This window comes from Pseudomonas sp. NY15463 (assembly GCF_048068415.1).
GTDB lineage: Bacteria > Pseudomonadota > Gammaproteobacteria > Pseudomonadales > Pseudomonadaceae > Aquipseudomonas > Aquipseudomonas mosselii_C.
The window spans coordinates 344,574-401,673 of sequence record NZ_JBLUQD010000004.1; the positions used below are offsets into that span (position 1 = coordinate 344,574).

The 57,100-nt window shown below is 62.7% G+C and carries 48 protein-coding genes and 2 tRNA genes (1 of these 50 running past the window's edge); 27 read left to right on the forward strand and 23 right to left on the reverse strand.

What is annotated here, in order from left to right; genetic code table 11:
* Positions 1-26 precede the first annotated feature (26 nt).
* A complete protein-coding gene (gene gbcB / locus ACNFIC_RS12320; RefSeq protein ID WP_138219309.1) occupies positions 27-1,127 on the reverse strand; it encodes a glycine-betaine demethylase subunit GbcB in 1,101 nt (366 codons plus the stop codon).
* Positions 1,128-1,423: 296 nt separating this feature from the next.
* Here gbcB and gbcA point away from each other — a divergent pair, with 296 nt between their 5' ends.
* Entirely contained in the window at positions 1,424-2,716 is a 1,293-nt protein-coding gene (gene gbcA / locus ACNFIC_RS12325; RefSeq protein ID WP_138219310.1) for a glycine-betaine demethylase subunit GbcA, read from the forward strand.
* A 50-nt stretch (positions 2,717-2,766) separates the two neighbouring features.
* Here the strand turns inward: gbcA and ACNFIC_RS12330 are convergent, their stop codons facing one another.
* The 7 genes from ACNFIC_RS12330 to ACNFIC_RS12360 form a co-directional block, all read right to left on the reverse strand.
* Complete coding sequence (locus ACNFIC_RS12330; protein ID WP_416781084.1) at positions 2,767-3,660, reverse strand: RHS repeat-associated core domain-containing protein; 894 nt, start codon at positions 3,658-3,660, stop codon at positions 2,767-2,769.
* A gap of 889 nt (positions 3,661-4,549) precedes the next feature.
* Complete coding sequence (locus ACNFIC_RS12335) at positions 4,550-5,320, reverse strand: electron transfer flavoprotein subunit beta (protein ID WP_138219313.1); 771 nt, start codon at positions 5,318-5,320, stop codon at positions 4,550-4,552.
* A gap of 10 nt (positions 5,321-5,330) precedes the next feature.
* Complete coding sequence (locus ACNFIC_RS12340; RefSeq protein WP_416781085.1) at positions 5,331-6,563, reverse strand: electron transfer flavoprotein subunit alpha/FixB family protein; 1,233 nt, start codon at positions 6,561-6,563, stop codon at positions 5,331-5,333.
* A complete protein-coding gene (gene dgcB / locus ACNFIC_RS12345) occupies positions 6,563-8,512 on the reverse strand; it encodes a dimethylglycine demethylation protein DgcB (protein ID WP_416781086.1) in 1,950 nt (649 codons plus the stop codon). Before dgcB ends, ACNFIC_RS12340 begins: the two co-directional genes overlap by 1 nt.
* A 173-nt stretch (positions 8,513-8,685) precedes the next feature.
* Positions 8,686-10,746 (reverse strand): dimethylglycine demethylation protein DgcA, encoded by a 2,061-nt coding sequence (gene dgcA, locus ACNFIC_RS12350; protein ID WP_138219317.1) that lies wholly within the window; start codon positions 10,744-10,746, stop codon positions 8,686-8,688.
* Positions 10,747-10,761: 15 nt separating this feature from the next.
* Positions 10,762-11,292 (reverse strand): DUF5943 domain-containing protein, encoded by a 531-nt coding sequence (locus tag ACNFIC_RS12355; RefSeq protein ID WP_138219318.1) that lies wholly within the window; start codon positions 11,290-11,292, stop codon positions 10,762-10,764.
* A 212-nt stretch (positions 11,293-11,504) separates the two neighbouring features.
* The gene (locus ACNFIC_RS12360; RefSeq protein WP_416781087.1) at positions 11,505-12,482 is read right to left on the reverse strand and encodes a dipeptidase; all 978 of its coding nucleotides are present in this window, start codon (positions 12,480-12,482) and stop codon (positions 11,505-11,507) included.
* A 252-nt stretch (positions 12,483-12,734) separates the two neighbouring features.
* Between ACNFIC_RS12360 and ACNFIC_RS12365 the strand changes: the two genes are divergently transcribed.
* The 3 genes from ACNFIC_RS12365 (at position 12,735) to ACNFIC_RS12375 (ending at position 14,834) form a co-directional block, all read left to right on the forward strand.
* Positions 12,735-13,511 carry a hypothetical protein gene (locus tag ACNFIC_RS12365; RefSeq protein WP_416781088.1) on the forward strand — a complete coding sequence of 259 codons (777 nt, stop codon included), beginning with the start codon at positions 12,735-12,737 and terminating at the stop codon, positions 13,509-13,511.
* Between the two features lie 51 nt (positions 13,512-13,562).
* Positions 13,563-14,312 (forward strand): hypothetical protein, encoded by a 750-nt coding sequence (locus tag ACNFIC_RS12370; protein WP_416781089.1) that lies wholly within the window; start codon positions 13,563-13,565, stop codon positions 14,310-14,312.
* 120 nt (positions 14,313-14,432) lie between these two features.
* Positions 14,433-14,834: a lysozyme inhibitor LprI family protein gene (locus ACNFIC_RS12375; protein WP_138219321.1), complete on the forward strand. Its 402-nt coding sequence runs from the start codon at positions 14,433-14,435 to the stop codon at positions 14,832-14,834.
* Positions 14,835-14,980: 146 nt separating this feature from the next.
* On the opposite strand, the gene ACNFIC_RS12380 is transcribed toward ACNFIC_RS12375, so the two are convergent.
* The gene (locus ACNFIC_RS12380; RefSeq protein ID WP_416781090.1) at positions 14,981-15,925 is read right to left on the reverse strand and encodes a GlxA family transcriptional regulator; all 945 of its coding nucleotides are present in this window, start codon (positions 15,923-15,925) and stop codon (positions 14,981-14,983) included.
* A 147-nt stretch (positions 15,926-16,072) separates the two neighbouring features.
* Between ACNFIC_RS12380 and choX the strand changes: the two genes are divergently transcribed.
* From choX to ACNFIC_RS12405, 5 genes are all read left to right on the forward strand, one after another.
* Complete coding sequence (gene choX, locus ACNFIC_RS12385) at positions 16,073-17,017, forward strand: choline ABC transporter substrate-binding protein (protein ID WP_138219323.1); 945 nt, start codon at positions 16,073-16,075, stop codon at positions 17,015-17,017.
* Positions 17,018-17,181: 164 nt separating this feature from the next.
* Positions 17,182-18,066: a 3-keto-5-aminohexanoate cleavage protein gene (locus ACNFIC_RS12390; protein WP_416781091.1), complete on the forward strand. Its 885-nt coding sequence runs from the start codon at positions 17,182-17,184 to the stop codon at positions 18,064-18,066.
* A gap of 42 nt (positions 18,067-18,108) precedes the next feature.
* Positions 18,109-19,074: an L-carnitine dehydrogenase gene (locus ACNFIC_RS12395; RefSeq protein WP_138219325.1), complete on the forward strand. Its 966-nt coding sequence runs from the start codon at positions 18,109-18,111 to the stop codon at positions 19,072-19,074.
* Between the two features lie 10 nt (positions 19,075-19,084).
* Positions 19,085-19,555 carry a thioesterase family protein gene (locus tag ACNFIC_RS12400; RefSeq protein WP_416781092.1) on the forward strand — a complete coding sequence of 157 codons (471 nt, stop codon included), beginning with the start codon at positions 19,085-19,087 and terminating at the stop codon, positions 19,553-19,555.
* A gap of 285 nt (positions 19,556-19,840) precedes the next feature.
* Positions 19,841-20,098: a hypothetical protein gene (locus ACNFIC_RS12405; RefSeq protein ID WP_138219327.1), complete on the forward strand. Its 258-nt coding sequence runs from the start codon at positions 19,841-19,843 to the stop codon at positions 20,096-20,098.
* On the opposite strand, the gene ACNFIC_RS12410 is transcribed toward ACNFIC_RS12405, so the two are convergent.
* From ACNFIC_RS12410 to ACNFIC_RS12440, 7 genes are all read right to left on the reverse strand, one after another.
* A complete protein-coding gene (locus tag ACNFIC_RS12410) occupies positions 20,082-21,788 on the reverse strand; it encodes an ABC transporter ATP-binding protein/permease (RefSeq protein WP_416781093.1) in 1,707 nt (568 codons plus the stop codon). The genes ACNFIC_RS12405 and ACNFIC_RS12410 overlap by 17 nt on opposite strands.
* Positions 21,785-24,571, reverse strand: a complete 2,787-nt coding sequence (locus ACNFIC_RS12415; protein WP_416781094.1) for an insulinase family protein — start codon at positions 24,569-24,571, stop codon at positions 21,785-21,787. The genes ACNFIC_RS12410 and ACNFIC_RS12415 overlap by 4 nt, the downstream gene beginning before the upstream one ends.
* A gap of 25 nt (positions 24,572-24,596) precedes the next feature.
* Positions 24,597-27,434: a TonB-dependent receptor plug domain-containing protein gene (locus ACNFIC_RS12420; RefSeq protein WP_416781095.1), complete on the reverse strand. Its 2,838-nt coding sequence runs from the start codon at positions 27,432-27,434 to the stop codon at positions 24,597-24,599.
* Between the two features lie 180 nt (positions 27,435-27,614).
* Positions 27,615-28,574, reverse strand: coding sequence for a FecR family protein (locus ACNFIC_RS12425; protein ID WP_416781096.1), 960 nt, complete (start codon positions 28,572-28,574; stop codon positions 27,615-27,617).
* A gap of 88 nt (positions 28,575-28,662) precedes the next feature.
* Positions 28,663-29,178, reverse strand: a complete 516-nt coding sequence (locus tag ACNFIC_RS12430; protein WP_416781097.1) for a sigma-70 family RNA polymerase sigma factor — start codon at positions 29,176-29,178, stop codon at positions 28,663-28,665.
* Between the two features lie 120 nt (positions 29,179-29,298).
* Positions 29,299-30,405 (reverse strand): GlxA family transcriptional regulator, encoded by a 1,107-nt coding sequence (locus ACNFIC_RS12435; protein WP_416781098.1) that lies wholly within the window; start codon positions 30,403-30,405, stop codon positions 29,299-29,301.
* Positions 30,406-30,798: 393 nt separating this feature from the next.
* On the reverse strand, positions 30,799-32,175 hold the full coding sequence (locus ACNFIC_RS12440; RefSeq protein WP_138219333.1) for an L-serine ammonia-lyase: 1,377 nt from the start codon (positions 32,173-32,175) through the stop codon (positions 30,799-30,801).
* 444 nt (positions 32,176-32,619) lie between these two features.
* Between ACNFIC_RS12440 and ACNFIC_RS12445 the strand changes: the two genes are divergently transcribed.
* The 3 genes from ACNFIC_RS12445 to choV all read left to right on the forward strand — a co-directional run bounded on the left by ACNFIC_RS12445 (position 32,620) and on the right by choV (position 35,671).
* Positions 32,620-33,567 carry a choline ABC transporter substrate-binding protein gene (locus ACNFIC_RS12445; protein ID WP_138219334.1) on the forward strand — a complete coding sequence of 316 codons (948 nt, stop codon included), beginning with the start codon at positions 32,620-32,622 and terminating at the stop codon, positions 33,565-33,567.
* 80 nt (positions 33,568-33,647) lie between these two features.
* Positions 33,648-34,496, forward strand: coding sequence for a choline ABC transporter permease subunit (gene choW / locus ACNFIC_RS12450; protein ID WP_171030933.1), 849 nt, complete (start codon positions 33,648-33,650; stop codon positions 34,494-34,496).
* On the forward strand, positions 34,493-35,671 hold the full coding sequence (gene choV / locus ACNFIC_RS12455) for a choline ABC transporter ATP-binding protein (protein WP_138219336.1): 1,179 nt from the start codon (positions 34,493-34,495) through the stop codon (positions 35,669-35,671). The genes choW and choV overlap by 4 nt, the downstream gene beginning before the upstream one ends.
* 130 nt (positions 35,672-35,801) lie before the next feature.
* On the opposite strand, the gene hisF is transcribed toward choV, so the two are convergent.
* From hisF to ACNFIC_RS12485, 6 genes are all read right to left on the reverse strand, one after another.
* Positions 35,802-36,572, reverse strand: coding sequence for an imidazole glycerol phosphate synthase subunit HisF (hisF, locus tag ACNFIC_RS12460; RefSeq protein ID WP_138219337.1), 771 nt, complete (start codon positions 36,570-36,572; stop codon positions 35,802-35,804).
* 100 nt (positions 36,573-36,672) lie between these two features.
* Positions 36,673-37,404, reverse strand: a complete 732-nt coding sequence (gene hisA, locus ACNFIC_RS12465; RefSeq protein WP_416781099.1) for a 1-(5-phosphoribosyl)-5-[(5-phosphoribosylamino)methylideneamino]imidazole-4-carboxamide isomerase — start codon at positions 37,402-37,404, stop codon at positions 36,673-36,675.
* A 114-nt stretch (positions 37,405-37,518) separates the two neighbouring features.
* A complete protein-coding gene (locus ACNFIC_RS12470) occupies positions 37,519-37,779 on the reverse strand; it encodes a DUF2164 domain-containing protein (RefSeq protein WP_138219339.1) in 261 nt (86 codons plus the stop codon).
* Positions 37,780-38,418, reverse strand: coding sequence for an imidazole glycerol phosphate synthase subunit HisH (hisH, locus tag ACNFIC_RS12475; RefSeq protein ID WP_416781100.1), 639 nt, complete (start codon positions 38,416-38,418; stop codon positions 37,780-37,782).
* The gene (gene hisB / locus ACNFIC_RS12480; protein ID WP_416781101.1) at positions 38,419-39,012 is read right to left on the reverse strand and encodes an imidazoleglycerol-phosphate dehydratase HisB; all 594 of its coding nucleotides are present in this window, start codon (positions 39,010-39,012) and stop codon (positions 38,419-38,421) included.
* A 461-nt stretch (positions 39,013-39,473) separates the two neighbouring features.
* Positions 39,474-41,126 carry an OFA family MFS transporter gene (locus ACNFIC_RS12485; RefSeq protein ID WP_138219341.1) on the reverse strand — a complete coding sequence of 551 codons (1,653 nt, stop codon included), beginning with the start codon at positions 41,124-41,126 and terminating at the stop codon, positions 39,474-39,476.
* Between the two features lie 429 nt (positions 41,127-41,555).
* On the opposite strand from ACNFIC_RS12485, the gene ACNFIC_RS12490 reads away from it, so the two are divergent.
* The 6 genes from ACNFIC_RS12490 (at position 41,556) to ACNFIC_RS12515 (ending at position 47,080) form a co-directional block, all read left to right on the forward strand.
* Positions 41,556-43,802, forward strand: coding sequence for an AsmA family protein (locus tag ACNFIC_RS12490; RefSeq protein WP_416781102.1), 2,247 nt, complete (start codon positions 41,556-41,558; stop codon positions 43,800-43,802).
* The gene (mutY, locus tag ACNFIC_RS12495) at positions 43,799-44,866 is read left to right on the forward strand and encodes an A/G-specific adenine glycosylase (RefSeq protein ID WP_416781103.1); all 1,068 of its coding nucleotides are present in this window, start codon (positions 43,799-43,801) and stop codon (positions 44,864-44,866) included. Before ACNFIC_RS12490 ends, mutY begins: the two co-directional genes overlap by 4 nt.
* Positions 44,863-45,135 carry an oxidative damage protection protein gene (locus tag ACNFIC_RS12500; protein WP_138219344.1) on the forward strand — a complete coding sequence of 91 codons (273 nt, stop codon included), beginning with the start codon at positions 44,863-44,865 and terminating at the stop codon, positions 45,133-45,135. Before mutY ends, ACNFIC_RS12500 begins: the two co-directional genes overlap by 4 nt.
* 89 nt (positions 45,136-45,224) lie before the next feature.
* Positions 45,225-45,300, forward strand: a tRNA-Phe gene (locus ACNFIC_RS12505).
* Between the two features lie 268 nt (positions 45,301-45,568).
* Complete coding sequence (ppk2, locus tag ACNFIC_RS12510) at positions 45,569-46,567, forward strand: polyphosphate kinase 2 (protein ID WP_138219345.1); 999 nt, start codon at positions 45,569-45,571, stop codon at positions 46,565-46,567.
* 69 nt (positions 46,568-46,636) lie between these two features.
* Positions 46,637-47,080 (forward strand): hypothetical protein, encoded by a 444-nt coding sequence (locus tag ACNFIC_RS12515; RefSeq protein ID WP_138219346.1) that lies wholly within the window; start codon positions 46,637-46,639, stop codon positions 47,078-47,080.
* Positions 47,081-47,243: 163 nt separating this feature from the next.
* Here the strand turns inward: ACNFIC_RS12515 and gabP are convergent, their stop codons facing one another.
* Positions 47,244-48,629, reverse strand: a complete 1,386-nt coding sequence (gabP, locus tag ACNFIC_RS12520) for a GABA permease (RefSeq protein ID WP_138219348.1) — start codon at positions 48,627-48,629, stop codon at positions 47,244-47,246.
* 635 nt (positions 48,630-49,264) lie between these two features.
* Between gabP and ACNFIC_RS12525 the strand changes: the two genes are divergently transcribed.
* The 9 genes from ACNFIC_RS12525 to ACNFIC_RS12565 all read left to right on the forward strand — a co-directional run.
* Positions 49,265-50,038, forward strand: a complete 774-nt coding sequence (locus ACNFIC_RS12525) for an ABC transporter ATP-binding protein (RefSeq protein ID WP_138219349.1) — start codon at positions 49,265-49,267, stop codon at positions 50,036-50,038.
* Between the two features lie 11 nt (positions 50,039-50,049).
* Positions 50,050-50,802, forward strand: coding sequence for an ABC transporter substrate-binding protein (locus ACNFIC_RS12530; RefSeq protein WP_138219350.1), 753 nt, complete (start codon positions 50,050-50,052; stop codon positions 50,800-50,802).
* Positions 50,803-50,857: 55 nt separating this feature from the next.
* A complete protein-coding gene (locus ACNFIC_RS12535) occupies positions 50,858-51,550 on the forward strand; it encodes an ABC transporter permease (RefSeq protein ID WP_416781104.1) in 693 nt (230 codons plus the stop codon).
* Positions 51,551-52,240, forward strand: coding sequence for an ABC transporter permease (locus tag ACNFIC_RS12540; RefSeq protein WP_138219352.1), 690 nt, complete (start codon positions 51,551-51,553; stop codon positions 52,238-52,240).
* Between the two features lie 100 nt (positions 52,241-52,340).
* On the forward strand, positions 52,341-53,567 hold the full coding sequence (locus ACNFIC_RS12545; protein WP_416781105.1) for a methyltransferase: 1,227 nt from the start codon (positions 52,341-52,343) through the stop codon (positions 53,565-53,567).
* A 699-nt stretch (positions 53,568-54,266) separates the two neighbouring features.
* A complete protein-coding gene (locus ACNFIC_RS12550) occupies positions 54,267-54,470 on the forward strand; it encodes a hypothetical protein (RefSeq protein WP_416781178.1) in 204 nt (67 codons plus the stop codon).
* Between the two features lie 98 nt (positions 54,471-54,568).
* Positions 54,569-54,644, forward strand: a tRNA-Thr gene (locus tag ACNFIC_RS12555).
* 164 nt (positions 54,645-54,808) lie between these two features.
* Positions 54,809-56,137, forward strand: coding sequence for a tyrosine-type recombinase/integrase (locus tag ACNFIC_RS12560; RefSeq protein ID WP_416781106.1), 1,329 nt, complete (start codon positions 54,809-54,811; stop codon positions 56,135-56,137).
* An 894-nt stretch (positions 56,138-57,031) separates the two neighbouring features.
* Positions 57,032-57,100, forward strand: partial view of an integrase domain-containing protein gene (locus ACNFIC_RS12565; protein WP_416781107.1) — the 5' portion only. Its footprint extends 912 nt past the window's final position; the window shows 69 of its 981 coding nt (coding positions 1-69); it begins with the start codon at positions 57,032-57,034; its stop codon lies beyond the right edge, outside the window.

Here is a 57,100-nt window from a genome sequence, read left to right on the forward strand (position 1 = left end):
CCGCGAAGTTTCGAATTCGAGGCGGATCAGTATTCGATCCGTACGTCCCCTTTTGGCACGCTACAGCACGACAGGATATAGCCCTCGGCTTCATCCTCCTCGGTAATCCCGCCGTTGTGCTCCATAGTCACCTCACCGCCCAGCTTGAGCACCTTGCAGGTGCCGCAGATGCCCATGCCGCAGGCCTTGGGAATCATCAACCCGACCTTGGCCGCAGCAGCATGCACGGTTTCGCCAGGGGCGATGCGGATGCTCTTGTCGCTGTCGACGAACTCCACCAGGTTCAGGTCGCTGGCGTCGAGCTGTGGCGCATCGGCGGCAGCTTCGGCATGCTCCACCGCGTCGGCCTTGGCCTCGGGCGGCGTCGCGCCGAACGACTCCTCGTGGTAGTTCTTCATGTCGAAGCCAACCGCTTCGAGCATGCGCTTGACCGCGTTCATGTACGGCGTCGGGCCACAGCAGAAGATCACCCGCTCCATGTAGTCCGGGGCGATCAGTTCCATCAACCGCTGGTTCAGGTAACCCCGGTAGCCTGCCCAAGGCTCACCCAGGCCATGCTTCTCGCAAATGATGTGCAGGCTGAAGTTGGGGATGCGCGAGGCCATCTGTTCCAACTCACGGTGGAAGATGATGTCTTTCGGCGACCGGGCACTGTGTACGAAGACCATATCGACATTGGCGTTGGTGTCGTAGAACCAACGCGCCATCGACATGACCGGGGTGATGCCGACACCACCGGACAGGTACAGCATTTTCTGCGCCGGGAAATCGATGGCGTTGAACAAGCCCACCGGCCCGTGCACCGGCAGCTCGGTGCCTTCGTGCATGGTGTCGTGGAGGAAGTTGGAGACCAGCCCGCCGGGCACGCGCTTGACCGTGATCGAGAAACTGTAGGGCACCGACGGCGAGCTTGAGATGGTATAGGAACGCATCACCGGCTTGCCTTCGATCTCCAGCTCCAGGGTGACGAACTGCCCGGGCTTGAAGAAGAACATGATCGGCTGGTCCGCCATGAAGCAGAAGGTCCGCACGTCCCAGGTCTCCTGGATGACCTTGACGCAGCGCACGATGTGGCGGCCATTGGCCCAGGTCTGGGTGGTGACCGGATTGAGGAAGGTATCGGACATGTTCATCTCCAGCAGCCGACGATCGGCCTTTCTTATGGCTGCGATGATGCGCACTCCAGCGGCGCCGTACATTCCCATCCGCGACATCGGCGTACTTATCGCGACCAGCCCCACACCATAGGGGTTGGCGAGTCGGGATTCGATTCGGCCATGTCGCCCATGGATATGGTTCCTGGCGGCTTCGAACGCACACTCCTCGGCAAAACAACATGCTGTTTATCCACAAGCAGCCTTGCGGCACCACAACAACGATTAGCCACCTTTTTCCGGCCCCACACGGCCCCGAGGAATACACGATGGACGTCACCGCAACCCTGAGCCTGGGCGATCCACTGGAACCTGCACGCAAGGCCACCGCCGAGATGTTGCAGACCCGCGAGCGCACCTTCTCGCTGCCGCAACCGTTCTACACCGACGAGCGTCTGTTCCAGATCGACATGCAGGAGATCTTCCACAAGGAGTGGCTGATCGCCGGCATGACCTGCGAGATCCCGGCCAAGGGTAACTACATCACCCTGCAGATCGGCAAGAACCCGATCATCGTGGTGCGCGGCACCGAAGGCAAAGTGCATGCCTTCCACAACGTCTGTCGTCACCGTGGTTCGCGCCTGTGCGTGAGCGACAAGGGCAAGGTGGCCAAGCTGGTGTGCCCGTACCACCAGTGGACCTACGAGCTCGACGGCCGCCTACTGTTCGCCGGCACCGAGATGGGCGCCGACTTCGACATGAACCAGTACGGCTTGAAGCCTGTGAACGTGAAGGTGGCCGGCGGCTACATCTTCATCAGCCTGGCCGAGAACCCACCGGCAATCGACGAGTTCCTGGCAACGCTGGACCACTACATGGAACCGTACGACATGGAGAACACCAAGGTGGCGGTGCAAACCACCTTGATGGAGAAGGCCAACTGGAAGCTGGTGCTGGAAAACAACCGCGAGTGCTACCACTGCAACGGCTCGCACCCTGAGCTGCTGCAAACCCTGCTGGAGTGGGACGACACCAACGACCCGCGCGCCAGCCAGGAATTCAAGGACCACGTGGCCGCCTCGGCCGCCGCCTGGGATGCCGAGAAGATTCCTTACCTGCACAAGAGCCACGGCCTGCGTAACCGCATCGTGCGCATGCCGCTGCTCAAGGGCACCGTGTCGATGACCATGGACGGCAAGCAGGCCTGCCAGAAACTGATGGGCCGTATCAAGAATCCAGACCTGGGCTCGATGCGCATCCTGCACCTGCCGCACTCGTGGAACCATTGCATGGGCGATCACATGATCGTGTTCACCGTCTGGCCGATCAGCGCCCAGGAAACCATGGTCACCACCAAATGGCTGGTGCACAAGGACGCGGTCGAAGGCGTTGACTACAACCCCGAGAACATGCGCAAAGTGTGGGACGCAACCAACGACCAGGACCGCCGCCTGGCCGAAGAGAACCAGCGCGGGATCAACTCCACCGCTTATCAGCCAGGGCCTTACTCGAAGACCTATGAATTTGGCGTGGTGAACTTCATCGACTGGTACAGCCAGCGGGTGCTGGAGAACCTGGGGGCGGAGCCAGCGCCTTATTTGAAGGAAGTGAAGGCGCAGTGATGGGCCGGACGCCCGAGTAGGTGGAGTTGGCCTGCTCGGGCGCCTCGTCCCTAGACCCCCGTCTCGCGCACCGTACGAGCTGCCTCTTGAGGATCGGCTTGCTGCCAACGACGTTGGAAGTAAGCTCTCGTCGTGGCCCCCATGCGAAGCAGCCCATTGCCAGCATCGACGGCTATCTGGCCTGCTGTGTTCATGGCCCACACACCTCCCCGCACAACAGCTGATAAGCCTTCGTCCGCAAAGCTCAGTTCGAGTACGGTTTCTCTGAGCACCCTTCCCGTTTGCCCAGGATTGCTACGCAGAAAACGGTAAACATCTCGCGCCGCAAGGAAATTGGATGACAGCGCACCGGAAACGTTAGTGACCTGATTTGCGACGCCAATCCAGGTCACGGGTGACGCGAGATTGCTAGAACCCCAGCCATTCTCTACACCACTCTGGATCCCCCTTGCCATCCCTGATGTTCCAGAGATGAGATACTGGGTGTTACCCAGTCGGGTTGAAATATGCGGATCAGGAAAGGTGGCTGCACCTTGGTTGATACGTGAGATGACATTTCGAGCTGTCCGGATAATCGACCCAGACGTAGTGGCTGTGCTGGAAATGATGCCAACCGCCTGAACCACTTGGCTCCAGAAGTGGCCATTGGAATCCAAGCGATTTATTGGGTCTGCGCCACAGTAGCCATAGCCGTTGAAGCCCCCCTTCCCGAATGGGCTCATGGCGTCAGCTTGATGAAAACGCATGATTACAGGGTTGAACTGACGGTAGCCATTGCCCAGGTGATAACAACCTGTCAGGTCATCTCGGCGCTCACCGCAGAACGCACTCATCGGCCCGCCGTCGAGACGCGACAAGCCATAGGGTAGGTAGGCCCTGGGCGTGCCAGTGCCGAATCTGATGACTGACCGTTGGATGTCAGTAGCCAATAGGACAGAGGTCATGCGCATGCTCCTGGATCGCTACCGAGCAAGCTAACGCTCAAAGGCACCCGCGAAAACTAGCAAAAATGACAGGTAACGCTACCAACAGGTTATCCACAGTCTTGTACACAGCGCTCAGTTGCTCGTCGCAGGTAACCGCGCCTTCGATCATCAAGCAGCTACTGGTTAAATTTTGTACAAAACCACCAAAGCCACGTAAATAAAGGCTCGCAGCGCTTAGCGAACATCTTGTCCACAGAGCCGCCAACAAAATTTGTGTGGAACGGACAGGCACCCGAAACGTGCTGTGGAAAAGTGCTTTAACCTCAGGAAATCAGCCGCTTGCAGGGTGATTCGGAAGGATTGATCAAAAAACGATCTGATTCTTGCAGCCCTTTGAATCCGGGCCTTTCAGCGAAGGGCGAACATGTTATCCACAAAGCGGCCAACAGCGATTGTGGGCAAAGTGAGTGACAGAGTTCTGCCATTATCCACAAAACACTTGATCAATAATTGATCAAATCAATACAGCCCTTGATTTTAAAGGGCTGTAGCGAAGCGCAAACACTTTACCCACAGCTTGGCAAACAGATTTCGGGGGCAAGTCTGGAACACAGTTCCCTGTAGGAGATCACCCAGCCCTTTGGGCTGCGCTGTCGCGCAGAGAACTGATTTCGCAAGCGCTCCGCGTACCCTGTGGGAGCGGCGGTTCGGCGCCCCGACTTGCCCGCGAAGCAGGCGACTCGGTGGATGGCACCGGCTTTGCCGGTGTTCGCGGTGGTCCGGCACTCCGGCAAGCCCGCTCCCACAGATTCCTTCTAAATCAACAAGTTATGTGTAGTTCTATAAGAGCGGCCTTGCCGGTCCGGCGCCCCGGCAAGGCCGCTCCTACAAGGGGTACGCGTGGGTTTCAGCGCAGAACGCCCTCCTCCACCAGCAGCTTGAGGATCGCCTCTGCGCCTTCCTGCGGCGACACATCCTTGAGCACCTTGCCCCCACCGCCACTGGCCTTAGCCGTGGCGGCCTTCATGCGGTCAGCGCCGCTCTTGGCCTTGATCACCTTCAACCGCTTGGGCCGTGGCCGCGCCGGTTGCAGGGCGTCTTCCGCCAGTACAGGGTCATCCACCACCGCCACATTACGCGCTGCCAACACACCGCGTCGGGCGGGGCCAAAGGCGCTCTGGCGGGGCTTGGGCGCGGCGTTATCCACAGTCGCCAGCAGCGGCAGGCGCACCTTCAACCGACGCCGCTGACCGCGCGGCAAGGCTTGCAGCACCTGGGCGGTGCCATTTTCAATCGACTCCACCTCGGCCAGGCCCACCACCAACGGCCAGCCAAGCTTCTCGGCCAGCAAAAACGGGAGCATGCCGGACCCTTCGCCGGTTTCTGCCTGGCTGCCGGTCAGCACCAGTTGGGCACCCGCTTCACGCAGGTAGTCGCCAAGCACCCCGAGCACATCGGCGCCAGCAGGCTGCTCCAGCACATCCAAATGCTCCAGGCCCATGCCCAAATAAGCACGCAGCGCTTCTTCGCGGGGGTCGCCGGCATGTACCACCTGCAAGTTATCCCCAGCCAACTGCAAGCCCAGCTCCACGGCGCGGGCATCCTGCTCGGCACGACGCGCGCGGCCAGAGCTTGGGTGGGCACCAATCGAGACCAGGCTGATGACTTTCGTACTCATGCTCATGCCCTTATGCCGCGTCGCGCTGGCCGCCACTGCGGAAGTTGTCCACAGCCTCGATCAGCGCTTTCAGAATTGCCGAACTGTCGCCAATCACCGACAGGTCAGCCCGTTTGATCATGTCGCAGCCGGGGTCCATGTTGATCGCCACCACCTTGTCGCAAGCACCGATGCCTTGCAGGTGCTGGATCGCACCAGAGATCCCCACCGCCACATAAACCCGCGCCGTGACCCAGGTGCCGGTTGCACCGACCTGACGATTGCGCGGCATGAAGCCGTCGTCCACTGCCACCCGCGAAGCGCCTTCGGTGGCTCCCAATGCAGCGGTGGCCTTGTGGTACAGGTCCCAGTCCTTCACGCCGTTACCGCCCGAGACGATGAACTCGGCCTCGGCCATGGCAATAGCCGCCGGGTCGACCGCCACCGGGCCAAGGTCTTCGATGCGCGACAGGCTGCGTGCCACGCCTGTGGACAACTCGACCGGCAGCGCTTCGTGGCGGCTTTCACTGACAGGTTCCGCGCATTCGGCGGCGGCCAGGATCAAGCGTGGCAACGCGCGCTGGACATCCTGCTGGCCAGCCCCGGCGCGGCCAATGCACTGCCCGTCCTTGACCTGCCATACCCGCGTTGCCGGGCGCTCGCCCAGCGCTGCGGCGAAACGTCGGCCCAGCTCACCGCCACCGGTGCGGCTGTCGGGCAGCAGCCAGTGGCGTGGGGCGAACTGGTTATCCACAGCGCGCAGGCCCTGCACCAGTTGCTCCGGTGCATAACCTTCGAAGGCCTCGCCCTCGATGACCAGCACCCGGTCGACACCGGCTGTGGAAAAGTTGTTTTCCTTATGCTCGCCAAACACGATGGCGAGCACCGCACCGTCGCTGCCGGCCAGGCTGTGCGCCAGCCCCAGCAAGTCGCGGTCGTGGCTGCCAAGACGGCCACCGACCATATCTGGCACCACGGCGATGTAGAACGCAGGCTCCAACACTTGATGCAGCGGCAACTGCACTTCGGCGGCGGCAGTGCGGCGCCCGCCCACCCCAGTGCCCTGCTGGGCGCCGCTGCGGTCGATGCGCTTGAGCCCGGCCGGGCCAATGAAGCCGGCAGCAATCGCGTGAGGGTTCTTGCGCAGCAGGCCATTGGGGCCCATCCAGCGGGTCTGTTGCGTCTGCATCGCGGCGTGCAGCGGATGCAGGCGGTTACGGGCGATCCACTCGGCACGTGGGTCGCGGCGGATGATGTCGCTCATCAGTGCACCTCCGCAGGTTCACGTTTGGCCGGCTGCGACTTCGCGCCAGCAGGGGCTTCTTCGATCAGCACATCGGCTACCAACTCGGCGAGGTCCTTGATCTGCGGGCGCGGCTCGACCACGCCTTCGAGCATCGCCGTGCACTGTGGACAACCCACGGCCACCAGCTCAGCTTCGGTCTCGCGGATATCGTCCATGCGCATGTCGGGAATCCGCTGCTTGCCGGGGATATCGGTAATCGGCGCACCGCCGCCGCCGCCGCAGCAACGCGAACGGAAGCCCGAGCGCTGCATCTCACGCACTTCGATACCCAAGGCCTTGAGCACGTCGCGCGGGGCTTCGTATTCGCCGTTGTAGCGGCCCAGGTAGCACGGATCATGGTAGGTGACACTGCCGCCCTTGTGCTGGCCCAGGTTGAGCTTGTTCGCCGCGATCAGCTCGGCGATGTAGGTGCTGTGGTGCTGCACCTGATAGTCGCCGCCCAGCGCGCCGTACTCGTTCTTGAGCACATGGAAGCTGTGCGGATCGCACGTGACGATGCGCGCGAAACGATACTTGCCCAGCGTCTGAATATTACGCTTGGCCAACTGCTGGAAAGTCGCTTCGTCGCCCAGGCGCCGGGCCACGTCGCCGCTGTCGCGCTCTTCGAGGCCGAGCACGGCGAAGTCCACACCAGAAGCCTTGAGCACCTTGACGAAGGCGCGCAGGGTGCGCTGGTTACGCATGTCGAAAGCACCGTCGCCAACCCAGAACAGTACCTCGGTGGCTTTCACCTCCGAGAGCAGCTTGAGGTTCAGGTCAGCCGCCCAGTTCATGCGCCCGCCTGGCGCGAAGCCGCCTGGGTTATCGGTAGCGATCAGGTTGTCCAGCACCTCGGCGCCCTTGTTCGGGGTAGCGCCTTTTTCCAGGGTGAGGTGGCGGCGCATGTCGACGATGGCGTCCACGTGCTCGATCATCATCGGGCACTCTTCCACGCAGGCGCGGCAGGTGGTGCACGACCACAGGGTTTCGGCATCCACCAGGCCATTGACGATCGGCTGGTGCGGATGGCCGCCGTGCTCACCGACCGGTTTGCCCGGATAGGGGCTGCCGGCAAATTGCGCATCGGTGCCACCGGCCAGGCCAATGACCATGTCCTGGATGAGCTTTTTCGGGTTCAGCGGCTGACCGGCGGCGAACGCCGGGCACATGGCCTCGCATTTGCCGCACTGCACGCAGGCGTCGAAGCCCAGCAGTTGGTTCCAGGTGAAATCAACCGGCTTTTCCACGCCCAGCGGCGCGTTCGGGTCTTCCAGGTCAAGCGGTTTGAGGCCGGTGGAGCGCCCACCACCGAAGCGCTCGGCGCGGCGGTGCCAAGCCAGGTGCAAGGCGCCGGCGAAGGCGTGCTTCATTGGCCCGCCCCAGGTCATGCCGAAGAACAGCTCGGATACACCCCACAGCACGCCGACGCCCAGCACGGCCACCAGCACCCAGCCACCGGTGCCTTCGGGCAGGATACCCGCCACCGGCAAGGTCGCGATGAAGAAGCTCGCCGCGAACATCAGCAGGCTCTTGGGCAGGCGCATCCACGGGCCTTTGGACAGCCGTGAGGGCGGGTTCAAGCGACGTTTGAAGACGAAGATCGCACCGCTGAACATGATGACCGTGGCCACCAGCAGGGCGTAGCCGAGGATCTTGCTGTGCAGGCCAAAGCCATGCACCAGGATCGCCAGCACGGCCGATAGCACGAAGCCGCCAGCGGTGGCCACGTGGGTCTTGGACATGTACTTGTCGCGCTCGACTACGTGGTGCAGGTCCACCAGGTAGCGGCGCGGCATGGCCAGCAGGCCACCAAGCAGATTCACCGGGCTCGGCCGGCCACGCCGCCACATGCGCACCCGGCGCACGGCGCCGAGCAGCGCCAGGGCGAGGGCCGCGAACAGCAGGATGGGTAGAAGGGTGTTCAACATGGGAAGCTCCCACAACAGCGGTTGCAAGGGGGTCAGGCCCCTGGAATCCTGCACCGGCCCTGTGGGAGCGGGCTTGCCCGCGAATGCGTCAGGTCAGACAATCCTGTTGTTCGTGCTAACGCTTTCGCGGGCAAGCCCGCTCCCACAGGGGCCGGTGTGTGCCGACAGATCGATCAGAAGTCCTTGCACAGGCGCAAGGCGTCGTAGATCGCCGCATGCACGTTGCGCTGGGCCACACAGTCGCCGATGCGGTACAGCAGGTAGCCTTCACCTGGCTGGCTGAGGATCGGCTGCGGCTTGATCGCGAACAGTGCTTCCACGTCGATCTGGCCCTTGTTACGCGAACCGTCCTTGAGCGCGTAGTACAGCTGCTCGTCAGGTCGCACGCCGTTCTCCACCACCACCTGATCCACCACCCGCTCTTCCTTGGCACCGGTGTACTCGTTCTCGAGCACCGCCACCAGCTTGTCGCCCTCGCGGTAGACCTTCTCCAGCATCATGTCGCCGGTCATGACCACTTCTTTCGGGTACATGCTGCGGTAGTAGGTTGGGAATGTCGTACCGCCCATGGCCACGCCCGGCTTGATGTCGTCGGTGACGATTTCGACCTGGCTGCCCTTGTCGGCGATGAAGTCCGCCACCGACATACCGGTGAACTCGCAGATGGTGTCGTACACCAGCACGTTCTTGCCAGGTGCGACCTTGCCGTCGAGCACATCCCAGCTGCTGACCACCAGTCCCTCGGCGGCACCCCAGTGCTCGTTCTGCTCAAGGAACGAATGGCCACCCACCGCCAGTACGATGATGTCCGGGCGCAGGTCCTGGATGGTCGCCACGTCGGCGGCGGTGCCCAGGCGCAAATCGACCTTCAGGCGGGTCAGTTCCAGTTGATACCAGCGAGTAATACCGGCGATCTGGTCACGTTGCGGGGCCTTGGCGGCGATGGTGATCTGCCCGCCGATCTGGTCTTTCTTCTCGAACAGGGTCACGTCATGGCCACGTTCGGCCGCCACTCGCGCGGCTTCCATACCGGCAGGGCCGGCACCGACGATCACGACCTTGCGCTTCTGGCCGGTGGTTTTTTCGATGATGTGCGGCACACCCATGTATTCACGGGAGGTCGCGGCGTTCTGGATGCACAGCACATCCAAGCCTTGGTACTGACGGTCGATGCAGTAGTTGGCGCCGACGCACTGCTTGATCTGGTCCACCTGACCCATCTTGATCTTGGCGATCAGATGCGGGTCGGCCATGTGCGCGCGGGTCATGCCGACCATGTCGACGTAACCGCCTTCGAGAATGCGCGTGGCCTGGTTCGGATCCTTGATGTTCTGCGCGTGCAGCACCGGGACCTTGACCACTTCCTTGATACCCGCCGCCAGGTGCAGGAACGGCTCTGGCGGGTAGCTCATGTTGGGGATGACGTTGGCCAAGGTGTTGTGGGTGTCGCAACCCGAGCCGACCACGCCGATGAAATCGAGCATGCCAGTGGCATCGTAGTAGGCCGCGATCTGTTTCATGTCCTCGTGGCTCAGGCCATCGGGGTGGAACTCGTCACCGCAGATACGCATGCCCACGCAGAAATCATCGCCCACCTCGGCGCGCACGGCCTTGAGCACTTCCAGGCCGAACTTCATGCGGCCTTCGAAGGTGCCACCCCACTCATCGGTACGTTTGTTGACCCGCGGGCTCCAGAACTGGTCGATCATGTGCTGGTGAACCGCCGACAGCTCGACGCCGTCCAGGCCACCTTCCTTGGCACGCCGCGCAGCTTGCGCGTAGTTGCCGATCACCCGCCAGATCTCTTCTACCTCGATGGTCTTGCAGGTCGCGCGGTGCACCGGCTCGCGGATGCCCGACGGCGACATCAGCGTCGGCCAGTTGAAACCGTCCCAACGCGAGCGGCGCCCCATGTGGGTAATCTGGATCATGATCTTGGCGCCATGCTTGTGCATGGCATCTGCCAGGTTCTGGAAATGCGGAATGATACGGTCGGTGGACAGGTTCACCGAAGACCACCATTCCTGCGGGCTGTCGATGGCCACCACCGACGAGCCACCGCAGATCGCCAGGCCGATACCGCCCTTGGCCTTCTCTTCGTAATACTTCACGTAGCGGTCGGTGGTCATGCCGCCGTCAGTGGCGTAGACCTCGGCGTGCGCGGTGCTGAGCACGCGGTTGCGGATGGTCAACTTGCCGATCTGAATCGGCTGGAACATTGCTTCGAATGCCATGACGCTATCTCCGGCTTACAACGGCTTGGTGACGAACAGGCCATCTTCGTGGCCTTCTTCCGAACCGCCGTAGACCTGTTCGGCCACGGTGCGGATCGAGCTGCCGCGGGCAGCGAGAATCTGGTCCATGGCGCCGGCGAACCAGCCGGTGAACATGTAGTCGACCTTGCGACCGCACTTGCCATACACGTACACGAACGCCGAGTGCTTGAGCTTGACGCTGCAAGTGCCCTTGTCCAGGTCGATATCCTGGATCTCGAACAAGCCCCAGCCACGCTGGCTCAGGCGCTTCATGTAGTGTTCGAACACCGCCACGCCTTCCAGGCCATGGCACTCGGCTTCTTTCTCGCACCAGTGCCAGGCGGATTTGTAACCGGCCTTGTAGAGGATTTCAGCGTACTTCTCGGCGCCGAGCACTTCTTCGATGCCCATGTGGTTGTTGACGAAGAAGTGGCGCGGCACATACAGCATCGGCAGGGCGTCGCTGGTCCACACACCGGTTTCGCTGTCGACTTCGATTGGCAATTGGGGGGCGATTTTGGCCATGGAAACTCAACTCCAGAATTTTTTGTTTGCGATCAGAAGCCGCTTTGGCTTTTGCTTTTATAAACAGCCGTAGTGAGTGCTGTTGGGGCCGTAGCGAGCGCGTCAAGCGCAAGGAAGGGCCGAAGCGAAAAGCGAGACAGTGCCGAGGCACGGCGAGCTTTTCGTGAGGGCCTGACGCAGCGATTGGCGCGCGCAGTAGGCCCCAGCAGTGCTCACTCGCCCCAGACGTCCTTGAGGACGCTTACCCAGTTCTCACCCATGATCTTGCGTACCACACGCTCGGAATGGCCGCGTTTGAGCAGGGTTTCGGTGAGGTTGGGGAACTCGCCGACGGTGCGGATCCCCAATGGGTTGATGATCTTGCCGAAGTTGGTCAGGCGGCGGGCGTAGCCCTTGTCGTGGGTCAGGTACTCGAAGAAGTCCTGGCCGTGGCCCTGGGTGAAGTCGGTACCAATACCGATGGCGTCTTCACCGACGATGTTCATGGTGTACTCGATGGCCTCGGCGTAGTCGTCGATGGTCGAGTCGATGCCCTTGGCCAGGAACGGCGCGAACATGGTCACACCAACGAAGCCGCCATGGTCGGCGATGAACTTCAGCTCTTCATCGGACTTGTTGCGTGGGTGTTCCTTGAGCCCCGACGGCAGGCAGTGTGAGTAGCACACGGGCTTTTTCGATTCGAGGATGACTTCCTCGGAGGTTTTCGAGCCCACGTGCGAGAGGTCGCACATGATGCCAACACGGTTCATCTCGGCGACGATCTCGCGGCCGAAGCCCGACAGGCCGCCGTCACGCTCGTAACAGCCGGTGCCGACCAGGTTCTGGGTGTTGTAGCACATTTGCACGATGCCCACGCCGAGCTGCTTGAACACGTCGACATAGGCGATCTGATCTTCGAACGCATGGGCATTCTGGAAACCGAAGAGGATGCCGGTCTTGCCCAGCTCCTTGGCCTTGCGGATATCGGCGGTGGTGCGCACCGGCATCACCAGATCGCTGTTGTCGCGGATCAGCTTCTGGCTGGCGGCGATCTGGTCGACGGTCGCCTTGAACCCTTCCCACACCGATACCGTGCAGTTGGCCGCAGTCAGCCCGCCCTTGCGCATGTCCTCGAACAGCTCGCGGTTCCATTTGGCAATGATCAGACCGTCGATGACGATGCTGTCGGCGTGAAGTTCGGCTGGGCTCATCAGGCTGTCCCCTTTTTGACTTGGGCTGCGCCTGACCTTGTGCCGGCGCTTTGGGGCCAGCATATGCCTGTGCTCGCAGGCGCCCCGATGCAAAAACGACAGGGGGTTTGCCGAAAGCGTCAAGCGGTTGCGCATGGGCGGGTACAGGGCTTCCCATCCCTGCATCGCCTCCCTCTGCAATACCCCTGCGCGATTACGCACGCTTGGTCCGCAACCCGCAATCGGGACAATCCCGCCACTGGAGAAATGACCATGCTGCAATCCGAAACCAACCAGTACCTGTCCGAGATCATCCTGCCGCGTCGCCCAGCGCCACGTGCGCGCATGGGACTGCTTCAGTCCGCACCGAGCTTCTACTCTGCGTCCGACTTGATCACCCCTGGGCAGGAAAACGGTGCCGTCATTGGTGAAGCGGTGGTCGGTATGACCGATCGCCTGTCGGAAGACAATGCCATCGACGTCATGAACTGCGTGTCGCTCGCGCAACAAATCGCCGAATCCAAATTCAACAAGGAGCGCGACCTGCCCGCCTGGACAGAGGAATACAACAAAGCCCTACGGATGTTTGGCTGGACCACCGCCAACTACATTCGCCAACGCTACTCGCCGTCGGCCACCTCTTTCAGCATGGATCAGATCGCCCTGGACATCATCCGGGCGGCGGCAGGCGGTGCCTCGGAACTGACGAGCATCGCAGAAAAGGCATTGATCGGCACCGAACAGAACTCAAAGGCGCTCAACCTGCTGGAAAACAACAGTGCCTCCGAATCCTTGGCAACCTTCCAGACCCTGCCGTGCACCGAGTCATCCAGAGGTGTGCCGTCGATGATCATGATGAGTATCGACTTCAAGAAAGAGGTGAGAACCAAACGGGTGCTGTTCTTCAAGTTCAGCAAAACCGAGGTAACCATCAACCGAGCTGCCGGACGCTACGAGCTCAACGTCAGGGCCTACGCCAACATCCGCAACCGGGTGGAGGATCTGCTGGCTCAGGGCGCCAATGACTATCTGGAAGGCATCACTCTGTGAACCCTCCGCGCTGGCCAGGGTTTGGCCAGCGCATCAGCCAAGGAAAACACCATGCCTAAAGCTCACCATGCCTATGTCAATGCCGCCCAGATCGTCGTCTGCGCGCCCAACGTGTCAGCTCAGCTGGAAAAAGACGCCCTGCAATCGGCCCTGTGCGCCCAATTGCTGGCCGACAAAGCCGATTACCGCAGCACCAGCGACTGGCAGCATCAATACAGCAAGGCGTTGCTGAAAATGCTTTGGCTACGTACATCGTTCTCAACCGCCCAGCTGAACCTTGCAGGCAACAGCCAATCGCTTATCGAGCTCGTCAGGCAATGCCTGAGCGATCCATCGCTCAGGGCTATTGGGCACAAGGTATTGGGCAATCTGCGCAGGTCGCTGAACGCACCGGCGCTGCAAGTGCTGCACGACTCACTGAAAAAACCCAATCAAGGCCCGCACGCGACAGGTATCTACATTGAAATGGTGCTGCTAGAGAGCGAAAAGTCGATCCACTCACTCAGCCTCACCCTTGACAACGTGCGGTTGCCCTCAACGAAGAACTGGCTGGTTGACCCGCTCGTGGTTACCGGCCAGCGAGCGCATGGGTACGCGCAGCTAGCGGCCTATCAACTGCAACCGACCTATCGCAACCTGCGCGCCACGGTGCAAAGCAAGCTCAATGACTGGCCGGACCGGCTGACGCTCGCCATTCTGAATGTCGAGGACACCGTCCCAGGGTGGGTCGACGCTGATCCTGCCAACGGGCTACATGGCGCCTCCCCAATCACGAAACCTGTAGGCCAGTTGCCTGACTGATCGGCAATGTGTGCTGCACGCCCGGCAATGGCTCTGTTCATGCCGGGCAACCCTGTTCAACGCTGCGGCTCTGAGCGAGAATCCGCTTTCGTTGGCTACAGAAGCCAGGAGAGAGTAAAAATGAGAACGTTGGCAGGGCTGCTGTTAGTGACATGCGCATGGGCGGCACACGCCGCGAACGATGAAAGCACGCCGTGCGACAACGTCGAGAACGATCAACAGAGTTACGCCTGTGCCGCGTACAACCGGCAAACCGCAGAGCGTGAACTCAAAGCTGCCTACGACGACCTGATCCAGCGCATTCGCGACCAGTACGCAGACGAAAGCGACAAGGCCAGTGCGCTGACCGGGCGTATGGAGGCGGCCGAAAAGCTCTGGCTGCAATTGCGCGATGCCGATTGCAAGGTCGAGACCTACGCCGAGAAACCCGGCAGCAAGGCATTCGAGGCGGCGTGGAATACCTGCGTGGCGCAGCGCAGTGACGAGCGCTCAGAGTATCTGCAAGGGATTGGCCAGCAGTAAGCCTGCCCGAGCCCGTAAGTGGTCGCTTCTACGGTCGTGTAGGAGCGGCCTCGTGCCGCGAAAGGGCTGCACAGCAGCCCCGGCGGTGGTGATAGGTCTCAGATCCTGGGGCGCGTAGCGGCCCATCCAGCCAGAACAGACGAACGTCAAACCGCCGTGGCTGACCGGTCCTGGCGCGGACAGCGCTCGAACCGCGCCCGATAGCACCGGGTAAAGTACGACGCCGACTCGAACCCGCACGCCACCCCTACCTCCAACACGCTCATCTCGGTCTGGCGCAACAACTGCCGTGCCTTGTCCAAGCGCAAACGCAGGTAGAAACCGCTCGGTGTGTCGTCCAGGTGCAGTCGGAACAAGCGCTCCAGCTGGCGCCGGGTCACCCGCACCGCGTCGGCCAAGACTTGTGTGTTCAGCGGCTGTTCGATATTGCGTTCCATCTCGCCGATCACCTTCACCAGCTTCTTGTTGCGCAAGTCATAGCGTGCCGCAATCTCCATGCGCTGGTGGTCCTGACGCGGACGGATACGCCCCAGCACGAACTGCTCCGAGACTTGCACCGCCAGCTCGCTACCATGGGCCTGGGCGATCAGGTCGAGCATCAGGTCGATGGACGCGGTGCCGCCCGCGCAAGTGATGCGCCGGCGGTCGATCTCGAACAACTCCTGGGTGGCTTGCAGGCGCGGGTAGCGCTCCTTGAACGCCTCCAGGGCTTCCCAGTGCAGGGTCGCGCGGTGGCCGTCGAGCAGCCCCGCCTCGGCCAGCAGCATGGCGCCGGTGTCGATACCACCGAGCACCACATTGTCGTGGTCGAGCCGGCGCAGCGCCTGTTGCAGCGTGGCGCCATAACAGGCCAGCGGTTCGAAGCCGGCCACCACCAGCAGCATCTGCGCGCCAGCCGCTTCACCCAGCGCGCCGTCGGCGTTCACCGACATGCCGTTGCTCGCCAGCACCGCACCGCCATCCAGGCTCAGCACCTGCCAGCGGTACAACCCCACGCGAAAGCGATTGGCCACCCGCAACGGCTCCAGCGCACTGATGAAGCCCATCGCCGAAAAACCCGGCAGCAACAAGAAGTGAATGGTATGCGGCATCGCCTGCTCCACGATCAAGGTGGTCGCCCCAGTGCAATTGTTGGTCGCCAGGGTGCGATTTTCTACCCCGGCGCCAGCGTAGCGTATCCACACGGTCCGCAAGAGGCCGCCTTCAATAACAATACGTACTGCCGATGGAGAGCCACCATGCACCGCTTTGTCCGCTGCAGCCTGTTATCCCTCGCACTGAGCACCACCGTGGTCACCCCGCTGTTCGCCGCCGAACCCGCCGCCTGCAAGGACGTGCGCCTGGGCGTGGTCAACTGGACCGACGTCATCGCCACCAGCGCCATGGCCCAGGTGCTGCTCGACGGATTGGGCTACCAGACCAAGCAGACCAGCGCCTCGCAGCAGATCATCTTCGCCGGCATCCGCGACAAGCGCCTGGACATGTTCCTAGGTTACTGGAACCCGATCATGACCCAGACCATCACGCCGTTCATCGATGCCAAGCAAGTCAAGGTACTCGACAAGCCCAGCCTCGAAGATGCCCGCGCCACCTTGGCGGTACCCAAGTACCTGGCCGACAAGGGCCTGAAAACCTTCGCCGACATCCACAAGTTCCAAAAGGAGCTGGGCGGCAAGATCTACGGCATCGAGCCAGGCTCGGGCGCCAACACGCAGATCAAGGCGATGATCGCAAAGAACCAGTTCGGCCTGGGCAAGTTCCAGCTGGTGGAGTCCAGCGAAGCCGGCATGCTCGCAGCCGTCGACCGCGCCGTACGGCGCAAGGAAGCGGTGGTGTTCTTCGGCTGGGCGCCGCATCCGATGAACGTGAACATCGACATGGTCTACCTAGGCGACAGCCAGGGCGCGCTGGGCCCCGACGAAGGCCGCGCCACCGTATGGACGGTGACCGCGCCTGACTACGCCGACCGCTGCCCCAACGCCCACCGCCTGCTGGCCAACCTGAACTTCAGCGCCGAGGACGAGAGCCGCATGATGCAGCCGCTGCTCGACCACAAGGACGCGCTGGAGTCGGCCCGCCAGTGGCTCAAGGATCACCCCGAGGACAAAGCCCGCTGGCTGGAAGGTGTGACCACCTTCGACGGTAAACCGGCAGCCGACAACCTCAAGCTCAGCGCCAACTGACATTCCCTGATTGCCTGTAGGGGCGGCCTTGTGTCGCGAAAGGGCTGCGCCAGCAGCCCCAGGATTTGTGCGCGCTACTGAAAACGTGGGGCCGCTTCGCGCCCCTTTCGCGACACAAGGCCGCTCCTACAAGCAATTGGGCCAGACCTGAATAAGGAACCACCATGAACCACGACGTCATCATCACCTGCGCCCTCACCGGCGCTGGCGACACGGTCGCCAAGAGCCACCTGGTCCCGGTCACCCCCAAACAGATTGCCGCAGCCGCCGTCGAAGCCGCCAAGGCCGGTGCTACCGTGGTCCACTGCCATGTCCGCGACCCGCACACGGGCCGCTTCAGCCGCGATGTGGCGCTGTACCGCGAAGTGATGGAGCGCATCCGCGAGGCCGATGTGGACATCATCGTTAACCTCACCGCCGGCATGGGCGGCGACCTGGAAATAGGCCCGGGCGAGTCGCCCATGGAGTTCGGCGCCGGCACCGACCTGATCGGCCCGCTGGAGCGCCTTGCGCATGTCGAGGCGCTGCTGCCGGAGATCTGCACCCTGGACTGCGGCACCCTCAATTTCGGCGACGGCAACGCCATCTATGTCTCCACCCCTGCACAACTGCGTGCTGGTGCCAAACGCATCACCGAACTGGGGGTGAAGGCGGAACTGGAGATCTTCGACACCGGCCACCTGTGGTTCGCCAAGCAGATGATCAAGGAAGGCCTGCTGGACGACCCGCTGTTCCAGCTGTGCCTGGGCATCCCCTGGGGCGCACCGGCCGACACCACCAGCATGAAGGCGATGGTCGACAACCTGCCAGCCGACGTGACCTGGGCCGGTTTCGGGATTGGCCGCATGCAGATGCCCATGGCTGCGCAAGCCGTGCTGCTCGGTGGCAACGTGCGCGTGGGGCTTGAGGACAACCTGTACCTGGACCGTGGCGTATTGGCCAGCAACGGCCAGTTGGTCGAACGCGCGGTGGAGATCATCAACCGCCTCGGCGCCCGCGTGCTGAGCCCTGCCGAAGGCCGGGCAAAGATGAACCTCACGCGTCGGTGATCGACGCTATATCGCCCCGCAGAGCATTTTCAGGAGTTGCACATGCCTTTCATCACCACCCCCAAGACCTTCGCCGCACTGGGTAGCGGCGTCATCGGCAGCGGTTGGGTCGCCCGCGCCCTGGCCCATGGCCTGGACGTCGTCGCCTGGGACCCAGCCCCCGGCGCCGAAGCGGCCCTGCGCAGGCGCATCGCCAATGCCTGGCCGGCCCTGGAGAAACAAGGCTTGGCACCCGGCGCATCGCAACATCGCCTGAGCTTCGTGAGCACCATCGAAGCCTGCGTGCGCGACGCCGACTTCATACAGGAGAGCGCCCCCGAACGCCTGGAGCTGAAGCTCGACCTGCACGCGAAGATCAGCGCCGCCGCCAAACCTGATGCGATCATCGCTTCGAGTACCTCAGGCCTGCTGCCCAGCGAGTTCTACGAGTCGTCCACGCACCCGCAACGTTGCGTGGTCGGCCATCCATTCAACCCGGTTTACCTGCTGCCGCTGGTGGAGATCGTCGGCGGTCGCAACACCAGCGCCGAAGCCATCGAAGCCGCCAAGGTCATCTACACCACGCTGGGCATGCGCCCGCTGCACGTGCGCAAGGAGGTGCCCGGCTTCATTGCCGACCGCCTGCTCGAAGCGCTATGGCGCGAGGCCTTGCACCTGGTCAACGACGGCGTGGCCAGCACCGGCGAGATCGACGACGCCATCCGCTTCGGCGCTGGCCTGCGCTGGTCGTTCATGGGCACCTTCCTCACCTACACCCTGGCCGGAGGCGATGCAGGCATGCGTCACTTCATGGCGCAGTTCGGCCCGGCGCTGAAATTGCCTTGGACCTACCTGCCCGCGCCAGAACTGACCGAAAAGCTGATCGACGATGTGGTCGAGGGCACCGCCGAACAATTGGGCGAGCGCAGCATCGCGGCGCTTGAGCGCTACCGCGACGATACCCTGCTGGCGGTGCTGGAGGCGGTGAAGACCAGCAAGGCCAACCACGGCATGGCCTTTGGCGATTGAGGAGAGCTGCATGCCCGCACTGATCACCTACCGCACCCCGCTCCAGGCAGACTGGGTGGACTACAACGGGCACCTGCGCGATGCCTTCTACCTGCTGATCTTCAGCTACGCCACCGATGCGCTGATGGCGCGCATCGGCCTGGATGCCGACAGCCGTGGACAGAGCGGGCATTCGCTGTTCACCCTGGAGGTGCATATCAACTACCTGCATGAAGTGAAGCTAGGCACCGAAGTGTGGGTGCAGACGCAGATCATCGGCTTCGACAAGAAGCGCCTGCACCTGTACCACAGCCTGCACCGGGAAGGCTTCGACGAGGCGCTGGCAGCCAGTGAGCAGATGCTGCTGCATGTGGACCTGGCGGGGCCGAAGTCAGCGCCATTCACCGAAAACACCGCCGCGTTGTTGCAAGGCCTGCTGGAAGGGCAGCGGGAGCTGCCAACTGCTGCTTACGCCGGGCGGACAATCGCGTTGCCGGGATAACCGCTCGATGGTTCTTGCACAAAAAAACAACCCCGGAAAGCCGTGAGCGTCCGGGGCCAAGAGCGAGCAACATCCACTGTGCGAGGAGCGAGGGTGACCAAACCCTCGGTGCCGTGAATGACTTCAGTGTGCTGGCTTACCGACGTGGCGATTTAGCCGTAAACGACCTGTTCTTAGCCAATGCAGCCATCGCGGCAATCTGCCCTTGCCGGGCTGTCGCAGGCGACACAGAATCGGTCGCATACAACAGCAGCATTCTCTTTCGCGACAAAAGGGACAATAGCCATGATGCATGCGGATCTGATTGACCAGGACGACCTGCTGGGCCACCTTCGCGCCCGGGGCTTCGATATTCCCGCTGGAGCCAGCGCCGAGCAGGCCTGCGAAGTGGTCGTACGCGGGCTGACCGAACCCAACGCGCGCGCCCTCAAAGGCATGGTGGAGCAGATGTACACCGGCAGCGCGACGATCCTGCCGGCGGTGCGCCAGGCCATCGACAAACAGTTGCTGCCGGCGCTGGCGCAGTTCAGCAACCGCGGCTGACCGGGCTTTCCTGGGCCGGCCTCTTCGCAGGCTCGGCCAGTTTCTCCAGCTCGACGGTACGCTCGAACAGCCCCACCAGCCCTTCCTGGTGGGTCACCCCGACCACGGTGCACGCTGGCAGCTCACGCCTGAGCATCTGCAACAACGCCTTGGCGCTGGTCAGGTCGAGCTGGCTGGTGGCTTCGTCCAGATACAACGTATCGGGCCGATAAAGCAATGCCCGCGCCAGCCCCAGGCGCTGCTGCTCACCGCCAGACAACACCCGCTCCCACTCCTGCTCGTCGTCCAGCCGCTCGCCCCATGCAGCCAGCCCCACCTTGTCCAATACGGCCAGCAACGCTCGGTCACCGAAGTGCTCGAGCTGTGGATAAGCCAGCAGGCTGCGCAGGCTCATGCGCGGCAGATAGGGTTTCTGCGGCAACAACAGGCTGCGCCCGGCCGGCAATTGCCAGTCGCCCAGGCAGTAGGGCCAAAGCCCCTGCAAGGTGCGTAGCAACGTAGACTTGCCCAACCCGCTGCGCCCAGCCAGGCGCAACCACTGCCCCGGCTGCGCGCGCAGGTGCAAGTCGTCCAACAGCACGCTGCCATCGGGACGGCACAGGGTCAGGCCCTGGGCGCACAGGCAGTCGCCCTGTGGTGGCGCGGTGACTTTAAGACGACTGGCGGCGATGGCCTGTTCGAACTGGTCAAGCCGTTCCAGAGCCGCGCTCCAGCGCACCAGCTTGCTGTACAGCTTGATGAACCAGCTCAGCGAGTCATGCACCGCGTTGAACGCGCTGCGAATCTGCATCAGCCCGCCCAGGGTAATGGCCTTGGCCATAAACGCGGGCAAGGCGGCGAACACGGGGATAATCAGGCTTAGCCGCTGGTAGGCCACAGTGAACAGGCTCAGGTCGCGTTCACGACCCATGAGCTGGCGCCAGTTCTCGGCAATCGCAGCGAAGCGCTGCGCCAAGTGCTGGCGCTCGACGCTTTCGCCACGGTACAGGGCGATCTGCTCGGCATGCTCGCGCTTGCGCAACAGGCTGGCGCGAAAGTCGGCCTCGCGATGCTCGCGCTCGTAGTTGAGGCGGTGCAGTGGCTTGCCGATCCAGTGGGTCAGCAGGCTGCCGAACAGGGTGTAGGCCAGCACGATCCACACCAGATAGCCATGCACCGTGAAGTGCTCACCGAACAGGCTAAAGGTCTGCACCCCCGACAGGTTCCACAGGATCACCACGAACGCACCGACCTGCGCCAGGTTGATCACCAGCGAGGCCACCAGTTCGATCGACAGGTCGACCATCACATCCACGTCCTGGGCGATGCGCTGGTCGGGGTTGTCCGGCTCACCGCCCAGCCCCAGGCGGTAGAAGGCCTGGTCGGCCAGCCAGGCATCGGTCAGGCGCGCGGTCATCACCTGACGCCAGCGCAGCACCAGGCCTTTGCGGACGTAGTCGAGAAACACGTAGATCAGCACATACGCGGCCAGATAAAGCGTGTACTCAGCCACCAATCCGTACAGTGCGCCGGTGTCGAACGCGCTGAGGGTGTCGTAGAAAGTCTTGCTCCAGCCGTTGATCAGCACGTTGATCTGCACCACCAGCAGGCCCAGGCCGATCACCGTCGCAAGCATCAGCCACGCTAGCCACTGGCCACGCTCGCACCAGAAGGGCCGGCTCAGGCGGTAGAAGATCCGCAGGGTGCTCACCGGGCCTGCTCCCAGGCGCTGGCCGACGGCAGCACGCGCAGTTGCACCTGGTTAGCCTGCGGGAACAGCTGGCGCGCTTGCTGTTGCAGCTCGGCCAGGGTCAGGGCTTCGGGCAGTTGCTGCTGGGTTTCGAGGTAACGCGGGTCGTGCCAGCGTCGATCGCTCAGCACCAGGCGCTTGAACTGGGTCTGTGGGTCTTCGCGGCGCAGTGTTTCCTGGCGCAGCAGACTGCGCCGTTCGCTGTCGACCCAGGCCTGGTCGACATCGAGGCTGGCCAGGGTGCGCTGGGCCATGGCCCACAGCTCGTCGACCCGGGCCGGATCGCAGGTGAAGCTCAGGCTGCTTTCGACACGCTGGGTGTCGGGGTTGAGCTCGCTGTCGAAGCGCAGGCGGTAGACCCCCGAGGCCTCACCGCGCAGTTGCTCCTTGAGGCGCTGGTTGGCCAGCTCACGCAGCGCCGCTACGCGCACCGCAGCCTCTGGGCTCCAAGGCTGCTCGTGGAAGCTGCTGGCTTGCAGCACCGCACGTGGTTCCAGGGCGACCGCCAAGTCTTCGCGACGCTGGCCGGGCTGTTGCAGGGCCAACTGGCCGCCAACTGCAACGGCGCTGCGTGGGATAGTCGCAAGCCCTGCGCGGACCAACGGTTCGACCTGTTCTACGGGCAGATCGGTCATCAGGTAGTAAGTCACCGGCACGCTGACCTGGCGCAGCCAGTCGGCATCCAACTGCTGGGCGGTCAGGGTTTCCAGAGTGTCTTGGTCCGGCGCCTGCCACAGGTCTGCGCCATAGCGCAGTTGACGTTGTACGCTCTCCTGATGGCTGCGCACATCCTCCGGGCGGCTGCGCAGGCGTTGCAGCAGCTCATCGCGGGACTGCTCGAACAGCTCAGGCTCGATGCTAGCCACCTGGCTCACGCGATAGCTTTGCACCACGGCCAACAACTGCTCGGGCGGGGCCGTGAGGCTCAATTGCAAGCGCTCGGGACGTTGCTCGACACTGAGTGTCGCCTGGTTTTTCTTGCGCCAGTCGGCCAGGCCTTGGGAGGGCATGCCAACAGTGCCGCTGCGCACCGCCAGTTGCGCGGCCATTTGCACGCGCCAGGCCGGCGCGTCAGGCAGGTGATAACCGGCGGCCGACTCTGCCTGCAACAGCAACTTGCCTCCTGGGCCTGGGCGCTTGAGCCAGACCAAGCGGTCGCCGTTGCTCAGGCGCCAGTGCTCGACCTGCTGCGCGGGAAACGCCTTGCGCTCGACGATGCTCGCCGCCGCTGGGTTGGCCGCCATTTGCAGGGGCTCCTTGGCAGGCGCCACTGGCGCCTTGCGCACCGGCTCGTCCAGGTCCTGCGCGGACAGTGCGGCTTGTAGTGCCTGAACCTGGGCAATGCTCGGCAGGCTCAGGGGCGAATTACCGGGGGCGCTGATCTGCAACACCCGATCCGGGCTTTGCAGCCACAGGCGCAGGCGAGCGTTCAGGTCACGCAGGCGCACCTTGCCCAGGACTTTCTGGTAACGCCGGGCAACCGCTTCGCGCTCGATCACAGGGCGGTCCTGCACAGCGGCGTTGTTCAGTTGCTCTACCCACTGCTCGAAGGTGCGTGGGGTCTGTTGCTTGACGGCCTTGTTGGCCAGTCGGGCGATGTGCACACGCTGGCGGTTCAGGTCAGTCTTGCTGAAACCATGCTGGCGCAGACGCTCGATCTCAGTCAGCAGGGCCTGCAAGGCCTGCTCATGGGCCTGGCCTTCGACACTGGCGGCAATGCCCAGTACCGTCGAGTGCTCGCCGATCAGGGTCTTTTGCGCGGTCAGGCTGCGCACGCTGGCTTCACGCGGCTGGCGGCGTAGCGTGTCGACCAGCGCGGCCAGGGCCATGCGGTCGATCAAGCGTTCGCGCAGGGCCACGTGCGTGGTCCCACGGCTGTCTGGCTCATGCAGGCGGAACAACAACGCCACCTGGTTGCTGCCCGACTGAGGGTCTTGCAGGCGGAAGATTTTCAGCGTGTCGTCCAGCGGCAGCTCGCGCTGCTCGCGGTCCGGCACCTCGCCGGCCTTGGCTTGGCCGAACGCCTGCGCGATCTGCACCTTGAGCTGCTCGGGATCAAAGTCGCCGACCGCCGAGAGCACCATGTTGTTGGGCAGATACCAACGGTCCTGAAACGCCTGCAAGCTGGCCAGGCTGGCCGAGCGAATCGCCGCTTCGTTACCGATGGTGCGATGTCCAGGGTACGCCGAGCCGACTCGCTGCGACGCAGTACGCTGCTCGTTCATGCGCTGGGCAACGCCCAGGCCGCCGCGCCACTCCTCGATGACGATTGGACGCTCGCGCTCAAGGTCGGCGGCGCTGTAGTCACGCGCGAAGACCAGGTCAGCCAGCGCTTGCAGCGCCTGGGGCGCCTGACGCACACCGGCTGGCGGGCCGATCAGGTACTGGGTGCGCTCGTAGTTGGTCACGGCGTTGAAATGGCGGCCCTGCACCCAACCAAGCGCGGTCATGCGCTGGCGTAGGTTTCGCTCGCCACCAGCGCGGCTGTGGAAGGTCAGGTGCTCGACCATGTGCGCGACGCCGACTTGGTCGTCGGCTTCATCCACAGAGCCTGCCTTGACCGTCAGGCGCAGGTCCAGGCGGCCGGCCTGGGAGGTGTCGCGCACCAGTCGGTAGGCCAGGCCATTGGGCAGTTGGCCATGCACCACTTGGCTGTCCCAGGGCAGCGGCGCGTCGGACTCGGGGATCGAGGCGCAGGCGCCTAGCAGCAGCGGGCCGAGCAAGCCTGCGAGGAGCTTTTTCATCAGGGCATCCGTTTTTTGTGTACGGTCAGAAGCGGTAGCCGACTTCAAGCCAATACTGGCGGCCGACTTCGTAGGTGATCAGGTTGGTCGAGGTACGGCTGGCAATCTTGTTGACCTGGTCGGTGACGTTGGTCACATCGACGTTGACGAAGAACGCCTGGTCCTTGCCGGTGGGAATATCCCAGGCGAAGCGCATGTCCCAGGTGGCGGCACCAGGGGTGGCGGCGGTCTGGTAGTTGCTGTAGGTCTTACCGTCGATTTCGACATCCGGGCTGACCTTGACGATCTGGTCGTAGGGGCCGCGATAGCGCAGGAAGTTGCTGATCTCAAGGTTCCATTGCGGGATATCGGTGATGGTCACCAGGCGCGCAGTCCACGGGCGGTTGAAATCGCTGGGCGGTAGCGCTTCGTAGGGCACCAGCTTGCCGTCGAAGACAACGTCTTCGTTGTCCATCTCTTCACGGTCCACGCCGGCCTCGTAGGTTTCGCCATGGGCGCCCTCGCTGCGCGACCAGTTCAGGGCAAGCTGCATGCTGGTACTGGTGCCTATGAAGCGCAGTGGCTTGAGTGGCGCCACGGTGAGACTGACGGTGTCGGTCGTACTGGTACCGGCATTCAGGTAGACGTAGTGATCCTTGCTATAGCCAGCCGGAATGTCCTTCTGGTCGAGGTAGTAGTACGGCCGAGTGCGGTAGATCTGATCATGCCCCTTGCGGTTGATGTACTTGAGCTGGAACTCGGCGCCGAGCATGCGCTGGTTGAAGCCGAGCATCAGCTCGTCGTCATAGGGGATGTCCATGCTGGTGAACTTGCTCATGTTCAGGTTACTGCTGGCCAAGGCCCAGTCGTCGGTCTGGTTGGTGCGCGTCCAACGCGAGGTGAAGGCCTGGCGGCCATCGGCCAAGCGGTACTTGAACAGGTTGCGGCCGTAGTAGCGGTTGGCACCGAACACCAGTACCGAGCTGCGGTCGCCGAAAAAGTCGTAGTCACCGGCAAAGCGCGGCGCCAGCGACTTCTTCTCCATGTAGTCGTCGGCATCCAGGCGCAGACCGGGGCGCAGGGTGAGATTGCCGTAGCTGATCTGGTCATCGACGAACAGCGCGTACTTCCTCTGCTGCATGTCCAGCTGACCCGCACCGTAGATCATCATGGCCGAGCCGTACTGGCGGTTGTTGCCGTTGGCCAACCGGCCGATCGAGCAGTAAGGATCGCTGCCACAGTCGGTGCCGTTGTCGCGCTTGAAGGTGGTCACCGCCGCCGCGTCGTCCTCGCGCTCCCAGGTGGCGCGCTGGTAACCCAGCTCCAGGCCAGTGCTGACGGTGTGCAGGGTCGGGCCCAGGTTGAAGGTCTGCCATTCGGCCTTGAGCTTGTAGTCGATGCTGCGCTGGGTCTGGTACAGACTGCCGAACGAGCCCTCGGCGCTGCGCGCGTTGCCGCTCAGTGGATTGCCCCAGTTCTTGACGTCGGACCAGTACCAGTTGATCAGCGTGTCGGTGTCGGCCTCGCGCGAGGCGTACAGGTCGCTCACCGCAAGTTGCTGGGTCCAGCGGGCACTGTCGCCTTCGTAGATGGCCTTGATCGAGGTCTGCCAGCCGCCGTTGATGTTGGTGTACTCCGAGTCGCGGTAGTCCTCACGGAAGTACACGTTCTCTTGCGGGGCGTAGACGATCGAGGTGTCCAGGGTCAGGCGATCATTGACCGTCCAGTAGGTCTTGAGCAGAAAGTTGTCCAGCGCCCGGGTCTGCTCTTGCTCGTTGTCATTGTTCGGGCTGTTGTAGCCATTGGCGTAGGTGCGCAGCGGCAGGTACGAGCGCTTCTGGGAAAAGTTGAGCAGTGCGCCGAAATCCTCGGTCAGGTGGCCTTCGAGAGTGCCGCGCACGGTGGTCTTCTTGAACTCGGGCTGGTTCTTTTCGTTGGACGAGGTTTTGAACGTCTCCTCGCTCTCGCGGCTGATGTGATAGCGGGTCCAGTCCGAGCTGGTCATCGCGTACGAGAGCTTGCCGTGCAGGTCCTGGCTCGGACGGCGGGTGATTGCATCGACCACGCCGCCGTTGAAGCCACCGTATTCCACCGGCACGTTGCTGTCGTAGACCTTGATCTCTTCCAGCAGGTCAGCGTCCAGGGCGATGCCGTGCGAGCGGCTGGGGGCCGAGTCGAACTGGCGGGTTTCGTTGTAGCCGTGGGCACCGGGGTCGAGGTCGTTGTTGATCGAGATGCCGTCGATCATGAAGTTGTTCTGGTAGAACTTGGCGCCGTTGATGCTAACGTCGGCCGGGTCGATTTCGCCGGGGGTGTTGGAGCTTTTCTGATCGGTGCTGAACTGCACATTGGGGTGCATCTGCAGCAGGGTAGTGATGTCGCCGTTGGCACCGGGGAAGGCCTGGACCGCCTTGCGATCGAACACCGTGGCCCCCATGAAGCTATTTTCCTGGGTGTCGCCGAGAATCAGCGTGTTGTGCAGCTCGACCGCGCCGCTGTCGGCGTGCAGCAAGCGAAAGGTCAGCGCGCCGTATTCGTAGTCCCAGGTGATGCCGGTGCCCAACAGCAGTTGCGCCAGCGCGGCCTCGCTGCTGAGCTGGCCGCTGACGGCGGTGGATTGCTGGCCTTCGAGCAGGTCAGGGTCGACCGTCACCTGCAAGCCACTCTGCTGACCGAAGTTGATCAGGGCGATGGCCAGTTTCTGCGCCGGAATATCGAACGCATGGGTCTGGGCCAACACGTTGCGCACGCCCATCTCGTCGGCCTGGGCAGGCACTACGCCGTTGGCGCAGCACAGCCCTAGCAGGCCAGCACCGGCCAGCTGTTTTAGTTGCCACGACCAATCCCACGCGCAGCGCGGCTTCCGGCTTGTCGTTTGAGTCATCCCACATCCCCGCCCCGGACAGTCGCCGGGCAGCAAAATTGAATACGAATCGCTATCAGTTATTGCGCGCGGGGGAGAAGACGGGGCAGTTCAGCGATTTTTCAGAAAATTTTGAAAAAAGTTTTCAAGAGGAGATGCCTCATGGGCAGCGGCGCTGCGCCGCTGTCCAAATGGGCGGTCTCAGGGCTTGCTCAGCACCAGCAGCCAAGGCCCATAGCTACGGACTTCGCCACCATGCGGGCGGACCACTGCTCGCAGCGCGACCTCAGGCTTGCGTAGGTCATATACGCCGGTCACGCGCTTGGCGCCGAGGGCTTCGTCGCGCAGCAGCACCGTGCCCGGCAGGTAGCGGGCCAGTGCCTGCACCAGCTCAGCCACCGACTGATCGTCGGCGATCAATTGGCCTTGGCGCCAGGCGGCCGTCTGAGACGGCACGAACGCACTGAGCTGTGCCTGACCATCCAGGTAGCGCAAGCGTTGCCCGGCAGTCAGCGCCGCCGCCAGCACGCGGGCCGAGTCCTCGACCCGCACCGAGCCATGCTGCACATCGACCCCTACCCTACCCGCGCGCATCTCGACGTTGAACGCGGTGCCGGTGACGGTCACCCGTAGACTATCGGCACGCACGTGGAACGGCTTGCGCTTGTCGGGTTTGACTTCGAAAAACGCCTGCCCGGCCAGCAGGCGTACGTCGCGGTGGTTGTCGGCGTAATCGACGGCAATAGCCGTGTCACTGTCCAGTTGCACCACGCTGCCATCGGCCAGGGTGATGTCACGGGTTTCGCCTTGGGCCGTGCGGTAGTCGGCTTGCAGGCGCAGGCTCAACGACGGCGCCACCGCTAGCATCAAGCAAGCCGCCAGCGCAGCACCCAGCCACCAGCGGCGTGGCACCTTGCGCCGTACCGGCAATTGCACCACCTCGGCGCTGGCCGGCCATTCGGCGGCCGTGCTCGGCGCCAGCTCCGCGCTCAGGCGCCATAGGCGCTCGGCCTTGCGGTAGGCCTCGGGATTAGCGGCGTCGGCAGCCAGCCATTGCTCGAACGCATCGCGCAGCAGCATGTCCTGTGGCGCCTGCTGCAAGCGCAGGAGCCAGTCCAGCGCCTGCTCACGGCGGCTGGCTGTGAGGTCTGCTGACGTCATGTCCGGCAAGTCTCCTGATGGCTCGGGGGCGCGAAGGGTCGCACAGAGTCGTCCCGTTGAGCAAAAGACGTGGCAGCCAGAGGTTTTTTCACAGATCTTCCTCCAGCCGTTCCAGACAGTGACGCAGGGCATCGTGCACCAGTTGATGCACCAGGCTGACCGAGACCTCCAGGTGATTGGCCACTTGCTGCAAGGTGTAACCCCCCAGGCGGTGCATCTCGAAGGCGGTGCGGGTACGCAGGGGCAGTTCCTCGAGGGCGCGACTGATGGCGCCGAGCTCGCTCTGCTGGCTCACCGACTGCTCCGGCGAGGCGGTGCTGGCCGGCAGTTCGGCAAGTATCTCATCGCCTCCAGGCTGGGCTTTTTCGGTGGCTGTGCGGCGGGTCTGGTCCAGCGCCAGGTTGCGCACGATGCGGTACAGGTAACTGGCGGGGTGGCGAATCTCAGCGTCCAGCGGCTGGCTGCTCAAGCGCAGCCAAGCCTCCTGGACCACATCCTCGGCGCGGGCGCGGCAACCGACGATCGGCGCGGCGTAGTCCACCAGCGCCGGGCGGTGGGCCAGGTAGAGCTCGAGTTTATCGTCCGCCACGGAGTGGTATGCCAAGGATGTTTCAGAGGCGGCGATGTTACCCGTAGTCGAGAATCATTATCAACAGATGGATTTATACAATCGCCGCTGACTGCTTCGCAGTACCTGTGGCACCACGAAGCAAGCAGCGCCGTGTCAGAGCCTCACACTGGCGAACGTCGACTCGTTGCGCGCCTGACTCAGCGCCGCCATCGGCCCGCTGTGCGGCGACAGGGCCATGGCTTGCGGAATCGGCATCATCGCCACCTGCTGGGTGGTGTTGGAGCCCACGCGTTCGTCACGCGGCGGGATGCCGAAGTATTCGCGGTAGCACTTGGAGAAATGCGGCGTGGAGACGAACCCGCACACCGAAGCCACCTCGATGATCGACATCGGCGTCTGCTTGAGCAACTGCCGGGCGCGGATCAAGCGCAGCTTGAGGTAGTAGCGCGACGGCGAACAGTGCAGGTACTTCTGGAACAGGCGCTCAAGCTGGCGGCGCGAAACCGACACATACACGGCCAGTTCGTCCAGGTCGATTGGCTCTTCGAGGTTGGCCTCCATCAGCGCGACGATTTCCTGCAACTTGGGCTGGTTGGTGCCGAGCATGTGCTTGAGCGGCACGCGCTGGTGGTCCTGCTCGTTGCGGATGCGCTCGTAGACGAACATCTCGGAGATCGCCGCCGACAGCTCGCGGCCATGGTCGCGGCTGATCAGGTGCAGCATCATGTCCAGCGGCGCGGTGCCGCCGGAGCTGGTGAAACGGTTACGGTCGAGGGTGAACAGACGGGTGCTCATGTTCACCCGCGGGTAGGCCTCCTGCATGGCGGCCAGACACTCCCAGTGCACGCTGCAATCGAAGCCGTCGAGCAGACCGGCGCAGGCCAGTGCCCAACTGCCGGTGCACACCGCACCCAGGCGGCGCGACTGGCGGGCCTGGGCTTGCAGCCAGGTCACATGCTCACGGGTAACCGTGCGCTGGATGCCTACGCCGCCGCAGACGATCACGGTGTCCATCGGCGGAGCGCTGTGCATGGCTGCATCGGGGGTGATCTGCAAACCGTCGCTGGCCCACACTTGGCCACCGTCCACGGTCAGCGTGTGCCAACGGTACAGCTCGCGGCCGGACAGCTGGTTGGCCATGCGCAGCGGTTCCACTGCCGAGGCCAGGGAAATCAGGGTGAAATTGTCCAGCAGGAGAAAGCCGATCGACTGCGGGGCTGTGCGGTTCTGGGTTGGATTCCCGGAGCTGTAGGACGTCATCGCGATTTCTCCTCACACTGATGCTGGATGTGTCTCAGGCGGACACTGGTTTCTTGTTATTGCCCCCGTTTCGTATGCAGGGGCTTTGCCAATCTCAACGCAATCGCCGTGCCTAAATTGAACGACCATCCGAAAAAACCCAAAAACGACCTCATGTGATTGACGTAGTTGGGTTTGCGAGGGTGTTCGGGATCGAGCGCAAAGGGGCGGGCCAGCGCCGTTGCGCGTCACTACTGAGCAATTCGGTAGCACTTTTGGGTAGGTTGCCCAGAAGCGACAGACTTGAGTGTCACCGACAACGACCCTACTGGTAACGACAGCCGACGGCCGGTAGAAAGACGGCGACTGCGCCATAAGATGGCGCAGTCGCCGTGCGTGATCAAAAACGGCGCATCAGCACTCGATGGCGCTGACCGCGAGGCCTCCGCGAGAGGTTTCTTTGTACTTGTCGTGCATGTCGGCACCGGTGTCACGCATGGTGCGGATCACCTGGTCGAGGGAAATGAAATGCTCGCCGTCGCCGCGCAGGGCCATTTGTACGGCGTTGATGGCCTTCACCGCCGCAATCGCGTTGCGTTCGATGCACGGCACCTGCACCAACCCGCCCACCGGGTCGCAGGTCAGCCCAAGGTTGTGCTCCAGGGCAATTTCGGCGGCGTTCTCCAACTGCGCCGGGGTCGCTCCGAGCACTTCGGCAAGGCCGGCCGCGGCCATGGCGCAGGCCGAACCCACTTCACCCTGGCAACCGACCTCGGCCCCGGAGATGGACGCATTCTTCTTGCACAGGATGCCCACCGCAGCAGCGCCGAGGAAGAAGTCGACCACGTTGCTTTCATCCACTACGTCGGAGAAACGCATGTAGTAGTGCAGCACCGCCGGGATGATGCCTGCCGCACCGTTGGTGGGTGCGGTAACCATGCGTCCGCCAGCGGCGTTCTCTTCGTTGACCGCCAGGGCGAACAGGTTGACCCACTCCATGGCGCTCATGGTCGAACCAATCACATTAGGTTTGCCCAGCTCCTGCAAGCTACGGTGCAGCTTGGCGGCGCGGCGGCGCACGTTGAGTCCGCCTGGCAGCGTACCTTCGTATTTCAGGCCGTTGTTCACGCATTCCTGCATGGCTTGCCAGAGCTTGAGCAAACCTGCGCGAATTTCGGCCTCGCTGCGCCAGACTTTTTCGTTGGCCATCATCAATTGCGACACGCGCAGGTCGTTTTGCTTGCACAGGCGCAGCAGCTCGGCGGCGCTGTTGAAGTCGTACGGCAGCACGGTCTGGTCAGCGTCCAGCACACCGCTGGCGGCCTGTGCGGCGTCCACCACGAAGCCACCGCCCACCGAGTAGTAGGTGTCGCGGTGCAGCTCGCCAGCCTCGCCTTCAGCCACCAAGGTCATGGCATTCGGGTGGTACGGCAGGTTCTCGTCGAGCAGCAGCATGTCGCGCGCCCAGACGAATTCGATGGGCAACTGGCTGTCGAGCTGGAGCACGTTGGTTTCGCGCAATTGCGCAATGCGTGGTGCGATCTGGGTAGGGTCGATCGCGTCGGGCCATTCGCCCATCAGCCCCATGATCGTGGCGTTGTCGGTGCCATGGCCGACGCCAGTGGCCGACAGCGAGCCGTACAAGCGCACTTCGATGCGCCGCACCTGCGCAAGGTCGCCGCGCTCACGCAGCCCCTGGACGAACAGCGCGCCGGCGCGCATGGGGCCGACGGTGTGTGAGCTGGAGGGCCCGACACCGATCTTGAACAGGTCGAACACGCTGATGGCCATTGTCGCATCACCTCTTGATGGGCTGTCTGGACGCGCCAAACGATGCCTTGCACAACTGCTAGGCTGAATCGTCGAGCCGCCTTGGAATGCACGCATCATCGGGCTTTTACCTACCCCTTCGCCGTCTGCAACCGACGTACTTTTGTCCGGCAGCGCCGCTGCCGATCCGACCCTGCCTGCGCCGTTTTCCAGCGGCCAGGCGACGTGAAAACAGGGGTGCGGGGGTGGAAAAGCTCAGTTGCGACATCGCCCGTACTGGATGCGACCCGTCCTGTACTGGATACGACGCCACCAGTAGGCGATTGCCGAACGCTGGAGGATTATCGAAAGCGACTCGTTTTGCACGGCCTCGCATCCTGCCCTCTGCAGGCCTGGCTGACCGGCTCCCTAGAAAGCGCTGGCAGCCCTTCGCGAACCCGAAGATAAAATCACAGGAGTCCACCTATGAAAGCTTCACCCTCGCTGTTGCTGGCCGCGATGCTCTGCGCACCGCTGCTGACCCAGGCCGCCGAACCCGAGCAGTGTCAGACGGTGCGCTTTTCCGATGTCGGCTGGACCGACATCACAGTGACCACCGCCACCACCAGCGTCGTGCTCGAAGCGCTGGGCTACAAGACCCACACCACCATGATCTCGGTGCCGGTCACCTACAAATCGCTGGCCTCAGGCAAGGATCTGGACGTGTTCCTCGGCAACTGGATGCCGACCATGGAAAACGACATCAAGCAGTACCGCGACGCCGGTACCGTCGAGACCGTACGTGCCAACCTGGAAAACGCCAAGTACACCCTGGCGGTGCCCCAGGCGCTGTACGACAAGGGCCTGAAGGATTTCGCCGACATCCCCAAGTTCAAGCAGGAGTTGGGCGGCAAGATCTACGGTATCGAACCGGGTAACGACGGCAACCGAACCATCCAAAGCATGATCGACAAGGATGCCTTCGGCTTGAAGAGCGCCGGTTTCAAACTGGTGCAGTCGAGCGAGGCCGGCATGCTGTCGCAGGTCGACCGGGCGCAGAAGCGCGGCGAGGCCGTAGTGTTCCTGGGTTGGGAACCGCATCCGATGAACACCCGCTTCAAGATGCAGTACCTGACCGGTGGCGATGACTTCTTCGGCCCCGAGTTCGGCAAGGCGACCGTGCTGACCAACACCCGCAAGGGGTACACCCAGGAGTGCAGCAACGTCGGCCAACTGCTGAAGAACCTGTCGTTCGAACTCAAGGATGAAAGCACGATGATGGGCTATGTCCTGGACGACAAGATGAAACCCGAAGCCGCTGCGAAGAAGTGGCTCAAGGACAATCCCGGCAAGCTGGATACCTGGCTGGCGGGCGTGACGACCGTGGATGGCAAACCAGGCCTTGAGGCGGCCAAGGCCAAGCTGGCGCAATAACAAACAACGCAATAGCGCTATCTCGGGGCGGGACCGTGCCGCCCCGGACTGATTTCAATCTTTGCAGGTGGAAGCTCGCTATCATGCTTATCGATCAAAAATTACCGTTGGGGCAGTACATCGCCTCATTCGTCGAATGGTTGACCCAGAATGGCGCCAATTACTTCGACGCCATCGCTCGGGGCCTGGAGTTCATGATCCATGGCGTCACCAGCACCCTGACCTGGTTCAACCCGTTCGTGCTCATCGCCCTGTTCGCCGCCCTTGCGCACCTCATCCAGCGCCGCGTGGGGCTGACGGTATTCGTCGCGCTGTCGTTCCTGCTGATCCTCAACCTGGGTTACTGGCAGGAAACCATGGAGACCCTGGCGCAGGTCAGTTTCGCCACGGTAGTGTGCGTGGCCATCGGCGTGCCGCTGGGCATCGTCGCTGCACACAAACCGATGTTCTACACCGCCATGCGTCCGGTGCTGGACCTGATGCAGACCGTGCCTACCTTCGTTTACCTGATCCCCACGCTGACCCTGTTCGGCCTTGGCGTGGTGCCGGGGCTGATCTCGACCGTGGTGTTCGCCATCGCCGCGCCGATCCGCCTCACCTACCTGGGCATCTGCGATGTGCCACAGGAACTGATGGATGCCGGCAAGGCGTTTGGCTGCTCACGCCGCCAACTGCTGACCCGTATCGAACTCCCCCACGCCATGCCAAGCATCGCGGCAGGCGTGACGCAATGCATCATGCTGTCGCTGTCGATGGTGGTGATCGCCGCCCTGGTGGGCGCCGACGGCCTGGGCAAACCCGTGGTCAACGCACTGAATACCGCCGATATTTCCCTGGGCTTCGAAGCAGGCCTGGCCATCGTGCTGCTGGCAATCATGCTCGACCGTATCTGCAAGCAACCGGAGCTGCCAGCAAGGGGTGAGGCATGAGCATCATTCGTTTCGAAGACGTCGACGTCATTTTCTCCAGCAAGCCACGCGAGGCACTGGCCTTGCTCGACAAGGGCCAGACCCGCGAGCAGATTCTCAAGCAGACCGGCTTGGTGGTGGGGGTCGAGAAAGCCAACCTGGACATCAACAAGGGCGAGATCTGCGTGCTCATGGGCCTGTCCGGCTCGGGCAAGTCGAGCCTGCTGCGCTGCATCAACGGGCTGAACACGGTCAGCCGTGGCAAGCTGTTCGTCGAGCACGAAGGCAAGCACATCGATATCGCCCACTGCACCCCGGCAGAACTGAAAATGATGCGTACCAAGCGCATCGCCATGGTGTTCCAGAAGTTCGCCCTGATGCCGTGGCTCACGGTGCGCGAGAACATCAGCTTCGGCCTGGAAATGCAGGGTCGTCCCGAAAAAGAACGGCGCAAGCTGGTGGACGAGAAGCTCGAACTGGTGGGCCTGACCCAGTGGCGCAATAAAAAGCCCGACGAACTGTCTGGCGGTATGCAGCAGCGTGTAGGCCTGGCCCGTGCACTGGCGATGGACGCCGACATCCTGCTCATGGACGAACCGTTCTCGGCCCTCGACCCGCTGATCCGCCAGGGCCTGCAAGACGAGCTGCTGACCCTGCAAAGCAAGCTGAACAAGACCATTGTGTTCGTCAGCCACGACCTGGACGAAGCGCTGAAGCTGGGCACCCGTATCGCGATCATGAAAGATGGTCGGATCATCCAGTACAGCAAGCCTGAGGAAATCGTGCTCAACCCTGCCGACGAGTATGTGCGGACCTTCGTCGCCCACACCAACCCGCTCAACGTGCTGTGCGGGCGCAGCCTGATGCGCAGCCTGGACGACTGCAAGCGGGTCAACGGCTCGGTGTGCCTGGATCCTGGCGGCGATTCCTGGCTGGACCTGGGCGAGGGCAATTCGATCAAGCGCGCTCGCCAAGGCCAGAACGGCCTGGACATGCAGAACTGGGTGCCGGGCCAGGCGGTGGAAGGCCTGGGACGCAAACCGACCCTGGTACACGCCGATATCGGTATGCGCGACGCCTTGCAGATTCGCTATCAGACCGGCAACAAGCTGGTGCTGCAGGACAACGACAAAGTGGTGGGGATTCTCGGGGACACCGAGCTGTACCACGCGCTGCTCGGCAAGAACCACGGCTGAGGCCTTGGGCCGCGTGGCGGCCCATCGCGGCGCAAGGCCGCGCCTACAGGGATATGCGTTACCCTGTGGAGCGGCCTTGCCGGAGCGCCGGACCGGCCGCATAGGAGGGCAAAGCCCTCCTAGCTATCTATCAGCGAACAACGATTCCACGCTCAGCCATGTAGGCCTTGGCCTCTGGCACCGTGTACTCACCAAAGTGGAAGATACTCGCCGCCAAAACCGCGCTGGCGTGGCCTTCCAGAATACCGTCAGCCAGGTGCTGCAAGTTACCCACACCCCCGGAGGCGATCACCGGAATGCCCAGCGCATCGCTGATGGCACGCGTGACGCCGAGGTCGAAACCGTTCTTCATGCCGTCCTGGTCCATGCTGGTCAGCAGGATCTCACCGGCCCCCAGGCCTTCCATCTTCTTCGCCCACTCCACGGCATCCAGTCCGGTCGGCTTGCGCCCGCCATGGGTGAAGATCTCCCAGCGCGGTGCCTCGCCCGGGCCAGACACCTGCTTGGCATCGATGGCCACGACGATGCACTGTGAGCCGAAACGGTCGGCGGCCTCGCCGACGAACTCCGGGTTGAACACCGCGGCGGTGTTGATCGACACCTTGTCGGCACCGGCGTTGAGCAGGTTGCGGATGTCCTGCACGGTGCGCACGCCACCGCCCACGGTCAGCGGGATGAACACTTGGCTGGCCATGCGTTCGACGGTATGCAGGGTGGTGTCACGGCCATCGACGCTGGCGGTGATGTCGAGGAAGGTGATCTCGTCGGCGCCCTGCTCGTTGTAGCGGCGGGCGATCTCCACCGGGTCACCGGCGTCGCGGATGTTCTCGAACTTGACGCCCTTGACCACCCGGCCGTTATCCACGTCCAGGCAAGGGATGATGCGTTTGGCTAGAGCCATGAACTTCTCCCAGAGCAGCAAGCATCAAGCGGCAAGCTACAAGTAAAGGCTGACGCGGTCTGCCTGCTTGCTGCTTGCCGCTTGGCGCTGGCTACTGCGCTTAGTAGTTGTCGCAGAAGGCCTGGGCCTCGGCGACGTCGAGGGTGCCTTCGTAGATGGCACGGCCAGTGATAGCGCCGATGATGCCAGGCGCCTTGGCGTCCAGCAGGGCCTTGATGTCACCCAGGTTATGGATGCCGCCCGAGGCGACCACCGGGATCGAGGTGGCTTCGGCCAGAGCCTTGGTGAAGGGCACGTTGCAGCCCTGCATCATGCCGTCCTTGGCGATGTCGGTGTAGACGATCGCCGAGACACCATCGGCCTCGAAACGCTTGGCCAGGTCGATGACCTGGACGCTGCTGACCTCAGCCCAGCCGTCGGTGGCGACGAAACCGTCCTTGGCGTCCAGGCCAACGATGACCTTGCCAGGGAAGGCCTTGCACGCTTCGGCGACGAACTCAGGCTGCTTGACCGCCTTGGTGCCGATGATCACGTAGCTGACGCCGGCCTTGACGTAGTGCTCGATGGTTTCCAGCGAACGGATGCCGCCGCCGATCTGAATCGGCAGGTTCGGGTAGCGCTTGGCGATGGCGGTAACCACCTCACCGTTGACTGGCTGGCCTTCGAAGGCGCCGTTGAGGTCGACCAGGTGCAGGCGACGGCAGCCACCTTCGACCCACTTGGCGGCCATGCTCACCGGGTCATCGGAAAATACCGTGGAGTCTTCCATGCGGCCCTGGCGCAGACGCACGCAGGCGCCATCCTTCAGATCGATAGCGGGAATAATCAGCATGTTATTTCCTTCGTCAATTCAAGCGGCAAGCTGCAAGCGACAAGCTGCAAGCAATGCGCGTCGTGCATTCGATAGGCGATCGGGCTTTGGCTTGCAGCTCGTGGCTTGCAGCTTTCAGCTCTTCTCCAGCGCCCACAGGTCGCTTTCGATGCTCTCGAAGCGCTCCTTGAGGTGCAGCTGAACATCGGCAATCGCCCTGTTGTAGTAGTGAGGTGCAATCTCTTTGCTGAACAGTTCGAGGACCTCGGCCACCTCGAATGACCCAAGCTCCAGCTCGAAGCGATCTTCGAGAAAACGCTTGAGTACATGAAGCGCTTCGCGCTCCTGCTCGGGGGCCAGGGTAATGACCGGGGCCTTGGTCTTCGACCTGCTCATTCACCAGCGCCCGTCCCAGGCGACGAAGTTCTGCAGCAGTTGCAGGCCATGGGTATGGCTCTTCTCTGGGTGGAACTGCACGGCAAAGCGCGAGCCGTCGGCCAGCGCGGCGGCGAAATCGTTGCCGTAGTGGCCGCGACCGACCACCTGGCCCGGCTTGCCGGCATTGATGTAGTAGCTGTGCACGAAGTAGAAGCGCGCGCGGTCCGGGATGTCGTGCCACAGCGGATGGTCGATGGTCTGGCTCACTTCGTTCCAGCCCATGTGCGGCACCTTCAAGTGCTCGCCGTGCTCTTGCAGGTCTTTGCCGAAGAAGCGCACCTGGCCTGGGAACAGCCCGATGCAGTCGACGCCGTCGTTTTCTTCGCTGTGTTCGAGCAGTGCCTGCATGCCCACGCAGATCCCCAGGAACGGGCGATCCAGGCTGACTTCACGCACCAGGCTGTCGAAGCCCAAGCGGCGGATCTCGGCCATGCAGTCGCGAATCGCGCCGACGCCGGGGAACACCACGCGGTCGGCTTCGCGGATGACCGCAGCATCGCTGGTCACCAGCACCTTGCCGGCACCGACGTGCTCCAGGGCCTTGGCGACCGAGTGCAGGTTACCCATGCCATAGTCGATTACGGCTACCGTCTGCATTTACAGGCACCCTTTGGTGGACGGCATCTGACCGGCCATGCGCTCGTCGAGGGTAACGGCCATGCGCAGCGCGCGACCGAAGGCCTTGAACACGGTTTCGATCTGGTGATGGGTGTTGTGGCCGCGCAGGTTATCGATGTGCAGCGTCACCAGGGCGTGGTTGACGAAACCCTGGAAGAACTCCTGGAACAGATCGACGTCGAAGCCACCGACACTGGCACGGGTGTACGGGACGTGCATCTGCAGGCCCGGACGGCCGGAGAAATCGATCACCACGCGCGACAGGGCTTCGTCCAGCGGCACATAGGCGTGGCCGTAGCGGAAGATGCCTTTCTTGTCGCCGATGGCCTGGACGAACGCCTGGCCGAGGGTGATACCGACGTCTTCGACGGTATGGTGGTCGTCGATATGCAGGTCGCCCTTGCACTCGATGTCCAGATCGATCAGCCCGTGGCGGGCGATCTGGTCCAGCATGTGTTCGAGGAAAGGCACGCCGATATCGAATCGGGCCTTGCCACTGCCATCGAGGTTGATCGAGCACTTGACCTGGGTTTCCAGGGTATTGCGCTCGACGGAAGCCTTACGTTCAACCATCACCAGCTCCGCAAAATCATTGGGCGAAAAGGGCTCCATTATAGGCCCAGAACGCGCCGGCTTGAAACGCGGATGACATATGGCAGGAGTAGCAATTGCGGGGGGATGACTGCGGTACAGGTCTATACAAGCTGGGGATGGGGCTGCTTTGCAGCCCATCGTGGCACAAGGCGCTCCTACAGGGACCGTGTGAACCCAGCGCTTACACGGTCCCTGTAGGAGATCACCCAGCCCTTTGGGCTGCGCTGTAGCGCAGAGAACTGATTTCGCAAGCGCTCCGCGTACCCTGTGGGAGCGGGCTTGCCCGCGAAGCAGGCGACTCGGTGTATGGCACCGGCTTTGCCGGTGTTCGCGGGCAAGCCCGCTCCCACAGATTCCTTCTAAATCAACAAGTTATGTGTAGTTCTATGAGAGCGGCCTTGCGCCGCGAAAAGGGGCGCAACGCGCCCCTCGGGTTCACATCAATGGAACAGCACGGCGGTTTTCTGCAGGGTAATCCACACACCCCATGCCAGCGGAATCACCACCACCGCCCAGGCCAGCAGCACCAGCGGCAGGCTGCCCGGTGCGGCTTTCCACTCCAGCGAACGCGCGCCGTCGGCGCCTTTGTCGTGGCTCAAGGCCCGCTCTGCGGCCAGCTCGGCGTCGGTCATGAAGTACTTGTCGGCCACCGGGCGCACCAGCATGTTGCAGATGAAGCCCAGTACCAGCAGGCCTGCCAGGATGTACAGGGTCATGTCGTAGGCCGCTGCGCGCTCTACGCCCGCCGCCAACTGCGCCTCGCGCAGGTAGGTAATCAGCACCGGGCCGAGCACGCCAGCCGCCGCCCAGGCAGTCAGCAGGCGACCGTGGATGGCACCGACCATCTGCGTACCGAACAGGTCGGCCAGGTATGCGGGCACGGTGGCGAAACCACCGCCGTACATCGACAGGATGATGCAGAACGCCGCCACGAACAGCGCCACGTTACCGATGTGGCCCATGTTCGGCACTAGGCTGTAGAGGCCCACGCCCAAGGCGAAGAAGGCGAAGTAGGTGTTCTTGCGGCCAATGTAGTCCGAGAACGACGCCCAGAAGAAGCGCCCACCAATGTTGAACAGGCTCAGCAAGCCGGTGAAGCCGGCGGCAATCGCGGCGATCTGCGCCAGTTGCGCGGCGTTCAGTTCGCTGAAGGTCAGCTCGTTACCCAGCAGCTTGCCGGCGAACACTTCCTGCAACAGCGGCGAAGCCATGCCCAGGATGCCGATACCGGCCGAGACGTTCAGGCACAGCACCAGCCACACCAGGGCGAACTGCGGGGTTTTCCAGGCCACGCTGACGTGCACGTGGCGGTCGGTGACCATAGCGTTGGCCTTCTTGGCCGGCGGCGTCCAGCCTTCAGGCTTCCAGCCGGTCGGCGGCACGCGGTAAGCCAGGGCTCCAGCGGTCATGAACACAAAGTAGATCGCGGCCATGGCGACGAAGCTCTGCCATACGCCGACTTCGGTGCTGCTGGCGAAATGGCCCATCAGTGCGGTGGCCAGAGGAGCGCCCACCATGGCACCTCCACCAAAGCCCATGATTGCCATGCCGGTCGCCATGCCGCGCTTATCCGGGAACCATTTGATCAGGGTCGAAACCGGCGAGATATAGCCCAGTCCAAGGCCGATACCACCGATTACGCCCGAACCCAGCCACATCATCCACAGCTGGTGAGTCTTCACGCCAATCGCCGAGATCAGCAGGCCGCCGCACCAGCACAGCGCCGATACCAGGCCAGCTTTGCGGGGACCTGCGTGTTCCAGCCAGCCGCCCAGCACCGCGGCCGAGCAGCCGAGGAAGACGAAGAACAGGGTGTAGATCCAGCTGAGCATGGAAATCGGCCAGTCGCACTCGGCGCTGAACAGGCGGGCGATGAAGCCCATGTCGGCCGCACAGGCCACCGGCGCGGTGATGCCCAGCGCCTGCGACAGCGGCAGCCAGAACACCGAGAAGCCATAGGCCATGCCGATGCACAAGTGAATGGCCAGGGCTGCCGGCGGGACCAGCCAGCGGTTGAAGCCCGGGCGGGCGATGATGCGCTCCTTCGACAAGAAGCCTGGGGTGCTGGCTCCTGACGTGATACTGCTGCTCATGAAATGTTCCTTCTTGTAGGTGGGCTTGACCTACGGACGTATGGCCCGGCTCTGTGTGGCTGCACGCAAGAGCAGCCCGGCCGTTGCTGGCGACCCGCCGCGACAATGAGTCGCGGGGGCTCCGCAGGCGGGCGCAAGATTAGCAGCACCCGATGACATGAAAGCAATCTGATATCGTTATTTTTTCGATAGCTGAATCGGTATTGCTTGTATCGAGGTGATGTTCTGTCACCTTTTCGGGCGCTTTCGAAGGGACACCGGCCCACGGCGCCATGCGTTGAGCGGATGCGGACAGGCCCTGCTACAGCGCCCGAACGACACGCGAGTGAACTGAAACGTCGCCACTTGTCGAAATGTAGGATACGCAGAGCCAATCGTCGCGGCGCTATACTCGCCGCTGAATTCAAATCGGACTACAAGGACTCGCCCATGAAAGCGTTCGGCAAAATCCTGGGGCTGGGGCTTCTCGGGTTGTTGCTGATCATCGTGGCGCTGGGCTTCGCCCTGACCCACCTCTTCGATCCCAACGACTACAAAGACGAAATCCGCAAGCTGGCCCGCGACAAGGCCCACGTGGAACTGACCCTCAATGGCGATATCGGCTGGAGCCTGTTCCCCTGGCTGGGCCTTGAGCTGCACGAGGCGAGCATCGCCACACTGAACAACCCCAAGGTGCCGTTCGCCGATTTGCAGATGCTCGGCTTGTCGGTACGGGTCCTGCCGCTGCTGCGCCGCGAAGTACAAATGAGCGATGTGCGCGTCGAGGGCCTGAACCTGACCCTGGTGCGCGACGCCAGCGGCCACGGCAACTGGGAAGACATCGGTAAGCCTCTGCCCGAGCCGAACGTGGCCAGCGCGCCGCCCTCCAGCGAGCCCGCACAAACACCGACGAGCAAACCTGAAGGCAACAGCGAACGCGCGGTCAAGCTGGACATCGACAGCCTCACCGTGAACAACGCGCGGGTGCTGTACACCGACGAGAAAGCCGGCCAGAGCTACAGCGCCGAAAGCATCCAGTTGAGCACCGGCGCGGTGCACGAAGGGGTGAACATCCCGCTCAAGGCCAGCGCCTTCCTCAGTGCCAGCCAGCCAAACATCAAGGCGCGCACCGAACTGACCGGCGAGCTGCGCTTCGATCGCAAGCTCAAGCGCTACAACCTCGAAGACATGCGCCTGTCTGGCGAAACCTCGGGCGAGCCGCTGGCCGGCAAGACCTTGACCTTCGCCGCACAAGGCCAGGTGCTGGTCGACCTGGCCGCCAACGTCGCCTCCTGGAGCGGGCTGAAAGTCTCGGCCAACCAGTTGCGCGCCCTGGGCGAGCTGAACGTGCGCGACCTGGACAAGACCGCGCAGCTAAGCGGCGCCCTGTCGGTGGCGCAGTTCGACCTGCGCAGCTTCCTCGACGGGATCGGCCAGACCCTGCCGGCGACCGCCGACCCGGCAGTGTTCAAGAAGCTCGAACTGGTCACCCGCCTGGAAGGCTCGCCAAACAGCCTGGCCTTCGAAGACCTGGCGGTGAAACTCGACGACAGCACCTTCAGCGGCCGCGTCGCCGTCGAAGATTTCGCCAAGCAGGCCCTGCGCGTGCGCCTGAAGGGCGACAGCTTCGACGCCGACCGCTACCTGCCGGCCAAGAGCGAGCAAGCCAAGGGCGCCAGCGCCGCACGCCAGGCCGAGATCAAGCAACAGGAAGCCAGCGCGGTGGCCGGCGCCGGCACCACGCCGCTGCCCAACACACCCACGCAACAAGCCTGGAGCGAAGACAAACTACTGCCAGTCGAGCGTCTGCGCACCCTCGACCTTCAAGCCGAGCTGGCGTTCGACGCGCTGACCCTGGACAAGCTGCCAATCACCGACGCACAGCTCAATGCCACTGGTCAGGGCGGCCTGATCACCCTGCAGACCCTGCGCGGCGGCCTGTACAATGGCAGCTTCGAGGCCAAGGGTAGCGTCGACGTGCGCCCAGCCGTGCCACAGCTGGGGATCAACACCAAGATCAACCGCGTACCGGTGGAGCACTTCATCAAGCGTGAAAGCCCCGACCAGGCGCCACCAGTCAAAGGCCTGCTGACCCTCGCCAGCGACCTGACCGCTACCGGCAACAGCCAGAAGGCCCTGGTGGACACCCTCAACGGCACCGCCAGTTTCACCATCAACGACGGCGTGCTGGTCAACGCCAACCTCGAACAACAGCTGTGCCAGGCCATCGCCACACTCAACCGCAAGCAACTCAGCGGTGAGCCGCGCGGCAAGGACACACCGTTCCAGGAACTGCGCGGCAGCCTGGTGATCCGCAACGGCGTGGCTAGCAACCCTGACCTGAAGGCGCGAATCCCAGGCCTGACCGTCAACGGCAACGGCGACCTCGACCTGCGCGTGCTGGGCATGGACTACAACGTCGGCGTGGTGGTCGAAGGCGACCAGCGCGCCATGCCGGACCCGGCCTGCCAGGTCAACGAGCGGTATGTGGGCGTGCAAGTGCCACTGCGCTGTCGAGGCCCGATGGAGTTGGGCGCCAAGGCTTGCCGCCTGGACCAGGAAGGCCTCGGCAAGGTCGCCGCGACCCTGGCTGGCAACCGCTTGAAAGACAAAATCGATGAAAAGCTCGAAGAGAAACTTGGAGACAAAGTGAGCCCGGAACTCAAAGATGCGCTCAAGGGGCTGTTCAAACGATGAGCCCCCAGCAGTTCTCCAGCGCCGTGCTGGAGTGGTATGACCAGCACGGTCGGCATGACCTGCCCTGGCAACAGGGCATCACCCCCTACCGGGTGTGGGTCTCTGAAATCATGCTGCAGCAGACCCAGGTGAGCACCGTGCTCAACTACTTCGACCGCTTCATGCAGGCCCTGCCGAGCGTGCAGGCCCTGGCCGCGGCGCCGGAGGACGAAGTGCTGCACCTGTGGACGGGGCTGGGCTACTACACCCGCGCGCGCAACCTGCAAAAGGCCGCAAAGATCGTCGTCGAGCAGCATGGCGGCGAGTTTCCGCGCAGCGTCGAGCAGCTCACCGAGCTGCCCGGCATCGGGCGTTCCACCGCTGGCGCCATCGCCAGCATCAGCATGGGCATTCGTGCACCGATCCTCGACGGCAACGTCAAGCGCGTGCTGGCCCGCTACACCGCCCAGGCCGGCTACCCAGGCGAGCCCAAGGTAGCCAACCAGCTGTGGGCCAGCGCCGAGCGCTTCACCCCGATGACCCGGGTCAACCACTACACTCAGGCGATGATGGACATGGGCGCTACGCTGTGCACGCGCAGCAAGCCCAGTTGCCTGATCTGCCCGTTGCAGCACGGTTGCGAAGCGCACCTGCACGGCGAGGAGACGCGCTACCCCGAGCCCAAGCCGCGCAAGGCCCTGCCCCAGCGCAAGACACTGATGCCGCTGCTGACCAACCACGACGGCGCCATCCTGCTGTACCGCCGGCCCTCCAGCGGCCTGTGGGGCGGCCTGTGGAGCCTGCCGGAGCTGGACAACCTGGAGCAGCTCGACGACCTGGCCTACCAGCACGGTCTGCGCCTGGCCAGCCGTCAGGCCCTGCAAGGCCTGACGCACACCTTCAGCCATTTCCAGCTGGCCATCGAGCCGTGGTTGGTGCGTGTCGACTCGCTCGGGTCGCACGTGGCCGAGCCCGACTGGCTCTGGTATAACCTCGCCACCCCGCCGCGCCTGGGCCTCGCCGCCCCGGTCAAGAAGCTGCTGCAACGCGCGGCCGACGAACTGATTGCAGGAGAAGCCCCATGACCCGCACCGTGAAGTGCCGCAAGTACAACGAAGAACTGCCAGGCCTCGACCGCCCGCCGTACCCCGGCGCCAAAGGCCAGGACATTTTCGAGCACATCTCGCAGAAAGCCTGGACGGAGTGGCAGGGCCACCAGACCATGCTGATCAACGAGAAACGCCTGAACATGATGAATGTCGACGACCGCAAATTCATCCTGGCCGAGATGGACAAGTTCTTCGCTGGCGAGGAATACGCCCAAGCCGAAGGCTACGTTCCGCCCTCGAATTGAGCCACGGATCGTAAGCGACGGAATTAATTTAAATTTTTTTCAAAAAGTCGTTGACGACCTCTGAGAAAATCTATTTAATTCACCCCGTCGCCCAGATAGCTCAGTCGGTAGAGCAGAGGATTGAAAATCCTCGTGTCGGCGGTTCGACTCCGTCTCTGGGCACCACCTTCAAGCTTCTGGTGGTTGCAAAGTTACCCGAAGCGACACAAAAAACCCGCCTAGTGCGGGTTTTTTGTTGCCTGCGATTTTTACCCAAGCATCGGCCAAGCCCCCGCACTCAAAGCCCACCCCCAGCAGATGACCTGCATGAGGGCGACCGTTCGTTCGTCGCCCCTACGCCGACACCCCTTCGATTGACTGATATCAAAAAGCCTACAGCCGCTTCTCCCTAGCATGCTGAGTGGACATCCGAATCGATCAAGAAGGACCGCCAATGAGCGAAGATTCCACCTTGCTGCCCCCCTCAGCCACCGAAGCCGCCCCTGCCAACCCCGAGCCCGTTACCCGCACTCGCCGCCCGCGCACACGCAAAACCGCGAGTGCAGCGCAGCCCATCACCCAGGTCAGCCAGCAACCCGCCGCCCTGGAAGTGGCCAACGCCCGCAAAGGCAGCAACGAGGACAGCACCTCGGCGCGCCTGCCGGCCAGCTACCCCTACCGCACGCGCCTGCGCCGCCAGGACTACGAAAAGGCCAAGCACGCCCTGCAAATCGAGCTGCTTAAAGTGCAGAGCTGGGTGAAGGAAACCGGCCAACGCATCGTCATCCTGTTCGAGGGCCGCGACGCGGCGGGCAAAGGAGGCACCATCAAGCGCTTCATGGAGCACCTGAACCCGCGCGGTGCACGTATCGTCGCGCTGGAGAAACCGTCAGAGCAGGAAACAGGCCAGTGGTATTTCCAGCGCTACGTGCAACACCTGCCCACGGCCGGTGAAATGGTGTTCTTCGACCGCTCCTGGTACAACCGCGCCGGTGTCGAGCGGGTGATGGGGTTCTGCTCGCCACCGCAGTACCTGGAGTTCATGCGCCAGGCCCCGGAGCTTGAACGCATGCTGTGCAACAGCGGCATTCTGCTGTTCAAGTTCTGGTTCTCGGTGAACCGTGAAGAGCAGCTGCGCCGCTTCATCTCGCGCCGGGACGACCCGCTCAAGCACTGGAAGCTTTCGCCCATCGACATCAAGTCGCTGGACAAATGGGAAGACTACACCGCCGCCAAGGAGGCCATGTTCTTCCATACCGACACCGCCGATGCCCCGTGGACGGTGATCAAGTCCGACGACAAGAAGCGCGCACGCATCAACTGCATTCGCGCGTTCCTGCACGCGCTGGACTACCCCGGCAAGGACCACAGCGTCGCGCACGCACCGGACCCATTGCTGGTGGGACGGGCATCGCGCGGGTTCGAGGAAGACGAAGGGCCACAGGTCGCCTAGGCACTTGGGTTTCCCTGGCAACTACGCTTCAATACGCGCCTTTGACCAGACACCCCAAGGACCTACCCCATGGCCACCAACACCAAACAACAGAAACGCGCCAAACGCGCCGCCACCAAGGCCAAGCAGAACCGCATGGTGCGCAGCGGCCAGGCGGTCAAGGGCAGTGCCGGCGACAGTGCCAGCGTCGAGCAGGTGTTCAACAAGGCCATGGAGTCGGGCAGCTACAACAGCCTGTTCGACAAGATGAAGCAAGCCCAGGAAACCGGCCTGGTGCCGATGATCTCGGTGTTCCTGGTGGACCCACTGCTGGCCCTGGTGCTCAAGGGCCACAAGGAAGAACACGCCACCGACTACATCGTCATGGTGTTCACCGCCTACCGCAAATGGCTCGACGGCAGCGACGAAGACGCGACCATGGCCTGGCTGGAAAGCGATGAGTTCCAGGAGGCCTACATCACCGCCTCCGAGGTGGTTGCCAAGCAGCAGCAACAGCAGAAACAGTTCGGCTGATAGCGATTTATAAGCAGGGCCGGCCTCTTCGCGGGCAAGCCCGCTCCCACAGGGCCCTGCACAAATCCTGTGGGAGCGGGCTTGCCCGCGAAGAGGCCAGCACAGACAAACAAAAAGGCCGCGCCCTTCACAGGACGCGGCCTTTTCATTTCAGCGATGCCGCTCAGCTATCCAGCGCAACGCGCCCGGCAGCCGCACGCTTGCGGTGCACCAACAGCCCCGCAGCCACCACGCCAATGCTGAGGAGCGCCGTGGCGATGATCTCGACACGGTGGTCTTCACGCAGAGCCATCACCACCAGCACAGCGACGATGAAGGCGATGGTCGCCCAGGTCAGGCCGGGGAACAGCCACATCTTGAACGCGATCTTCTCGCCCTTGGCTTCACGCTGGGCGCGCATGCGCAGTTGCGACACGGCAATCACCAGGTACACCAGCAGCGCGATGGCGCCGGAGCTGGCGAGCAGGAACTCGAACACCGCCGCTGGAGCCAGGAAGTTGGCGAACACGGTCAGGAACGCCGCCGCCGTAGACAACAGCACCGCCCAATGCGGGGTGCCCGCCTGGGTGGTGCGCTGGGCCACGGCCGGTGCATCGCCGCGCTTGCTCAGCGAGAACAGCATGCGCGAGGAGGTGTACAGCGCCGAGTTCAGGCAGCTGGTTACCGCGATCAGCACGACGATGTCGACGATCAGCTTGGCGTTCGGCACGCCGATCAGGCTGAGTACGGTCTGGTAGGACCCCTTCTCGGCCAGGGTCGGATCGTTCCACGGCACCATGGCCACGACCAGGAAGATCGACACCAGGTAGAACAGGCAGATACGCCAGATCACCGAATTGGTCGCCTTGCTGATCTGCTTGCCTGGGTCTTTCGATTCGGCGGCAGCAATGGTGACGATCTCGGTGCCCATGAACGAGAACATGGTGGTCAGCATGGCCGCCAGCACCGCGCCCAGGCCGTTGGGCATGAAGCCTTGGGTATCGAACAGGTGGCTAACGCCGCTGACCTGGCTGTTGGGCACCATGCCGAACATGGCCGCGCAACCGACGACGATGAAGCCGATGATCGCCAGCACTTTGAGCAGGGCGAACCAGAACTCGAACTCACCGTAGTTCTTCACGCTGAACAGGTTGGTGATGGTCAGCGCCAGGGTGATGACCAGCGAGAACGCCCACAGGTCCACGGACGGGAACCAGGCATGCAGGATGGCAGCGGCGGCGTTGGCTTCCAGCGGGATGACCAGCACCCAGAACCACCAGTACAACCAACCGATGGTGAAACCGGCCCAGCGCCCGATGGCGCGGTCGGCATACGTTGAGAAAGAACCTGTGTCGGGAGAGGCGACAGCCATTTCACCGAGCATGCGCATGACCAGCACCACCAGCGTGCCGGCAGCGGCATACGCTAACAGTACTGCCGGGCCTGCGGCCGCGATGGCGTGGCCGGAGCCGACGAACAAGCCGGCGCCGATCACGCCTGCGATGGACAGCATGGTCACATGCCGTTGTTTGAGCCCCTGAGCGAGGTCATTGGAATTGTTACCGCTCATAAAACTACCTTTGTAAGGAGTGGACTGCCCGAATGAAAGAAAAACGAAGCGTGCCTGTGGGCGCCGCCGCATTCGGTGCTCTCCCTCTGGCAATAAGCGCGCCATTCCTCGGTTGCGCCCATCGGCATGCTGCCGGAGCCCAATAAATCCGTAGCATTGCGCCCAATGCGCCAGGTCATGGCCGAATGCACGTCAAATCCGCATGCCAAGTTCAGATTACTGAAATACTCACTTACAACTGCACCAAAGGTGCTCCTCGGTAACACCTTTGCACCGATGCAACGCATAAAAGTGCAACCCGACGGTACAACCTATCCATTCAGATACGCAGGCATCTGTCAGGCCCGCGCCACGGCCTGTCACATTGGCTTTACCGGCAAATGGTCCAAAAGCGCTTCCCTGCTCCGGCCAAAGCTGGCACCATCGCGCCTTTTTTCATCAAGGCTCCGGTGCCGGGCAAAGTGCCATTGCGGACATCCTCGCGACAGTCCACTGCAGCGATGCGACAAACTGCCCCACCAGCCGCCGAAGCCCCTTGCGACCCGGTTGGCCGCTGTAGGCCGCTATGCTAGCGTGGCGCTCGCCAGGAAGGCCGCCAACAGCTGGGAACGCACCCGAACACATGAGGACCGCACATGGCCCAGGCCACGCCCGCGCTGGAAATCCGCAATCTGCACAAACGCTACGGCGAGCAGGAAATTCTCAAGGGCATTTCGCTGACCGCGCGCGACGGTGACGTGATCTCCATCCTCGGCTCGTCCGGCTCGGGCAAGTCCACCCTGCTGCGCTGCATCAACCTGCTGGAGAACCCGCACCAAGGGGAAATCCTGGTCGCCGGCGAGGCGCTCAAGCTCAAGGCGCAGAAGAACGGCGAGCTGTTCGCCGCCGACAACCGCCAGATCAACCGCCTGCGCAGCGAAATCGGTTTCGTGTTCCAGAACTTCAACCTCTGGCCACACATGTCGGTGCTCGACAACATCATCGAAGCGCCGCGCCGCGTGCTTGGCCAGAGCAAGGCCGAAGCCATCGAGCACGCCGAAGCGCTGCTCAACAAGGTCGGCATCTACGAGCGCCGCCACGCCTACCCAGCCCAGCTTTCTGGTGGCCAGCAACAGCGCGCTGCCATCGCTCGCACCCTGGCCATGAAGCCCAAGGTGATCCTGTTCGACGAGCCCACCTCGGCGCTCGATCCGGAAATGGTCCAGGAAGTGCTTAACGTCATCCGCGCCCTCGCCGAAGAAGGCCGTACCATGCTGCTGGTGACGCACGAGATGAACTTTGCCCGCCAGGTGTCCAGCGAAGTGGTCTTCCTGCACCAGGGCCTGGTCGAAGAGCAGGGATCGCCGCAGCAGGTCTTCGAAAACCCGACTTCGGCGCGTTGCAAGCAATTCATGTCCAGCCACCGCTAACGGAGCAATACATGCACACTTACAAGAAGTTCCTCCTGGCAGCCGCTGCCACGCTGGTGATGTCGGCCAACGCCATGGCCGCAGAAAAACTGCGCATGGGCATCGAAGCCGCCTACCCACCGTTCAACAACAAGGATGCCAGCGGCCAGGTGGTCGGCTTCGACAAAGACATCGGCGACGCCCTTTGCGCCAAGATGAAGGTCGAGTGCTCGGTGGTCACCTCCGACTGGGACGGCATCATCCCGGCCCTGAACGCCAAGAAGTTCGACTTCCTGGTGTCGTCGCTGTCGATCACCGACGAGCGCAAGCAGGCTGTCGACTTCACCGACCCCTACTACTCCAACAAGCTGCAGTTCATCGCACCGAAAAACGTCGACTTCAAGACCGACAAGGCCTCGCTCAAGGGCAAGGTGATCGGCACCCAGCGCGCCACCCTGGCCGGCACCTGGCTGGAAGACAACTTCGGTAGCGATGTCGATATCAAGCTGTACGACACCCAGGAAAACGCCTACCTCGACCTGGTTGCTGGCCGTATCGACGGCATCCTGGCCGACAAGTACGTGCAGTACGAGTGGCTCAAGAGCAAGGACGGCATGAACTTCGAGTTCAAGGGCGAGCCTGTGGTCGACAGCGACAAGATCGGCATCGCCGTGCGCAAGGGTGACCCGCTGCGCGAGAAGCTGAACAAGGCCCTGGCCGAAATCAAGGCCGACGGCACGTACAAGAAGATCAACGACAAGTACTTCCCGTTCAGCATCGAATGATTCACCTCGACCGACACCGCCCTGCGCGGTGTCGGTCCCTTGAACGCACCTACCCATGAATATCGACCTGCACGGATTCGGCCCGGCCATGATGGCCGGCACCCTGATGACCGTAAAACTGGCGCTCTGCGCCTTGCTGCTGGGGCTGGTCCTGGGCCTGCTCGGCGCCCTGGCCAAGACCTCGGCGATCAAGCCCTTGCAATGGCTTGGCGGCTTCTACTCGACATTGGTACGCGGCGTGCCCGAACTGCTTTGGGTACTGCTCATCTATTTCGGCACCGTCGGGCTGATGAACAGCCTCGGCGAAGCCCTCAACCTGCCGGGCCTGGAACTCAGCGCGTTCGCCGCCGGGGTGATCGCCCTCGGGCTGTGCTTCGGCGCCTACGCCACCGAAGTGTTCCGTGGCGCGATCCTGGCCATCCCCAAGGGCCACCGCGAAGCGGGCCTGGCCCTGGGCCTGTCCAAAGGCCGCATCCTGTCGCGGATCATCCTGCCGCAGATGTGGCGCATCGCCCTGCCGGGGCTGGGTAACCTGTTCATGATCCTGATGAAGGACACGGCCCTAGTGTCGGTGATCGGCCTGGAAGAAATCATGCGTCACGCACAGATCGGCGTGACCGTGACCAAGGCGCCGTTCACGTTCTATGCAGTGGCCGCGTGTATCTACCTGGGCCTGACCATCATTGCCATGACCGGTATGCACGTGCTGGAAAAGCGCGCCGCTCGCGGCTTCATGAGGGCCGAATAAATGAACTGGGAAGTCATCATCAAATGGCTGCCACGCCTGGCCCAAGGGGCGACCCTGACGCTGGAGCTGGTGGCCATCGCGGTGGTCGCCGGACTGATCCTGGCCATCCCGCTGGGCATCGCGCGGTCCTCGCAGCGCTGGTACGTACGCGCCGTGCCCTACGGCTACATCTTCTTCTTCCGTGGCACGCCACTGCTGGTGCAGTTGTTCCTGGTGTACTACGGCCTGGCCCAGTTCGACGCGGTGCGCTCAAGCGCGCTGTGGCCGTACCTGCGCGACCCGTTCTGGTGCACCGTGCTGACCATGACCTTGCACACCGCCGCGTACATCGCCGAGATCCTGCGCGGTGCGCTGCAAGCGATCCCCAAGGGCGAAATCGAAGCCGCACGGGCGCTGGGCATGTCGCGAGGCAAGACGCTGCTCTACATCATGCTGCCGCGCGCCGCACGCATCGGCCTGCCGGCCTACAGCAACGAAGTGATCCTGATGCTCAAGGCCAGCGCCCTGGCCAGTACCGTGACGCTGCTGGAGCTGACCGGCATGGCGCGGACCATCATCGCCCGCACCTACCTGCCGGTGGAGATCTTCTTCGCTGCCGGGGTGTTCTACCTGGTGATTTCGTTCGTCCTGGTGCAGGCATTCAAGCTGCTCGAACGCTGGTTGCGCGTGGACGCGAGCCAAGGCCGCTGAACCACCAACCCCCAAACCCGGCCGCTTTCCTCCTGTAGGAGCGGCCTTGTGCCGCGATGGGCTGCACAGCAGCCCTTTCCCTTGGCGCCCCGGTGCTCGTATGAACACGCCCACTCACCTCCAAGGCCCCAACCTGCTCGAGCGCTTCCAGGCCCTCGACCAGTTCCTCTGCCAACACCAGCACCTATGGCGCCCGCGCCCGTTCACGACGCTGCGCCTGGACTGGGAAGCCGAGCACCCGGCACTGTCTGCCTGGCTACGCCAACGCACCTTGGAACAAGCCGAAAGCACCCAGCAGCCTCTCGACGCCCCCGCGCCATTCCCCTCGCTGGCCGCACAGGCCCAGCAGTTGTCAGCCATCGGTGAACTGCCCGACGCCGGCCTGCACCCAGCCGGCCACCGCCTCGACGTCAACGTGCCAGGGCGCAAGTGGCAACAGATCGAAGCCTTCAGCCGCCGCCTGGCCTTCGCCAACCCCGCCCGGCACTGGCTGGACTGGTGCGCGGGCAAAGGCCACCTGGGCCGTCGCCTGCTGCAACCCGGCCAGCGCTTGACCTGCCTTGAGTACGACCCCGCGCTGGTCGAATCTGGCCAAGCGCTGAGCGATCACCACAAGTTGCCCGCCATCCATCTGCACCAGGATGTGATGGCCACCAGTTGCAGCCAGCACCTCGATGGCGACAAGAGCGCGATAGCCCTGCACGCCTGCGGCGATTTGCACGTCCGCCTGCTGCAACTGGCCAGCCAGCAGGGCTGCCGCCAACTGGCCGTGGCCCCGTGCTGCTACAACCGCATCCAGGGGGATAGCTACCTGCCGTTGTCCAGCGCCGCGCAAGCCTCGGCGCTGCGCTTGTCGCGCGATGACCTGGGCTTGCCCCTGAGTGAAGCCGTGACCTCCAGCGCCCGCGAGCGCCGCCAGCGCGATACATCCATGGCCCGACGCCTGGGCTTCGACCTGCTGCAACGCCAGCAACGCGGCAGCGACACCTACCTGCCAACGCCTTCGCTGCCCAGTGACTGGCTCGGCAAACCGTTCGCGCAATACTGCCGCGACCTGGCCGAACTAAAAGGCTTTACCGTGCAGGGTGAACCCGCTTGGCAGGCACTCGAAGCAGGCGGCTGGCAACGCTTAGCCGAAGTGCGCAACCTAGAGTGGGTGCGCAATCTGTTCCGCCGCCCCTTGGAGCTGTGGCTGGTACTCGACCGTGCGTTGTTCCTCACGCAACAGGGTTACACGGTGCAGGTAGGCACGTTCTGCGACTACCCCCTCACCCCCCGCAACCTGCTGCTGCTCGCCGAACGCGGCGAAACGCCGCAGCACGGTTGATAGCCTGTGGATAAGTCTGTGAACAAGCTTGTGATGAAAATCACTGTTTGATGGATCCAATCGCTATTCAAGACCCTCGGCTTATTCCAAACAGTCGCTGAAAACCAGCAAAAACAGGCCTTTGCGCAAAGACCGGTGGTAACCGGTGTCGGCATGCCTTTGGCGCAAGCAATCAATGCCGCTTGTGCATAAGCGTTTACGCCCAGGCGCCGGCCAAGGTGTTCAACACGATGCCAAGGCCCTACAGCCGAGCGCACACGGCATCGGCACTAGACAGGCACGGTTACGGCTGCGAAGGGAGGGAGAGGCTAGAGATCGCCGCTCAAATGACGTTCACGCCAATCCCACGACGCCATTAATTTGCCACCCCTGTACGCCAACGCCTGGCGCGTCAGTGTATGATGCGCACCGGCTCAGTATTTCCGAGCGTATAGCTGACGCCTGCCTACACCCTGATCTGCCTGTGCAACCGGATGAGTGCCCGATCTGCTGCGCAGCTGGGGCGTCACAAAAGGGAAGCAGTTCACAGCCCCCAGCGCGCGCACTACCCGCGCCCGGTTGTGACAGTTAAAATACTGGCCTTGCCCTGCGCCCTGCGGCGGCACCCTCCAGTGCCTATAGAACCCAGACCGACCTGGAACGGACTCGAACATCGTGAAACACGCCAAGCCTTTCGCCCTGCTCACCGTCGCCCTGGCGATGACCGGTTGCGCCAGCCCCACGCCCACCGCCAAGCCCACGTCGCTGGACTGGAACATGCCGGGTATGCAGTTGGGTGGTGACCGTGGCCTGCCCCTGCACACCGAAGCCCCGTGCCGTAAGCGCGGCTGCGACAACGACAAGCTGTTTTTCAACCCCGGCAAATCCGAACCGAGCGTGACCACGCTCCACCGTGGCTGGTAAGAAAATTCTCCTTTTGCCTCGGTGACTTAGAGGATTGCGTAATGATTGCGAGGAAGTGGTTTACAGCCGCGAATCCATCGCTATAATGACGCCCCTGTGCCGGTATAGCTCAGATGGTAGAGCAACTGACTTGTAATCAGTAGGTCCCGGGTTCGATTCCTGGTGCCGGCACCATATCCAGCTCCATCGCGTTCCACCGAATGCCTTGGAAGCCCCTAAAACCCGCCCTTTGGCGGTTTTTTTCGTTCCAGGACCCTCCGTCGGGATCCAACAAAATACCCCATCCCCGGGGGTATTTTTAGGGTACAGCGTCTTGCCTGCATGGAGAACGTACCCTTATGCCACGTCTAGCCGTTCCTCTCAGCGACCTCAAATGCCGTACGGCGAAACCTCGCGAACGTGCCTACAAGCTATTCGACGGTGGCGGCATGTACCTCTTCGTGAAACCCAACGGCGTGAAAACGTGGCGATTGCGCTACTTCAAGCCCAGCGGCAAGGAAGGCACGCTGATCATCGGCAACTACCCCATCATCTCGCTGGCCGTCGCGAGGACTAAGCGCGATGAAGCCAAGGCGCTGTTAATCGACAGCCTCGACCCGATGGAAGAGAAGAAGAAAGCGAAGCTTGCTGCTCAACGGGCTTCCCTGCTTTTTGAAACCGTCGCCCTGGAGTGGCACGCCGAAATGTCGCGGCGCTGGACGGAGGGACACGCCAAGACCGTCATGAGCCGGTTGCGCACCCACGTTTTCCCGCTGATAGGCCAACGCCCCATCGCTGAGCTTGATACCCATGATCTGCTTGAGATCACTCTGCGTATCAAAGAGCGCGGCACCATGGACGTTGCTCTGCGCGTGCAGAATTATCTCTCCACGATCATGCGGGGCGCGAAGCGGGCACGGCAGATCAGCCATAATCCTGCGCTCGATCTGGCAGGGTCGATTCATGCCCCGCGTACCGTGCACCGCCCTGCCCTCTCACTCAACCGCCTCCCCGAACTACTCAGCCGGATCGACAACTACAACGGCCGTGAGCTAACCAAGCTGGCTGTATTGCTGACGTTGCACGTATTCGTGCGCTCCAGCGAACTGCGCTTTGCGCGCTGGGATGAGTTCGACCTGCAAAGGGCAATGTGGGAAATCCCCGACACCCGCAAGCCAATCGACGGCGTGCGCAATTCCACTCGTGGGACCAAGATGAGCGGAGACATCCAGATGGTGCCCCTCTCTCCCCAAGTCATCGCGATCCTTGAACGGCTGCGCGGCTTGAGTCGCTTCTCCGAACTGGTGCTGCCCGGTGACCACAAGTACTGGAAGCCAATGTCGGAGAACACGGTTAACCAGGTGCTGCGCAACGTTGGCTACGACACATCCAAGGAGGTATGCGGGCATGGATTCAGGACCATGGCCTGTAGCGCCTTGCTGGAGTCAGGGCTGTGGACAGACGCGGCTATTGAGCGGCAGATGAGCCACAAGGAACGCAATCGCGTGCGCGCCGCCTATATCCACAAGGCCGAATTTTTGGAGCAGCGCAGGCTGATCATGGCGTGGTGGAGCAATTACATCGATGCCAACAGATCGGGGCATGTGACTCCACATGAGTTCGCCCATCCAGCTGGCGACAACATCACCCCCTTGCCGAATGGGCGTGGCGCATTCAATCGTCGATGAACCCTCCAGATCACCGTTGGCCGCTCTTTAATTCGGGTCCACCCAAACAGGGCTGCAAAGCCGCCCTGTTTGGGTGGACCTCGCTTTGCAAAGCTAAAAGCCGACACAAATCCTTTGGATACCACTGATTTCCACAGGTGGGTAATTTCATGCACAAGCCCAGAAGCCACGAAAATCAGGGCGTTGACCAAAATTATCCACAGGCGTAGAACTGATCTTGCAACCGCTGCCTTAGGCAGCACCCCAGGTGACCCGAACCTTCAAGGTCACGCCGCTCTCGCGGTGGTTCTCCCCAAAGGCGATTCGCATCCGGCAGCTCGCCCGGTCACTACCCATGTGATGGATGCTCTTACACATACCGCGCTCGTGCGCCAGATACACCGTACCTCGCTGCCCTGCAGCAACCTATCCGCTTGGCCGAATATTGCGCCAACCTGTGCCCGTCTCTTTCTTCTGGAAAGAGACGGGCACTTCTACCACTGCTGCAGCCCTGATCGCACATGGCTTTGCGGCATTCCCCCTCGTGACAATCGGCGTGACAAACGCCGATGTCACAAGCAACAGCGCTGTAGATGATGGTGCCGCAGACCAAGGAATGGACTGCACCTGACTGACAGTCAGGCATGCCCCGGTCATCGCATTGCTGCTTGCACATGGCTCAGGATCTTCAGGCGCTGGTCTCGTCAGCCAGTGCTGCCTCCACCCGCCCACCGGTAACGGTGTTCAGGAGGCCAGATCATGAGATGCCCTTGCTCCCGGACGTAAGGAGCCGCCAGTCCCGCGTAGAGGACATTCCCCACAGGTCGCAGGGGCCTTGATCCCTGATAACACTCAACATTCTTGGCGGGATGACGTGGGGCGAGGATCGGAGACCAGGCAATGAGGTGATTCGACATGGCATTGGTGGGTAGACGCGATGGCCGTAATTTCGGCTACGGCAGGCAACTGAGCTATGCAGGGCCG

What these genes read in the sequence shown, in the direction of transcription:
- ACNFIC_RS12335 (WP_138219313.1), bottom strand. Translation starts at nt 5,320, where the DNA reads ATGAGTACGAAAGTCATCAGCCTGGTCTCGATTGGTGCCCACCCAAGC.
- ACNFIC_RS12380 (WP_416781090.1), bottom strand. Translation starts at nt 15,925, where the DNA reads ATGCCGCATACCATTCACTTCTTGTTGCTGCCGGGTTTTTCGGCGATG.
- ACNFIC_RS12445 (WP_138219334.1), top strand. Translation starts at nt 32,620, where the DNA reads ATGAAAGCTTCACCCTCGCTGTTGCTGGCCGCGATGCTCTGCGCACCG.
- ACNFIC_RS12390 (WP_416781091.1), top strand. Translation starts at nt 17,182, where the DNA reads ATGAACCACGACGTCATCATCACCTGCGCCCTCACCGGCGCTGGCGAC.
- ACNFIC_RS12425 (WP_416781096.1), bottom strand. Translation starts at nt 28,574, where the DNA reads ATGACGTCAGCAGACCTCACAGCCAGCCGCCGTGAGCAGGCGCTGGAC.
- ACNFIC_RS12535 (WP_416781104.1), top strand. Translation starts at nt 50,858, where the DNA reads ATGAATATCGACCTGCACGGATTCGGCCCGGCCATGATGGCCGGCACC.
- ACNFIC_RS12420 (WP_416781095.1), bottom strand. Translation starts at nt 27,434, where the DNA reads ATGACTCAAACGACAAGCCGGAAGCCGCGCTGCGCGTGGGATTGGTCG.
- ACNFIC_RS12525 (WP_138219349.1), top strand. Translation starts at nt 49,265, where the DNA reads ATGGCCCAGGCCACGCCCGCGCTGGAAATCCGCAATCTGCACAAACGC.
- ACNFIC_RS12530 (WP_138219350.1), top strand. Translation starts at nt 50,050, where the DNA reads ATGCACACTTACAAGAAGTTCCTCCTGGCAGCCGCTGCCACGCTGGTG.
- dgcB (WP_416781086.1), bottom strand. Translation starts at nt 8,512, where the DNA reads ATGTTGAACACCCTTCTACCCATCCTGCTGTTCGCGGCCCTCGCCCTG.
- ACNFIC_RS12395 (WP_138219325.1), top strand. Translation starts at nt 18,109, where the DNA reads ATGCCTTTCATCACCACCCCCAAGACCTTCGCCGCACTGGGTAGCGGC.
- ACNFIC_RS12370 (WP_416781089.1), top strand. Translation starts at nt 13,563, where the DNA reads ATGCCTAAAGCTCACCATGCCTATGTCAATGCCGCCCAGATCGTCGTC.
- ACNFIC_RS12440 (WP_138219333.1), bottom strand. Translation starts at nt 32,175, where the DNA reads ATGGCCATCAGCGTGTTCGACCTGTTCAAGATCGGTGTCGGGCCCTCC.
- hisA (WP_416781099.1), bottom strand. Translation starts at nt 37,404, where the DNA reads ATGCTGATTATTCCCGCTATCGATCTGAAGGATGGCGCCTGCGTGCGT.
- ACNFIC_RS12550 (WP_416781178.1), top strand. Translation starts at nt 54,267, where the DNA reads ATGACCGGTTGCGCCAGCCCCACGCCCACCGCCAAGCCCACGTCGCTG.
- choV (WP_138219336.1), top strand. Translation starts at nt 34,493, where the DNA reads ATGAGCATCATTCGTTTCGAAGACGTCGACGTCATTTTCTCCAGCAAG.
- ACNFIC_RS12540 (WP_138219352.1), top strand. Translation starts at nt 51,551, where the DNA reads ATGAACTGGGAAGTCATCATCAAATGGCTGCCACGCCTGGCCCAAGGG.
- ACNFIC_RS12365 (WP_416781088.1), top strand. Translation starts at nt 12,735, where the DNA reads ATGCTGCAATCCGAAACCAACCAGTACCTGTCCGAGATCATCCTGCCG.
- gbcA (WP_138219310.1), top strand. Translation starts at nt 1,424, where the DNA reads ATGGACGTCACCGCAACCCTGAGCCTGGGCGATCCACTGGAACCTGCA.
- hisB (WP_416781101.1), bottom strand. Translation starts at nt 39,012, where the DNA reads ATGGTTGAACGTAAGGCTTCCGTCGAGCGCAATACCCTGGAAACCCAG.
- ACNFIC_RS12490 (WP_416781102.1), top strand. Translation starts at nt 41,556, where the DNA reads ATGAAAGCGTTCGGCAAAATCCTGGGGCTGGGGCTTCTCGGGTTGTTG.
- ACNFIC_RS12470 (WP_138219339.1), bottom strand. Translation starts at nt 37,779, where the DNA reads ATGAGCAGGTCGAAGACCAAGGCCCCGGTCATTACCCTGGCCCCCGAG.
- hisF (WP_138219337.1), bottom strand. Translation starts at nt 36,572, where the DNA reads ATGGCTCTAGCCAAACGCATCATCCCTTGCCTGGACGTGGATAACGGC.
- ACNFIC_RS12330 (WP_416781084.1), bottom strand. Translation starts at nt 3,660, where the DNA reads ATGACCTCTGTCCTATTGGCTACTGACATCCAACGGTCAGTCATCAGA.
- ACNFIC_RS12340 (WP_416781085.1), bottom strand. Translation starts at nt 6,563, where the DNA reads ATGAGCGACATCATCCGCCGCGACCCACGTGCCGAGTGGATCGCCCGT.
- ACNFIC_RS12355 (WP_138219318.1), bottom strand. Translation starts at nt 11,292, where the DNA reads ATGGCCAAAATCGCCCCCCAATTGCCAATCGAAGTCGACAGCGAAACC.
- ACNFIC_RS12500 (WP_138219344.1), top strand. Translation starts at nt 44,863, where the DNA reads ATGACCCGCACCGTGAAGTGCCGCAAGTACAACGAAGAACTGCCAGGC.
- mutY (WP_416781103.1), top strand. Translation starts at nt 43,799, where the DNA reads ATGAGCCCCCAGCAGTTCTCCAGCGCCGTGCTGGAGTGGTATGACCAG.
- hisH (WP_416781100.1), bottom strand. Translation starts at nt 38,418, where the DNA reads ATGCAGACGGTAGCCGTAATCGACTATGGCATGGGTAACCTGCACTCG.
- choX (WP_138219323.1), top strand. Translation starts at nt 16,073, where the DNA reads ATGCACCGCTTTGTCCGCTGCAGCCTGTTATCCCTCGCACTGAGCACC.
- gabP (WP_138219348.1), bottom strand. Translation starts at nt 48,629, where the DNA reads ATGAGCGGTAACAATTCCAATGACCTCGCTCAGGGGCTCAAACAACGG.
- ACNFIC_RS12375 (WP_138219321.1), top strand. Translation starts at nt 14,433, where the DNA reads ATGAGAACGTTGGCAGGGCTGCTGTTAGTGACATGCGCATGGGCGGCA.
- ACNFIC_RS12360 (WP_416781087.1), bottom strand. Translation starts at nt 12,482, where the DNA reads ATGAGCCCAGCCGAACTTCACGCCGACAGCATCGTCATCGACGGTCTG.
- ACNFIC_RS12485 (WP_138219341.1), bottom strand. Translation starts at nt 41,126, where the DNA reads ATGAGCAGCAGTATCACGTCAGGAGCCAGCACCCCAGGCTTCTTGTCG.
- ACNFIC_RS12545 (WP_416781105.1), top strand. Translation starts at nt 52,341, where the DNA reads ATGAACACGCCCACTCACCTCCAAGGCCCCAACCTGCTCGAGCGCTTC.
- ACNFIC_RS12405 (WP_138219327.1), top strand. Translation starts at nt 19,841, where the DNA reads ATGATGCATGCGGATCTGATTGACCAGGACGACCTGCTGGGCCACCTT.
- ACNFIC_RS12515 (WP_138219346.1), top strand. Translation starts at nt 46,637, where the DNA reads ATGGCCACCAACACCAAACAACAGAAACGCGCCAAACGCGCCGCCACC.
- ACNFIC_RS12400 (WP_416781092.1), top strand. Translation starts at nt 19,085, where the DNA reads ATGCCCGCACTGATCACCTACCGCACCCCGCTCCAGGCAGACTGGGTG.
- ACNFIC_RS12415 (WP_416781094.1), bottom strand. Translation starts at nt 24,571, where the DNA reads ATGAAAAAGCTCCTCGCAGGCTTGCTCGGCCCGCTGCTGCTAGGCGCC.
- ppk2 (WP_138219345.1), top strand. Translation starts at nt 45,569, where the DNA reads ATGAGCGAAGATTCCACCTTGCTGCCCCCCTCAGCCACCGAAGCCGCC.
- dgcA (WP_138219317.1), bottom strand. Translation starts at nt 10,746, where the DNA reads ATGGCATTCGAAGCAATGTTCCAGCCGATTCAGATCGGCAAGTTGACC.
- ACNFIC_RS12560 (WP_416781106.1), top strand. Translation starts at nt 54,809, where the DNA reads ATGCCACGTCTAGCCGTTCCTCTCAGCGACCTCAAATGCCGTACGGCG.
- gbcB (WP_138219309.1), bottom strand. Translation starts at nt 1,127, where the DNA reads ATGTCCGATACCTTCCTCAATCCGGTCACCACCCAGACCTGGGCCAAT.
- ACNFIC_RS12435 (WP_416781098.1), bottom strand. Translation starts at nt 30,405, where the DNA reads ATGACGTCCTACAGCTCCGGGAATCCAACCCAGAACCGCACAGCCCCG.